The organism is Emticicia sp. SJ17W-69 (assembly GCF_051209875.1).
GTDB lineage: Bacteria > Bacteroidota > Bacteroidia > Cytophagales > Spirosomataceae > Emticicia.
Map to the genome: position 1 here is coordinate 4,152,344 of NZ_JBNTQY010000001.1, position 57,671 is coordinate 4,210,014.

The following is a 57,671-nucleotide window of genomic DNA, read 5'->3' on the forward strand; positions in this document are numbered from 1 at the left end:
CCTTAAAAGCTACAAAAGGTTATTTTATCAGTATCGCAAGTTTGGCTGGAACAAATTTCTTTGCCAGTGCAAGTGGCTATAATGCCAGCAAATTTGGTTTAGTTGGTTTCACACAGGCAATCATGCTTGACTTGAGAAATGAAGGTATCAAAGTTTCAACGATTATGCCTGGCTCAGTTGCTACCCATTTCAATAACCACGAGCCAAGCGAAAAAGATGCTTGGAAAATTCAACCAGAAGATATTGGACAAATCGTTTCGGATTTAATAAAAATGCCTGCTCGCACTTTGCCAAGTAAAATTGAAGTAAGGCCAACAATGCCTAAGTAATATTTATTAAAGCTTCAAGATGCCACAACTTATTATCAAAAATAATAGTTTGTGGCATCTTTGTTTTTATATTTGCCAAACCTTTTTTCATCAAAAGCTGCTAACAAATGAAATTTTTTATCATTCCCTCTTTTCTTTGTTTATCCTTACTTATTTCTTGCAAAAAAGACTTAAACTATGATATCATTATAAAAAATGGCATAGTTTACGATGGAAATGGTGGTGAACCTCAAAAAATCGACATCGCTATCAAAGCTGATACAATTGCTTTCATTGGCGATTTATCGAATGAAACAAATACTAAACAAATCATTGATGCCAAAGGGATGGCGGTTGCTCCAGGCTTTGTGAATATGCTGAGTTGGAGTACTGAAAGTTTGATTCAAGATGGCCGCTCTATGGGCGAAATAACACAAGGTGTAACACTCGAAGTAATGGGCGAAGGTGATTCGATGGGGCCCCTGAGCGAGTCGATGAAAAAGGATTTTCAAAATGCACAAGGTGATATTAAATATAAAGTAGAATGGAATAGTTTGAGTGAATATCTCAATTATTTAGAAAAAAGAGGAGTTTCTACCAATGTTGCCTCATTTGTGGGTGCTGCTACTGTAAGAGCCAATGAATTAGGCTATGCCAATCGCCCACCAAAAGCAGAAGAATTGGAACGAATGAAGCAGCACGTCAGAAAAGCCATGCAAGAAGGGGCAATGGGTGTGGGTTCAGCTTTAATTTATGTTCCTGGAACTTATGCAAATACCAATGAGCTAATTGAGTTATCAAAAGTAGCTGCAGAATATGGTGGTATGTATATTTCTCATATTAGAAGTGAGGGAAATCGCTTAGAAGAAGCTATCAATGAGGTAGTTACGATTGCAAAAGAAGCTAATATTCATGCAGAAATCTATCATTTAAAGGTTGCTGGTAAGAATAACTGGCCAAAAATGGATAAAGTGATTGCCAAAATTGATAGTGCAAGAAAAGCTGGTATCAATGTAACAACTGATATGTATAATTATATTGCGGGAGCAACTGGCTTGGATGCTGCGATGCCACCTTGGGTACAAGAAGGTGGTTTACAAGAATGGAGAAGACGCTTGAAGTCAGGTACCATCAGTACACAAGTAGGCAAAGAAATGCGTACACCTCAAAACGACTGGGAAAATCTTTGCTTGGCGGCAGGAGCTGATAAGACGCTTTTGATAGGTTTCAAGCAAGATTCACTAAAAAAATATATTGGTAAAACGCTCGCCGAAGTTGCTGCAATCAAAAAGAAAACATGGTATGATACAGCAATGGAATTAATTATTTCTGACGATTCTCGTGTGGATGTTGTTTATTTTTTGATGAGTGAAGAAAATATTAAAAAGCAATTACAGCTTCCATATATGAGTTTTTGCTCAGATGCAGCTTCAATGGCTCCTGAAGGGGTGTTTTTAAAGTCGAGCAATCACCCTCGTGCATATGGAAATTTTGCACGACTACTCGGAAAATATGTTCGTGATGAAAAAGTAATCACACTTCAAGAAGCAGTGAGAAAACTCACATCTTTACCTTGTGATAATTTAAAAATCCAAAAAAGAGGTCGTTTAAAAGCTGGGAATTATGCCGACATCGTTATTTTCGACCCTCAAAAGATTCAAGACAAAGCCACTTTTGAAAAGCCCCACCAACTTTCAGAAGGCATGATTCATGTCTTGGTCAATGGGCAACAAGTGCTGAAAGATGGCGTACATACAGGCGTAAAATCTGGCCGATTTGTTCGTGGACCTGGTTGGGTTGGAAAATAGTTGTTTTTAGGGAAGATTTACTTCTTAGCTTCCAAAACTATATAAGGGGATAAAAATCGACTTTCTATTGGAATAATTCTGGTAAAAATCTTCCCTAAAACCCAAATAGATTTGACAAAAATATTTGTAAAAACAGATTTCTCATCTTTGTTTTCTAACCAAACACTAAATTTTCTATAATAATAACATTTGACATCTTTTAGATCCAATTCTTTAGAAATTTTATAGAGCAAATCAATATCCATCATTTGGATATTATGTTTGCTATAATTTAGAGGATCAAAAGTTTTTTGAATCCAACCATTTACGCCTCTAAAATTGGGGAGTGTGATGAGCAATGTGCCATTATCTTCCAAAAATTGGACATGACGCTTAATTACATCTTTTGTATCTTCAAAATGCTCAATAAACCCACAAGAAAGCACTAAATCATATTTTTTTTCGGGAATATATTTAAAAAGATCCGTCTGTATGATATTTATGGCATCTTGTTTTAACTCATTTTTCTCCAGTAAACTATTAATGATTCCGAAATGGACAAAATAATCTAATAGTGTTGTATTGATTTGATAATATTTCTTTAACAATATGGCATAATATCCTGGAAAACCACCTATTTCGATAGCAGATTGAATATTTTTTCCCTCTAAAATTTTTTCAACTAAATCACCTAATTCGTATTTTTTTTCAATCTTAAAAACAAGGTTATCTTTCGATTCCCAATAACTTTTCCAAAAAGATGGTGTTGTTAATTCATTATTATTCATAAAATACCCACTAAAATTACTTTTTGATTCATTATTATTTTACTTCTTCCCCCCTCTTAATTCTATCACTAAAGCACCAATCACCAGCAGAACCATCGCTATTGAAGCAAATAAATCTATTTTTGCACCGATTACAACAGATTTTGGCTGAAACTTGAACTCTATTTTATGTTTTCCTGCTGGTACAACCATTGCACGCAACACATAATTGGCTCTAAAATGCGGTGTTTCTTGGCCATCTACATACGATTTCCAATCTTCGTTTCCACGATAATAGATTTCTGAAAATATCGCCACTTGATTAGAAGCTGAGTTCGATTCGTAAGACAAGAAATTCGGTTTATACTCCGTCAATTTGATACTTGCCGTAGTATCTTGTTTGATAGGTTTTTCTTTGAGATAAGGCTCAAATCTTTGATCCACGAAAGCAACCATTCGTGGGTTAAAATTCCCTACAGATTTAATTTCTTCATCCGCATTTTTTACAATTTTTACTTCATTTACAAACCAGGCATTTCCCAAAGCATCAGGGTTGCGTTGAGCAGCCACGCCTCCATCTTGCGTTGGTGTAATAAAGTATTTAGTATTCAGCATATTGAAAATCGGAATATTGTACTTTCCATCCTTTGTCATGGCATTATCATACAATTCTTGAATCCTTTTCAACTTTGCTCCATGATAGCCACCAACAGATTTATGAAAATACGAAGCTGTTGCATCAGCAAAAAAGCCTTGGTTAGTTGCCATATCTACTACTCTAAAATCAGGGTCTTTGTCTTGCAAAATCTGCTCATTGGCAGGGGAAGGAGTAAATGATTGAGCAACTCTTGATTTGGGTTGGTAATCATCATTATTGAAATAACGTTTGTCCACTAAAATCAAATCCAAAATCGACAACAAGCCCAAAACAGCTACAAAAACATTTGTTTTAATTTTTTGAGTTGTGTATGCCCAAATCAAACCTGCTGAAAGCATTAGAAGAAAAACTGAACGAAGTAAATCGCTCATCACCGCCGATTGGCGGTCGGCAATAATCGAAGCAGAAAAGGCATTTGCAAAGTCTTGTCCATTCGACTGAGCCATATCTTTTAGCATAGCCGCATCTGTAACTGCTTGAAAATCAAGAGAGAAATACCCTACTAATATCACCAACAAAATGCTACCCAAACTATATATTAATGGTTTCTTTAAATCATTAAAAGTAAGTTTATCGTCCATGATTTTCTTGATGCCCAGCATCCCTCCCATCACAAAACATAGATGCAAAAGCGTAACTATCATTTTGCTATCTCGAAACTTATTGTAGTAAGGAAAATAATCAAACATAAAGAAATTAAAACCACTAAAACTACTTCCCCAACCAATAAATAAGTACAAAATTGCTGTCAATAAAAGTACATATCGTAGGCCATCTCGCAAAATAATCATACCTAAAACAAATAAAAACAAAATCACAATTCCCGAATAATTGGGACCCGAAGTAGAACCTTGAGGGCCAAAATAAAGCGGCAAATTTGAACTAAACTGTAAAGCCATTGAAGCATCAACACCTTTATTGATGAGCATTTTATAGGTTTCTGACTTTTCACCCAAATTTCCAGCCGAAGTACCTCCTACAAAATTTGGAGCTAATAATGTCAAACTCTCAATCTTACCTGGGCTATAAGAAAATGCGTAATCTCTTCCCAAGCCATCTGCCGATTGATTAAGGTTTCCTAAGGTCAATTCTGATTTGCCACGAGTGGTTTCTTTTGAGTAAACAAAATTATTCCAAAGGTGCATTCCATGCGTTCCAATTCCAATAAGCGAACCCACAAGAACAATGGCATAGGCCTTCAAAAGTCCTGAAAAATTACCTTTTTTTACGTGTAAATAACTTTCAAAAAGCACATAAATTCCAAGTAAAAAGAATAAATAGTAAGTGATTTGTGGGTGATTTGCGTAGAACTCCATTGCCATAAAAAAAGTTGTCATGGCAATTCCGAGCAAATATCTTCCTCGAAAAACTGCAATAAAAGAAGCTAAAACTGCTGGTGCAAAAGCCACAGCAATGATTTTTGAGATATGTCCAGCTTCAATAAAAAGTAAACTGTATGTATTGAAAGCATAAGCAACTGAACCAAAAAATGCTAACCAATGATTTACTTTCAGAACCCTCATTAACACAAAAAAACCAAGCATCAACAATATCAAGACATTGGCTGGCGAGGGAATAAGATTCATATAAAACGAGCCAATTTTGGTTGATAGGCTATTCTCATAATCTCCAGCCACCATATAACTAGGCATTCCGCCAAACATTGAATTTGTCCACCAAGCCCATTCGCCTGTTTGACTATGAAAATCGTTTACTTCTTTAGCTGAAGCCGCAGCCATTTGTGTATCGTGCATAGCTAACCGCTTGCCTTGTAAAAGTGGCGAAGCATAAATAAAACTAACAAGTACAAAACCAGCAATTGCAATGAGTTGAGGAATGAATTTTTTGAACATTGTTTGAACAAATATGATATTAAATGATATAATCTTGGTAACACAATTATCTAAATTGCGTTATTGAATTAGGCACAATTTGAAAAATCGTGTTACAATATCTTACAAAGAACGCAAAGAAAAATTAAACTCGGTAGGAACAAGACCAAAAATCTTTCCGAACTTTGAAGCATTTAGCTATTAGAGCTTAGCTTTTAGTTAAAAACAAACAATTTTTCTTAAAAAAAAGCTAATAGCCAACCGCTAATAGCTAAAAACCTAAAACAAATGCTGCTTTTTAATATTACCTTCAATATCGAAAATAGGATTCACGACCAATGGCTGAAATGGATGAAAACCAATTTTATTCCTGCTGTGATGGAAACAAAACTTCCAACTAAATATTTAACTTTTAAACTATTGACTGAGGTTGAAAATGGAGGGAATACTTATTCATTCCAGTTTTATTTCAAAGAAATGGAGGATTATATGAGTTTTGAATTGAATTATAAAGAACAACTTTTAGATAGACATAATATGCTCTTTAGAGGAAAGTTTGTGCTTTTTAGTACCCTTTTAGAAGAAGTTTAATTTAATTGTACGACGGAGTTCCTACTCCGTCCGTTTTTCTCAGCAATGACGGAGTAGGAACTCCGTCGTACAAACCGAAAAAAACCATGTTAAAAATCATTAACCAAGCCCATCAAAATCCAAATAATACTGCAATTGTTTCTGCGGGAAAATCTTATTCTTATCAAGCCTTATTGGATGAATCTCAAGCTTTTGCTTCAATTCTTTTAGCAAATCAAGCAGATTTATCAGAAAGCCGAGTGGCTTTTATGGTAGTTGCTGGTTTTGACTATGTGAAAGTTCAATGGGGAATTTGGCAAGCAGGTGGTATTGCTGTACCACTTTGTACGACGCATCCATTGGCATCTTTGCAATATGTAATTGAAGATACCGCTACCGAAATCATTGTAGTTTCTCCTGAATATGAAGCTATTTTGAAAGATTTAGCAACGGAAAAAGGCATAAGATTGATTGTTTTAGGAAACTTACCAACCATTTCCATCAAATCTTTGCCCCCAATTGCTTCTACTCGCCGTGCGATGATTCTTTATACCAGTGGCACAACAAATTTACCTAAAGGTGTTGTGACAACTCATAACAATCTTGAAGCTCAAATTTCGACGCTTGTAAACGCATGGGAATACACCCCAAAAGACCATATTTTGTGTATTTTACCGCTCCACCATGTACATGGGATCATCAATGTTATTTCTTGTACACTTTGGGCAGGTGGTAAGGTAGAATTTTTACCTAATTTCTCAGCTGAAGGTGTTTTCAAGTTTTTTTCAAGTAAAACAACCGAAGATGAGAACTTGGTATTTATGGCAGTTCCAACCATTTATTTCAAACTAATTGCTCACTTTGAAAGCCTATCTAATGAAGAACAAAGAGCATTAAGCAAGGATATGAAACGCTTTCGTTTGATGGTTTCGGGTTCGGCTGCATTACCAGTTTCTGTTATGGAGAAATGGGAAACAATTAGTGGACACCGCTTACTCGAACGCTATGGAATGACCGAAATCGGTATGGCTATCAGTAATCCATATCATGGTGAACGCAGAGCGGGTCATATTGGACAAGCTCTTCCAGGTGTAGATGTTCGCTTAGTTGATGAAGAAAATAATATTGTTCCAAAAGGAGAAGCAGGTGAAATTCAGATAAAAGGTGCAAATGTTTTTCAAGAGTATTGGCAAAAAAAGGAGGCCACAGAAAATACTTTTACTGAAGATGGATGGTTTAAAACAGGCGATGTAGCTGTTGATGAAGATGGATATTATAAAATTTTAGGTAGAAGCTCGATAGACATTATTAAATCAGGTGGATACAAAATTTCGGCACTTGAAATTGAAGAAGTATTGCGTACACATTCGGCCATTTCTGATTGTAGTGTAGTAGGAATCGACAATGAAGAATGGGGTGAATTGGTAGTTGCTGCGATCATCGTCAATGATAGTTCTTTGGATATCAATGCTTTAAACACTTGGATGAGAGAAAGAATGCCTTCTTATAGAGTGCCTCGACGTTATAAAATCGTTGATGAACTTCCTCGCAATGCAATGGGAAAAGTCACTAAAAATGAATTAAAGCAATTATTTTAAGAAAAATAGATATTTTATCTAAAATATATCACCCTTGTAGATTAAATATACTGTATAAAAAAAATATTCAGTAAAATTTCTCTAAATTTCTAACAATTTGTTTCAACAACTAATTTATAATTTTTGTATATTTGCACGCTCATCTTAACAAACAATTCATGCAGTTTCATACCCCAAAGCATGAATCAATTCAAAAAATAAACTCCCCTTCAGGGGCAGGGGGTTTTTTCACCGATGAAAGTAAACCTTATTACGCAAGAATCCTTTGAAAGTCGTCACCACGGCAAAAGTGAAATCGAACTACAATCAATGTTACAAAAAATAGGTGTAGATTCGCTTGAAACACTCATCAACCAAACCGTTCCAGCTGGAATTCGTTTGAAAAATCCACTTAATTTGCCAAAATCAAAGTCAGAAGTTGATTTTTTGAACGATTTCAAGACATTAGCTCAAAAAAATAAAATTTATAAATCATATATTGGTACAGGCTATTATGATACCGTAGTGCCAAATGTGATTTTGAGAAATATATTAGAAAATCCAGCTTGGTACACAGCTTATACACCTTATCAGGCTGAAATTGCCCAAGGACGTTTAGAAATGTTGTTGAATTTCCAAACAATGGTTATTGAGCTAACAGGAATGGAAATTGCCAACGCTTCTTTGCTTGATGAAGGTACTGCCGCTGCCGAAGCCATGACGATGCTTCATAGTGTACGTCCTGCTGCTAAGAAAAACGCTCAAACTTTTTTTGTTTCGGAACTTTGTCACCCACAAACCATTGATTTGGTGATTGGTCGTGCAAAACCTTTGGGAATCAATGTTGTAGTGGGCAATCACGCAACTTACGATTTGACCAACGAAGAGCTATACGGAATTTTATTGCAATATCCTGCCACAAATGGCGAGGTATATGATTATACTGATTTGATTGCTGCGGCTCATGAATTGAATGTGTTTACAGCCGTAGCTGCCGATTTACTTTCATTAACACTGCTCACTCCTCCAGGCGAAATGGGTGCTGATGTGGTAGTGGGTTCTGCTCAACGTTTGGGAGTACCAATGGGTTATGGTGGGCCTCATGCAGCTTTTTTTGCAACAAAAGATAGCTTCAAACGCCAAATCCCAGGTCGTATCATAGGGGTTTCGGTCGATGCACAAGGCAATCGTGCTTTGCGTATGGCTTTGCAAACTCGTGAGCAACATATCCGCCGTGAAAAAGCGACTTCAAATATTTGTACTGCCCAAGTTTTATTGTCAGTAATGGCTTCGGCTTATGGTGTTTATCATGGGCCAAAAGGTTTGACAAATATTGCTGCTAAAATCAATGGCTTAACCAAACTTTTTGCCGAGTCGGTTGAAGGACTTGATTATCAAGTATTAAATAAAAACTATTTCGATACCGTAACGATTCATACCGAAGATAACAGCAAAATCAAGACAATTGCCGAGAAATATGAGGTAAATCTTCGTTATTATGCCAATGGTAATGTAGGTGTTTCTTTTGATGAAAGAAAAACTATCAAAGATGTTGAGCAATTAATAAATATTTTTGCCGAAGCAGGTGGAAAAAGCACAAATATCAACTTAAAATCTGAAATCGAAATTGGTTTTGGTGTAGGTCTAAACCGCACTTCTGATTTTATGACTCACCCAGTATTTAGTAGCTATCACACCGAACACGAAATGTTGCGTTACTTGAAGTCTTTGGAAAACAAAGATTTATCGTTGGTTCATTCGATGATTTCTTTAGGAAGTTGCACCATGAAACTCAATGCAACAGCCGAGATGATTCCTGTAACTTGGCCAGAATTTGGTAATATTCACCCATTTGCTCCAAAAGATCAAACGGAAGGTTATCAAGAATTATTCACAAACTTAAATGATTGGCTTTGTGAAGTAACAGGTTTTGCCCAAATGTCATTGCAACCAAATTCGGGAGCTCAAGGCGAATACGCTGGTTTGATGGTGATTCGTGCTTATCACGAAAGTCGTGGCGATTCGAACCGTAATATTGCCTTAATTCCATCGTCGGCTCACGGTACAAACCCAGCATCGGCTGTAATGGCAGGAATGCAGGTGGTTGTAAGTAAATGTGATGAGAAAGGAAACATTGATGTGGCAGATTTAAAAGCAAAAGCCGAGCAATATTCGGCAAACTTAGCTTGTTTAATGGTCACTTACCCATCAACTCATGGTGTTTTTGAAGAATCTATCAAAGAAATTTGTGCTTTGATTCACGAACACGGTGGACAAGTCTATATGGATGGAGCAAACATGAATGCCCAAGTTGGTTTGACTTCACCTGCAACCATTGGAGCTGATGTTTGCCATCTCAACTTACACAAAACATTCTGTATTCCTCACGGTGGTGGTGGTCCAGGAATGGGGCCAATTGGTGTAGCACAGCATTTAGCTGAGTTTTTACCATCGAATGCTGTTGTTGATATGGGCGGAAAATCGGGTATTCACGGAATCTCGGCTGCTCCTTATGGAAGTGCGAGTATCTTGACGATTTCTTACGCTTATATTGCCATGATGGGCGGTGATGGCTTAACAAATGCCACAAAAAATGCGATTTTGAATGCCAATTACATCAAATCTCGTTTGGAAGGAGAATACCAAATTCTTTATACAGCCGATAGCGGACGTTGTGCTCATGAAATGATTGTTGATTTGCGTCCATTCAAAGCATCGGCAGGTGTTGAGGCAGAAGACGTAGCAAAGCGTTTGATGGATTATAATTTCCACGCTCCAACGCTTTCGTTCCCAGTGGCTGGAACATTGATGATTGAGCCAACTGAATCAGAATCTAAAGCCGAACTTGACCGCTTCTGTGATGCTTTGTTGAGTATTCGTGAAGAAATTCGTGAAGTAGAAACTGGCAATGCTGATAAAGCTGATAATGTGCTGAAAAATGCTCCACATACAACAGCAGTTGTTTTGGTAGAAAATTGGACAAAAGCTTATTCGAGAGAAAAAGCTGCATATCCGCTTCCTTATGTAAAAGCCAATAAATTCTGGGCAACGGTTAGCCGCATCGACTCTGCTTATGGCGATAGGAATTTGGTTTGTGCTTGCGAGCCTATTGAAGCGTATGCTTAAGAGAGTTTATTCTAATTGAGCTATTAGTTGTGGCACACCTTTGAGGTGTGCCACAACTTTTTTAGTTCAAAATAACCGCTTCGCATCATCTTCCAAAACCATCTCATAAGCAGTTTTGAAATATTGAACTTTATCAAAACTTAAAACCTGTTTAGCCAAAGTTTGATTGCATAGCGAACCATTGCGAATACCTACATAATCTTGAAAAGAAGAAAACTCCCAATCTTTCATATCTTTTACCAAATTAGCCTTTAGTGGATTTTGATGAATATATTTAAAGCAAATTGAGCCATCTGGCACTGGTACAAGAGCTTTGGCTTTAGTATTTTGAGTAAATAAAGAGCCTGTGCGATTAAATTTTTTATTAATGGCTTTCGTATATGAACTTAACAGATTCTGAAAACCATAACTAAATACATTTACATCTTTATTGCCAATTTTTACTGTTTGAATCGTACGTTCATCTGCATAAATGAGTAAATGAAAATGGTTTGGCATGAGACAATAAGTCAAGATTTCACAATGTGGAAGCAAATAATTGCGTATTTTGAAAAGAAAATAAACATAATTTCCCCTTTCAAAAAAGATAGTTTGCCTATTGTTTCCTCGATTATAGATGTGAAAAAGCTTGTTTTTTTGAAATTGCATGGTGGTTTATATTCGTTAAAGTTGATGTGGCACGGTTGATGTGGCACACCTTTGAGGTGTGCCACATCTGTTTTCCCCAATTTGCCCCAATTTATATATTATTTCTTTTATTTTGCAAAAAACTCTGACGATTTGTTTTCTTTGTAATTCATTGACAAACCAGACCCTATGAAAAACAAAAACGCCATTATCGGGGCAGCATTCTTGATGGCAACTTCTGCCATTGGCCCAGGTTTTTTAACTCAAACTACTGTTTTTACCCAGCAATTGACTGCCAGTTTTGGCTTTGTCATTTTGCTTTCGATTTTGTTGGATATCGGTACACAACTCAATATTTGGCGAGTAGTTTCGGTCAGTAGAAAACCTGCCCAAGATTTAGCTAATGAACTTCTTCCTGGGCTTGGTTATTTATTGGCTTTCTTAATTGTCATTGGAGGTTTGGCTTTCAATATTGGTAATGTTGCTGGTGCAGGTTTAGGTTTTGAGGTACTTTTTGGCATTGATGTAAAAATTGGTGCTATTATCAGTTCTGCGATTGCAATTGGTATTTTTTCATCGAAAGAAGCAGGTAAGGCAATGGATAATTTCGCTAAAATTCTTGGCTTTTTAATGATAATTTTAATTCTCTACGTAGTTTTTGTATCACATCCACCAATTTTTGACGCCATTCAACGAACAATCATTCCACAAAAATTTGATGCTTTAGCAACTGTTACACTCGTGGGAGGTACGGTTGGTGGTTATATTACTTTTGCTGGTGTGCATCGCCTCATTGATGCAGGCATCAGTGGAGAAGAAAATCTTCCACAAATCAATCGAAGTGCTACAACGGGTATTTTAGTTACTGCTGTTGTGCGATATTTGCTTTTTTTAGCTTCTTTGGGTGTAGTTGTTGCAGGTTATACTTTGACCAAAGAAAACCCACCAGCATCTGTATTTCAGAGTGCAGCAGGCGAAATTGGCTATAAAATCTTTGGCGTGGTTATTTGGTGTGCAGCCATTACTTCAGTTGTTGGGGCAGCTTATACTTCGGTTTCTTTCTTACGCACTTTTCACCCAAACTTCGAAAAATACAATCGACAAATCATTATTGGCTTTATCATTTTTTCTACGATTATCTTTATTTTTGTTGGAAAACCAGTCAAAACATTGGTTTTTGTTGGGACTTTAAACGGTTTTATTCTCCCAATCGCTTTATCAATTATGTTAGTAGCGAGTAGAAAATCAAGATTAGTGGGCAATTATAAACACTCATTATTTTTACAGATTATTGGTTGGTTAGTTGTAGCTATTATGTCAGGAATGGTCATTTATGGACTCTTACCTCACTGATTCCTTTCCAAATGCCTTATAAATTGTCAAGGCACTGGCTATTAATACCACATTTTTGATAATATATTGACCAGTCAAAGTCAAAACCATCATATTTTGCCATGTGTCTTTGGGTAGAAACAATAATGGCAAAAAAGTGGTAAACATTTGAAGAATAAAGACACCAAAAGCCACTTTCGTTAGTTTTGGAATTAGCCATAAAATACCAATGGCACATTCGATGATTCCTAACAAAACCAGAAATTTATCAATTGAAATAATTGATGAAATAGTAGCTTCGTGCAAACGCGTAACTAAACCTTCGGCTGGGGAAATATGAATAACTTTCAAAAAGCCAAACCAAAAGAACACTACAAATAGTGCAAGCCGATTCCACCAAATAATATTTGTAGAGATACCAATAGTATCCGTTGATAAATTTTTAGTATTAGTAAACGTTGACATTGCGATAAATATTTTGGTTAAGAAAGCTGCAAGTTATTTATCTGATTTCTAACAATTTATGATATTTATCAAGTTTAGATTTTGGTCACTTGAAAGCAAATGCTTTTCTTAAATTTTAGTATTTCAAACCCTCTGTTTTTCTATGAAAAATATTATCTATTGTTTCATTCTAACTTCTTTGCTTGCTTGTCAAACAAAAAAAGCACGAACACTTTCACTCGAACACCAAAAAGCATTGGCTTCGATGCAAGTAATGGATGGTTTTGAAATAGAAATGGTCGCTGCCGAGCCATTGGTTGCCGACCCCGTAGCGATGGAAATTGACGAAGATGGCAATATGTATGTCGTCGAAATGCACGGTTATCCTTTAGATTTATCGAATACTGGAAAAATAAAATTATTGAAAGATACAGATGATGATGGCTACCCCGATAAAGCCACCATTTTTGCCGATAGTTTACGACTACCCAACGGAATTCAACGTTGGAAAAATGGTTTTATCGTAACCGATACGCCTGATGTACTTTATTTGGAAGATTCAAATGGCGACGGTGTGGCTGACATTCGTAAAAAAATATTGACTGGTTTTGCTTTATCAAACCCTCAACATAACTTAAATACGCCTCGTTTTGAGTCAGATAATTGGATTTATTTAGGACATGAAGGCGTTGTAACACCATTTGTCTATACAAAAGAGTTTGGTGATAATGGACGAGTCATAACTTTTCCTGATAAACCTAATTCTCCAAAATTGGGCATCAATGCCAATGGCAGAATGGTGCGATTTAAACCAGATACCTACGAATTAGAGGAGTTATCGGGCGAAACGCAATACGGACACACGCAAGACGCTTGGGGACATCGCATTTACACAAGCAATGCCAATCACCTTTTCCATGAAGTTTTAGACAAGAAATACATTGATAATAACCCAAATCTACTCGTCTCAAATGCAACACAAAATATTCCTGACCACGGTGATGCTTGCGAAGTTTTTCCTATTACAGAAAATCCAAACCATCAATTACTGACTGATGTGGGCGTAATTACTTCATCTTGTGGTGTAACTTGGTATTTGGGTGGAGCTTTTGGCGATAAATTCAAAAATGTATCTTTCATTGCCGAACCAGTTCATAACCTCGTTCATGCAGATATTATTGAAGAAAATAGAGCGACTTTTACAGCAAAAAGGTTACTCGAAAAAAAAGAATTTTTAGCTTCAAAAGATGCGTGGTTTCGTCCTGTTAATTTTTATATTGGCCCAGATGGAGCTTTATATGTCATTGATTATTACCGTCAATTAATCGAACACCCTGAATGGATGTCAGATGAAGTGAATAAGTCAGGAGCTTTGTATAATGGCAAAGATAAAGGCAGAATTTACCGTATTACGCCTAAAGGTGGTTTAAGTATGGATTGGTTGGGCAAGCTCAATTTATCAAAAAAAAGTGACACTGAATTAGCACAATTACTTGATAATCAAAACATTTGGTATCGCCGAACAATACAAAGATTACTACTCCATCGCAATGCAAAAGGTGTTGTTCCAGCATTAAAAACATTAGTTGAAAGAGGACAAAATCCAGAAGCAAAAATCAATGCTTTATGGCTTTTAAATCATTTCAAAGGACTTGATAATCAATTAATTGAAGTTGCCTTAAAAGACAAAGAAGCAGGTGTGAGAGAATGTGCGATTAAATTAGGTCAATCCTCAAATGCTTTACTTACTCTCCAAAATGACCCTTCTCCAAAAGTCCGTTTTCAATTGCTCAACGCTTTAGGGCAAATAAAAACGCTTGAAGCAGAAAAAGCTCGTTTAGCCATTTTAAAGCAAGATTTTGCTGATAAATGGGTTGGAATCGCTGCCGTTGCAGCTTCTAAAGGTAGTGAAGTCGAGCTACTGAAATTTGCTTCAAAAGAAGAAAAAATGCTTAAATCTCTTGACTTTTTTGCTTATCTCGGAGCCACCATTGCAAACAGTAAAGATAAAAAAGCTTTTGAAGAAATGATTAACACACCATCAGAAGGCAAAGCCGCCATTCTTTCTGGCATTACCCAATTATGGTCATATAAAGGCATTACGGTTCCAATTGATGATTCTTTCAAGTCAAATTTATTGACAAATCTCTCATCAAATTCATCTGAATTACGAAAATCTTCTTTAGAATTATTAGCCATCACAGGTTTACCTAATGGGAATTTGTTGAATGAAACGCTCAAAAATGCTTCAAAAATTGCTTTAGACCCAAAGCAAAAAGAAGATTTACGAGCTGATATGATTTCGCTATTGGCTTTGTCAAATCTAATAGCATATCAAGGTATGATACAGCGAATTTTAGTCAATAAAGAACCCGAAATCATACAAGAAGCTGCCATTAAAACATTAAGTAAAACGGCTGATAATCAGACCTGTGCATTTATTTTGAAGCAATGGAATCTGTTTTCGCCAAAGGTGAAAAATGATGCAGTCAATCTATTCTTGGCTGACCCAAAACGTATTCATTTATTACTTAATGCGATTGATGAAAAAATAGTCAATCGCAATGAAGTGGGTTGGGGAAGAACCGTCGAAATGATGAATTATTATGATACCGATGTCCGTAGTCATGCACGAAAAGTGCTTTCCTTGAATGAAGATAGAAAAGCTGTTTTACAACAATACATGGTTGTTGTGGAACAGAAAGGAAATAAGATTGAAGGAGAAAAAGTGTTTGAACAAAATTGTAAAATCTGTCACCAAATGGGCAACTCAGGAACAGATTTTGGGCCAAATCTTACGACATTAAGAAGTCGGAATACTTTTTCTATATTGACTGAAATCATCAATCCAAATAATTCAATTGCCGATAAGTATGATTTATGGAAAATCAGTTTTAAAAATGGCAATATCATCAATGGAATCATTGTTACCGAAAATGCCAATACACTGACTATCAAAGAAATGGGTGGAAAACAAACAACTATTCAACGAATAGATATTGCTAAATTAGAGAAATCAGGTACTTCGCCCATGCCAAACGGACTCGAAAATGCTATTTCTAAGAAACAAATGGCCGATTTGATTGCATATATTAAAAATCAGTAACTTATTTTTTCTTTGGTGTAGTTCCCACAAATTCCTTTAAATAATAAGGTTCGAAGTCAGCAACATTTTCAAATTGATTATTTTCAAAGGCACGAGTTGCCAAAATGCCCACACTTTTTGCCGAAGGAAAAAGGGTTTCATTCAAAAATATAGCATTAGGATTTTTACCTAAAGTAGCTTTACATTTTTCTGCACCATCGCCAAAAAAGATAATTTTATGGTTTTGGAACAAATCTGCAAATGAGGTTTCGTCAATGATTTTTGCTTGAGTTGGTTCTATTACTTCCATCGTATCTGCTTGATAAACAGCACAATAAACTTCCATTCGACGAGCATCGAGCATCGGACACAATAAAAGATTTACGATTTCGGATTTACGATTTACGATTGAAATATTGTCAATAGCAAGTTTTAATTCATCATTCGTCATTCGTAAATCATCATTCGTAAATCGTAAATCGTAAATCGAACGTGCCATCGCTTCCAAAGTATTAATCGCAATCAAAGGTTTTTCAAGAGTAAAACATAAACCTTTTGCCGTAGAAACACCAATGCGTAAGCCTGTGTATGAGCCTGGACCTTTGGCAACTGCTATCGCATCAAGGTCTTGAAGAGTCAAACTGGCGATTTTTACAACATGCTCAATGAGTGTTGTAAGCATTCCCGAAGAAGATTTTTCGTGATATAATTCGCTGACCGACAGCAATTTACCATCTTGGTGAATTGCGGCCGAACAAGCTTTTGTAGAAGTTTCGATACTGAGAATTATGGGCATTGAAAACAAATGAGTGAATGAGCGACCGTCGCTCGGTGATTTTTGAATGAGTGAATGATTATTTTTTTCTATTTCATAATCAATTTCATCGCCCAAAATTAATCATTCACGCATTCACTCATTCATTCATTCATAAATTTATTTACTACGAATCGCAATCACAGGATCAAGGCGAGCAGCTTGCCATGCTGGAATGATACCTGAAACTACACCAATAATACTGGCTATAATGATTCCAAAAACAATATTTCCTGAACTTAATACAATATCAAGAGAGCCAAGTGGCATAAAACTCATAAGATAAACTAAGAATATACCAAAAAAACCTCCAATCAAGCAAAGAAATACTGATTCAAACAAAAATTGGAAGAGAATAAAGAAGTTTTTTGCACCCAAAGACTTCTGAATACCAATGATATTTGTTCTTTCTTTGACTGATACAAACATAATATTAGCAATACCAAAACCACCAATTAACAAGGAAAATAGTCCAATAATAAACCCTCCTCCACGAATGGTGCTAAACAATTGACCGAGAGCAGCAGCAGCAGCTTCTGGGCGATTCAAAGCAAAATTATCTTCCTCTGATGGGCGTAACCCTCTTTTTGTTCGCATCAAACCTGTCGTTTCACCTTCCAATTCAAGTAGGCCTTCGTCATCTTCCATGCCTTTTAGTACAATATCGCCATAAGGTTCGCCCGAAGAAAAAATTCGTTTGTGTGCAAGAAAAGGAATAAACACTTTTTGGTCAGGTTCGCCACCAAAGTCAGCAATTTGTTTACCTTTTTTCTCTTGAACTCCAATCACAGTAATATTTTGACCTTTCATTTTGAAAGTCTGCCCAATTGGGTCTGAATCTGGAAACAAAGCCTCTGCAATATCAGCACCTAAAATACCGACATTTCTGCCAGATTCTACTTCTTGTGGAGCAAAATAACGCCCATTTACCACAGGAACTTCCGTAATTTCAGTAAAATCATAAGTAATTCCCTGACATAAGGCATCAATGCTATTATTACCTTTCTTGCACGAAACTCCTCCTGCAAAATCCATCATTGCTACAGCATGGGTATGCTCAAGGTTTTCTTTCAAATACTTAAATTCCTCATATTTCGGCTCTGGTCTTCTAAAATATTTCCACCATGGATAATCACCATTACCAAAAAGCCAGGGCCATTTTTGGACATAAATTACATTACTCCCAATAGAACTTAAACTTCCTTTAATATTAGATTCGAGTGAATCAACCATCGTATATACACCAATGATAGAAAAAATACCAATCGTTACGCCCAAAAGCGATAGAACGGTTCGGAGTAAATTCTCTCGCAAAGCTTGCCCTGCAAAACGAAAACTCTCGAATGTGAGAAAGAAAAATTTCATAAATGCTTAAGACCCCAAAGGGCAATTAATTGAAGGTAATAATTTTACGAAAATAGTAATCTAAAATTAGTTTTCGAAATGAATTTCTCTAATCAGTAGTTTTTAGTAATTTAACGGCAAATTTCAAGGATATGTGGGTGTGGAGCGAACATTCTTTTCGCTATTCTTTCATTCGTTTTAGTTCTAATTGCTTATTTATCACAAATGGCGAACTGAAAGTTCGCCCCACAAAAAATCATCAATAAACATGAAAAAAAACATTTCCCTAATTACCCTCCTTTTACTATTTTTTGCATTTTCCTGCACCAATAAACCAGCCCAAACAACTGATGGCTCTTCTAATAAATCAAAAGATTTATTTGTACTTTTTGAAGAAGACCCCAATCAAAAAACTTTTTTTTCTGACCGAAAAGGTGTAATTGGACAAAACGGTATGGTGGCATCTGCCCATCCAGAAGCTTCGAAAGTGGGCGTAGAAATTATGAAAATGGGAGGAAATGCCATTGATGCTGCAGTAGCTACACATTTTGCATTGGCCGTAGTTTTTCCGTTTGCAGGAAACTTGGGCGGTGGAGGCTTTGCTGTCATTCGTGATAAAAATGGCAAAGCTTATACTTTGGATTTCAGAGAAAAAGCTCCTTTAAAAGCTAATCGAGATATGTATTTAGATGCCAAAGGTGATGTCATTCAAGGTTTAAGTTTGCTCGGACATTTGGCAAGTGGCGTACCTGGTGCAGTCGATGGGATGGTGGAAATTCACAAAAAATTCGGAAAATTATCTTGGGAGAAAGTCATACAACCTGCCATTGATTTAGCTGAGAAAGGTGTTGTTCTCACCGAACGTGAGGCTCTTGGTTTGAATAACAATAAGATAAATTTCAAAAAGGTAAATGGTGAAAATACACCTTATTTCATCAATCCTGAGAATAGAGATTGGGTAAAAGGTGATTTATTGGTTCAAAAAGATTTGGCAAAAACCTTACGAGCTATTCAACAAAAAGGTAGAAACGGCTTTTATGAAGGAGAAGTTGCCGATTTATTAGTCAAAGAAATGGAAAAAGGCGGCGGAATTATTTCTCACCAAGACCTAAAAAAATACCATTCTGCATGGCGTGAACCAATCATAGCAGATTATAAAAACTACAAAATCATTACTATGCCTCCTTCTTCAAGTGGTGGCGTGGCGTTGGTGCAGCTTTTAAGAAGTGTTGAAAAATACCCTTTACGTAAATGGGGTTTTAACTCTGACTCGACCGTACAAGTAATGATAGAAGCCGAACGTCGTGTATATGCCGACCGTGCTAAATGGATGGGCGATATGGATTTTGTAAAAGTGCCAATGAAAGAATTAATGAGTAGAGAATACTTGAAGAAACGTTGGTCAGATTTTGATTTTGCCAAAGCAACCGATAGTAAAGCCATTGATGGTGGAACTGTGCCAGGCTATGAGTCAAACGAAACCACGCATTATTCGGTAGTGGACAAAGAAGGGAATGCTGTTTCGATAACAACAACACTCAATGGTGGTTATGGTAGCAAAGTGGTAGTTGCTGGTGCTGGATTTTTGATGAATAATGAAATGGATGATTTTAGTATCAAAGCTGGCGTACCAAATATGTTTGGTTTGATTGGTAATAAAGCCAATGAAATACAGCCCGAAAAACGGATGCTTTCGTCGATGACACCTACAATCGTAGAAAAAGACGGAAAATTTTTGATGGCAGTAGGCACACCTGGTGGTTCAACGATTATTACGTCGGTTTATCAAACAATTTTGAATGTAATCGAACATGGAATGACCATGCAACAAGCAGTAAATGCCCTGAAATTTCACCATCAATGGCTACCAGACCGCACGGTTTATGAACCAAATGCGTTTAATGAAAAAACTGTAAATGCCTTAAAATCAAGAGGATATATTATTGATGCTCAAAAAGGTACGCTCGGTAGAATGGATTGTATCATGCTCCGCCCTGATGGAACACTCGAAGGTGCCTCTGACCCACGTGCCGATAATACAAGTGTGGGATATTGAGAGTTTAGAGTTCTGAACGGTCCGCCGTGCGGTTTAAAGTTCTGAGGAGTAAAAAAAAAATAACTCAGAATTCAGAACTTTAAACCGCACGGCGGACCGTTCAGAACTCTATTTAATTATTCCTTTCGCTATTAAATACGGTATAATCAACCAAAGCAAACCCTTTATCAAAAAAAAGAAAAAACCAGCCCAACCGAGCCGCTTGAACCATTGCTTAAATTTACTTTGATTTTCCATTACAAAATCTTACGAGTTCTGTGAATCCAATTCTTTTTGCTGCATATAATTCTTGAACAAAAACATCAATCCAATAGTTGCGACCAAAGAAAAAATAACAATCGACATCGGAACATCATCCATGTTTTCAGGGTCTGTCTTAATGATTTTTAAATTATATAAATACATAACGCTTACAGCCAATCCATTGTTGAAAATATGAGCAAATATCGGCACCCAAATATTTCCTGTCCAGTAATATAAATATCCAAATATTACGCCAAGCATCATTCGGGGCAAAATCCCGTAAAATTGGAAGTGAATCGCTGCAAAAATAAATGCTGCTACCCAAATCGCTACATGAATATTTTTAGTACCAAGAAACAATTTTCGCATAATTAATCCTCTAAAAACCAATTCTTCACCGATTCCCGCAATCATAGCAATTACTAAAAAAGCCAATAAAAATTGCCAGAATGAAGTAAAATTTGTAAAAAACTTAGTTGCCTCTGCCAATTTATCTTCCATACCCTTCAAAACTTCTTCTAAACCTTTCAAGGCTTCTGGAAATACAATATTTTGGTTAATTTCCTGTAACCAACCATTAAAACCCATGAAGGCTATTTGAATTAAAACTACCGTCCCAAAAACTTGAAGATGAGGGATGGGTTTGAAATTCAAGTCTTTCCATTGCTTTTTTTCAATGATTCTCCAATAAAACCATGCTGTGCCAACAAAACCTGCAAAAGAACCTAAGCCTTGCCCCAAAATCATTGACAACCAAGCATGAGGTAATTTACTAAAATCACCTCCACTGTTCATCATGTCTTGTAAGGACGCACCAGCCGCTACCATAACCAAAATCTGAATAAGACTTCCAACAAAAAGAAAACCCACTAAAAAAAGTCCAATAATGATTAAAAGCGACGAGGTCGCAGGGTTTTCACGAGAATCAAGAAGTTTCATACTTTATTTTTATGTAATTTTGTGGTAAAAATATTGAGGAATTCTGTTAATCGCAATGTTTTTAGGGCTTTTAGCGATTGGCTATTAGCTTTTAGCTTTCTGAAGAGGGAATTATTAGACGTTTTTTATAGTTAATATTTTAAGAAAAATTGTAAAACAAGGTTCTAACTTGTTCTACTACAAATAGACAAGTTAAAAACTTGTCCTACAAGAGAATCAACAGTAAAAAAATGGTAAAAATAGGCAATATAGAACTGGGTGATTTTCCTCTTTTACTCGCACCGATGGAAGATGTGAGTGACCCACCTTTTCGTTTAGTTTGTAAAGAAAACGGAGCAGATTTGATGTACACAGAATTTATTTCTTCGGAGGGATTGATTCGTAATGCTGCTAAAAGTGTCCATAAATTAGATATTTTCGAGTACGAACGCCCCATTGGGATACAACTTTTTGGGAGTGATGTTGAAACGATGGGTGAGTGTTCACGTATTGCCACTCGTGCAAAACCAGATTTAATTGATATTAATTATGGTTGCCCAGTAAAAAATGTTGCTTGCAAAGGTGCAGGTGCTGCATTGCTACAAGATATTCCCAAAATGGCGGCTATGACTTCAGCTGTCGTAAAAGCTACGCATTTGCCTGTTACGGTAAAAACTCGTTTGGGTTGGAATGAAGAAACCAAAAATGTAGGCGAAGTTGCCGAACGCTTGCAAGATGTTGGTATAAAAGCACTTACAGTTCATGGTCGCACTCGTGCCCAAATGTATAAAGGTGAAGCCGATTGGACATTGATTGCCAAAATCAAAGAAAATCCTCGCATCCATATTCCAATTTTTGGCAATGGAGACATTGATTCGCCCGAAAAAGCTTTAGATTACAAAAATCGTTTTGGGATTGATGGAATCATGATTGGGCGAGCTGCTATTGGCTATCCTTGGATTTTTAATGAAATCAAACATTTTTTCAAAACAGGTGAACATTTGCCTCCACCAAGTATTTCTCAACGAGTAGAAGCAACTCGTAAGCATTTGACTTTTTCAATCAAATGGAAAGGTGATCGACTCGGAATTTTAGAGATGAGAAGGCATTATAGCAATTATTTCAAAGGTTTACCTAATTTTAAAGAATACCGAATGCGATTGGTTTATTCGCTTGATTTTCAAGAAATTTCAGAAATTCTTGATGAAATTGCCCATGTCTTTGATGGCTATTTGCTTGAAAAACAAATTGTCAAAGTTGAATATGCAGGAGTAGATTAAACGTACGACGGAGTTCCTACTCCGTCAAAGACAACGCTGACGGAGTAGGAACTCCGTCGTACAAATACACTTCAAAAACCAAATAAGTGAATAAAAACACATTTACCAGCTCAGAAAATAAAACCCTCGTTTCGTGGTTATTGCTATGTTTACTTGCCATTATGTGGGGTTCATCGTTTATTATTATCAAAAAAAGTCTTGATGCTTTCACCCCCATTCAAATTGGAACCGTCAGAATTATGGCGGCAGGCATTGTTTTTTTGCCGTGGATAATTTCTTCCAGAAAAAAGTATCCTAAAGAAAAAACTAAATATTTCCTTTGGTCAGGTTTACTTGGTTATTTTTTACCCGCTTTCTTATTTGCTTTTGCAGGAAGTAAGATAAACAGTTCATTATCAGGCACTTTAAACTCAGCTACTCCCCTATTTGTATTAATTGTTGGTGCTATCTTTTTTCATCAAATCATCAAGCGTTGGCAAGTAGTTGGTCTTACTTTAGGATTTATTGGAAGCGTTATTTTGGTGCTATCTTCGAGCAAAGATGGGCTTTCATTCAATAATCCTTATGCTCTTTTAATCATTTTAGCTTCTTTGATGTATGGTTTCAATGTCAATATTGTAGGCAAACATTTAAGTGGAATTAATGCCATTTTATTAAGTGCTTGGACACTTTTTAGTGTTGCTATTTTGGCAGGAATTATTCTTTTTTCTACTGATTTTTTATCACGAATCAATGCAGATACTTTAAGTCCTTTGTTGTTGCTTATCCTCTTGGGAGCAATTAATTCGGGGCTTGCTGCGATTATCTTTAATTATATTTTACAGATTTCTTCACCTGTTTTTGCATCATCTGTTACCTATTTGATACCAGTCGTAGCAACACTCATGGGCTTCATTGATGGAGAGTCTATATCATTTTTGCATTATTTTGGTATGACAATCATTTTGGTTGGCGTATATTTGATCAATAAAAAATAGATGTTTGAGATTCGATGCTCGAGGTTTTGGATTCGAGAATTGACAACTGAAATATATTTTCATCAAACATCGAACCTCCAACATCAAACATCTATCAAATGAAAGCAATCATCAACGACAGTAATTTTGAAATTTCGGAAGAAAAAAATCAAATATTAGTGAATAACGAGCCATTTTCTTGGGATTTACGCAAGATTTCTGAAAAAGATTTTCATATTTTAAAAGATAATAAATCATATAATGCCGAACTGGTAGAGGCAAATTATGCTGAAAAAATCTTCAAACTGAAAGTCAATGGTACAATTCATACTGTTAATCTGAAAGATCGTACTGATTTACTTTTAGAAAAAATGGGTATTAATAATACGGCATCCAACAAGCTAAATAATTTGAAAGCTCCTATGCCTGGTTTGATTTTTGAGATGAAAGTAAAAGTGGGTGATGAAGTAAAAAAAGGAGATATTTTACTTATTTTGGTAGCCATGAAAATGGAAAATGCTATCAAAGCAGCAGGGGATGGCATAGTAAAAAGTATCAAAGTGACTATCGGCGAGAGTGTAGAAAAAGGGCAATTGATTATGGAATTTGAGTAAAATAATTTTTCAAGTTGTCCCTCACCCAAACAACAATTCTGAGAATTGTTTTACAAAATTTTCTAAACTTAAAATTTTAAACATAACTTTGCCACAAAATAAATAGCCTAATGTCTGAACTCAAATACAAAAGAATTCTACTCAAACTCAGTGGCGAAGCCCTCAACGGTGGCGACAAAAGCCAAATCATTAACTCCGATATTCTTTCGCAATACGCTCAAGAAATTAAAGCCATTGTAGATGCAGGTTGCCAAGTGGCAATTGTGATTGGTGGTGGAAATATTTTTCGTGGAGCAAGCAAAAGTTCAGGTATTGACCGTGAGCAAGGCGATTACATGGGCATGATTGCTACTGTAATCAATGGCATGGCAGTCCAAAGTTCTTTAGAAAAAGCTGGACTTATCACTCGATTGATGTCAGCAATAAAAATGGAACAAGTTGCCGAACCTTTTATTCGTCGCCGAGCCATCAGACATTTAGAAAAAGGTAGGATTGTAATTTTAGGAGCAGGTACAGGAAATCCTTATTTCTCGACTGATTCGGGTGGAGCTTTGAGAGCCAACGAATTAGGCGTTGATGTACTCTTGAAAGGAACAAGTGTCGATGGTGTTTATACAGCCGACCCAAAGAAAGACCCAACTGCTACCAAATATAGCAAAATTGGATATGACGAAGCCATCAACAAAAACTTAAAAGTAATGGATTTGACGGCTTTTGCACTTTGCAAAGAAAACAAAATGCCAATCATCGTTTTTGATATGAATGTAGAAGGGAATTTGATGAAAGTAGTGAAAGGCGAAGATGTTGGAACTTTGGTAGGAGATTGATTATCAGCAAATTATAAATACAAATAAGACGTTTATAAATCAAAACAATTAATTGATTTTAGAAACATTTTAACAAATGGAAGAAATAGAATTAGTTCTAGATATGTCGAAAGATACGATGGATCGTGCCTTGAAACATACGCAAATTGAACTCTCGAAAATCAGAGCAGGACGTGCCTCTGGTCAAATGCTTGATGGTATTATGGTTGAATATTATGGTTCACCAACCCCTTTGTCTCAAGTTTCATCAATTAGCACACCTGATGCTCGAACAATTTCAATCAAGCCTTTTGAGCGAAAACTCATTAGTGATATCGAACGTGCCATCATTAACTCTAATATTGGCCTTTCTCCTGCGAATGATGGTGATACTATTCGTTTGAATATCCCTCCACTTACAGAAGAGCGTCGTCGAGAATTAGTAAAAAAAGCTAAAAACGAAATAGAAGTGGCTCGTGTCAATATTCGTAAAGTTCGCCAAGAAGCAAACGATGAACTTAGAAAAATTCAAAAAGATGGCGGTTCTGAAGATGAAGTAAAAAAAGCTGAAGAACGAGTACAAAAGATAACTGACAGTTATATTCAAAAAGCTGAACAATTAATGGCTGACAAAGAAAAAGATATTATGAGCGTATAAAGTAACTCGAAGCTCCAGCTTTGTGGTGATAATACAAAAAGCCTGCTCTCAAAAGTGGGCTTTTTTGCTGAAAATTCGGTGCTTATTTTTAACTTTGAATAAAAAAAACTCTATAACCTGTTGGCTATACAACCGACATACTTATATATGAACCCTGCCGAAAGAATCATCGAATTGACCGAAAAGCTCAATTACTTCAATCAACGCTATTATATGGATAGTGTTTCTGAGATTTCTGACCAAGAATTTGATTTATTATTGAAAGAATTAGAAAGTCTCGAATCACAATATCCAGATCTAAAATTACCCGAATCACCGACGCATCGAGTTGGAGGAACGATTACCAAAAACTTTGTCAGCGTTGAGCATCGGTTTCCCATGCTTTCCTTAGCAAATACGTATAACGAACAAGAACTCATTGATTTTGATGAAAGAGTAAGAAAAGGATTGAATGGCGAAGCTTATGAATATATCTGTGAACTAAAATTTGATGGTATTTCACTTTCCTTGACTTATGAAAATGGTGTTTTTGTGCGTGGTGTCACTCGTGGTGATGGTGTTAGAGGTGATGATATAACCAATAATGTAAAAACAATTCGAACGATTCCGTTAAAAGTAAAAACACCAATCACAGGAATTTTTGAAGTGCGTGGCGAAGGTTTTCTTCCTTATACATCATTTGAAAAAATGAATGCAGATGCCGAAGCCGCAGGTGAAGAAAGCTATGCTAATGCCCGAAATGCGGCATCTGGAAGTTTCAAATTGCAAGACTCTGCCGAAGTTGCCCGCCGTGGATTAGACGCTTATGTTTATCAATTCTTGTCTGATGAGGAAGTTTTTACTACGCACGAAGAAAGTCTGGTAGCCCTTAAAAATTTAGGCTTTAATGTTTCACAAACTTGGCAAAAATGTACTGATATTGAGGCTGTTATGGCGTATATCCAGCATTGGGATGAAAAGCGTTTTTCGCTTCCATTGGCTACAGATGGTATCGTTATTAAGCTAAATTCATTTACACAAAGAGAAGAATTAGGTTATACTGCTAAAAGTCCTCGTTGGGCAATTGCTTATAAATATAAAGCTGAATCTAAACCTGCGATTTTAAAAGCCGTAACTTATCAGGTGGGTCGCACTGGAGCCATCACGCCTGTGGCTGAGTTAGATAATGAAAAGCGAAATAATAAAGGCATCCACTTATCTGGAACGACTGTTAAACGTGCCTCTTTACACAATGCCAACGAAATTGAACGACTTGATTTAAGAATTGGGGATACTGTTTTTGTGGAAAAAGGTGGTGAAATCATTCCAAAAGTGACAGGTGTTGATATTTCTAAAAGAGATATGTTTGCCCAGCCGATTGTCTATCCAACCCAATGTCCAGAATGTGGTGCCGAACTTACTCGAAAAGAAGGCGAAGCCAATCATTACTGTCCTAATGATAAAGGTTGCCCACCTCAAATTCGTGGTAAAATTGAGCATTTTATACATCGCAAAGCTATGAATATAGATAGTTTAGGCGAAGGGAAAATCGAATTACTTTATGACAAAGGTTTGGTTAAAGATGTAACCGACCTTTACGATTTGACCTACGAAAAATTATTTGGACTCGAAAAAGTAACCGAAGATGAAATAACTGGAAAGGTCAGAAAGATTGGATTCAAAGAAAAAACAGTTCAAAACATTCTGGAAGGCATCGAAAAATCAAAACAAGTGCCATTCAAACAAGTACTATTTGGTATTGGTATTCGCTATGTTGGAGCAACTGTTGCCGAGAAATTAGCCAGTTTTTTCAAGAATATTGATAATATTAAAAATGCCGATTATGAAACGCTCCGGACTGCTCCAGAAATTGGAGATAAAATTGCTCTGAGTGTGGTAGAATACTTTCAAAATCCTGATAATCAATTATTTATAGAAAAACTAAGATTAGCTGGATTACAATTCTCTGCTCAAGATGAAGTCAAAGAAATTGAAGGTGATAGTTTAATTGGTAAAACTTTTCTTTATACTGGTACTTTTGCCAATTTTGAACGTGAAGCCCTCGAACAAAAAATTGAAGCCAATGGCGGAAAAGTAGTCAGTGGTGTTTCAGGAAAATTAGATTTCTTAATTGTCGGAGAGAAACCTGGATCTTCTAAAATTGAAAAAGCAAAAAAACTCAATGTAAAAATGATTTCTGAAGATGAGTTTTTGGCGATGTTAGGGTGATTTTTTAAAGTTAAAACCTTACAGGTCTGAAAAAGACCTGCAAGGTTTTATAAAGTAATATTAATTCTTTAAAGCAGCACAAACCCACATTGCAATTGTGCAACAACCCAATCCGAGCGACTCTCTTCCCAATTCAATATTTAGGGTTTTCATGCCTAATTGATTCAACAAAACGCCTTCCCATGCTGGCGGAAATTGATTAATGGCCCACATCAAAAACAACAAGCCGACTGTAAAATACATTACCTTTTCGCCTTTCCCTTGTAATTTATAATAACATAAAAAAACTGGAATCAAATAGGTGGGAATCCAAACATAGGGGTCTGGGTCATTGTATTGAACACCTGTAAAATACAAAAACACAATAATAAAAAACCAAAGAACAACTTTTTGTATCATAATATATTAGATTGAGGTTAGGAATATTTTTCAACGCAAATCAAAAAAAGTTTTGAGACAAATACATCAATTCTTTATTTATTTTTCTTGATTTTTCGTTCCTATAACTCACTGGTTATAAGTTCTTTATTTTCGCAAAAGAAGCTTTTTTAAAACAATATAAAAATGATTTGAATCACTTTTTTATTATTCAAAGATAATACTTAAAAATCCTAAAGAGAGTAATAAATTACTTAATTTAAAAAAAACCTTTGCTGTCGTATCAAATTTTTCTTACCTTTGTACTGGCAAATTACCAGCTCCTGCTGAATCCCCCAGGTCTTGACCGAAGCAAGGGTACTGTGGTTGAGCGGTGAATTTGCCTTTTTTTTTGATATTTCTGCATCTAAATATAAAGCAGTTTTCTTGTTTTTAATATACCCCAAAACTTGAAAACTCCTAACAAAAATCCCCTTTAAGGGGCTGGGGGTGTGTCTAATTCCATGAAATTTTTTATTGATACTGCTTCGCTCAAAGACATTCAAGAAGCACAAGACCTTGGTGTTCTTGATGGTGTTACAACCAATCCTTCGCTTATGGCAAAGGAAGGCATTGCAGGTAAAAACAATATCTTACGTCATTATAAAGCTATTTGTGAAATTGTTGATGGCGATGTAAGTGCTGAAGTTATCTCAACTGATTTTGCAGGAATGATTGCCGAAGGTGAAGAATTGGCAGAAATTGATGAGCAAATCGTTGTAAAAGTGCCGATGATTAAAGACGGGATCAAAGCGATCAAATATTTTTCAGAAAGAGGGATTAAAACAAACTGTACTTTAGTATTTTCGGCAGGCCAAGCTCTTTTAGCTGCTAAAGCTGGTGCTACATACGTTTCCCCTTTTGTAGGCCGTTTGGATGATATTTCATCTGACGGTATGATTTTGATTGAAGACATCCGACAAATTTATGATAATTATGGCTTCGAAACACAGATTTTAGCTGCTTCTGTTCGTCATCCATTACATATCATTCAGTGTGCAAAATTAGGTGCTGATGTAATGACAGGCCCACTTTCAGCTATTCTTGCCTTATTGAATCATCCTTTAACTGATACAGGCTTAGCTAAATTCTTAGCCGATTTTGCTAAAGCAAACGAAAAATAATTTTTTTAGTTCTGAGTTCTGAATTCTGAGTTATTCTCCGCTCAAGTAATGAATTTTGAATAGTTTTCTAAAAATAATTCTGAGAAGATTTGGTATTTTTAACTCAGAACTCAGAACTTATAATTCAGAACTCCATGGATTCCGTTATTTCACTTCAAAATGCTTTTATTTACCAACGTGAACAATTGGTATTATCAGGTGTAAGTTTTAGTATCCAAAAAGGTGAATTCGTTTATTTAATTGGACGAACGGGTAGTGGTAAATCTTCTCTATTACAAACACTCTACGCCGACCTATGGCTGGAAAAAGGTAGTGGCATAGTGGCTGGTTATGAACTTCATGCCCTTAAGCGTTCACAAATACCTTATCTGAGAAGAAATATTGGCATTGTCTTTCAAGACTTTCAATTACTAAGTGATAGAAATATTGAAAATAATCTTCGTTTCTATCTTAAAGCAATGGGTTGGAAAGAAAAAAGCGAGATGGATGAGCGAATTTTGGAAGTATTGAATTTAGTAAGTTTACCTCATATTCTTGAAAAAATGCCTCATCAGCTTTCTGGTGGTGAGCAACAACGAGTAGGTATTGCAAGAGCCTTGCTTAATAAACCAGACATTATTCTTGCAGATGAACCAACGGGTAATCTTGACCCCGAAATGTCAGTCGAAATTCTAAAACTTTTCCTCGATATCAATAAGAAATCAAATACTGCTGTGTTGATGGCAACGCATGATTTTGAATTGATTGAACGCTTCCCTCATCGCACACTCTATTGTGACAAAGGCGAACTACGAGATTTAACTGAAAGTTTATAATTATTTTTTTTGAAATTACTACCCAAACTTGGCGTTTTTAGCTTTACCTAATTATTTCAACTAATCATTGATTTATTGGTTTCAAGCTGAAACCATTTCTGCTTGTCGTCTGTTATATCAAGCCACTATTAAAAATAAAGCATGAGTAAATTTATTTATGGGATTGACTTTGGCACTACCAATTCAGCCTTAGCTATCCTTGATACCGATTCCAATCATTTAGTCAAACTTTTCACAATACCTTCTTTATTATTTTTCCCTGAGCCAACCAAGCCTAAAGAAATCGTCATTCCAACTGTTGGTAATGATGCCATTTCTCTCTATGTGCAAAATCGGATGCGAGGCAGATTTATGAAATCTATCAAAAAGGTTTTACCTAACAAAAGTTTTATAGATACAAAAATTGGGTCGAAAAGTTATCGTGCAGAAGATTTAGTAGCATTGATATTGATACATTTGAAAAAAATGGCTGATGATTTTATTGGAGAAAACATTACTACGGCAGTGATTGGTAGGCCTGTTGTTTTTGACGAAAATCCAGAAAAAGATGCTTTGGCACAAGAACGCTTATCGAAAGCAGCAAAAATTGCAGGCTTTGAAGATTTCTTTTTTCAAATGGAGCCTATTGGTGCAGCATTTACTTATGAGCGGCAGATCACAAAACAAGAGTTGGTCTTGGTTGCCGATTTTGGGGGTGGAACTTCTGATTTTTCATTAATGCAATTAAATCCAGACGCCATTCATAAAGCCGATAGACAGGCCGATATGCTTGCACAAGGTGGTATTTATATCGGTGGTGATAGTTTTGATTCAGATATTATGTGGACTAAAGGAACGCCACATTTTGGTAGAGGTGTAAAAGAAGAATTTACCCCTGGCAAACCATTAGATTTACCACTTTCTTACTTCCATAATATTTGTTCATGGGAAAGAATGAACTTTTTAGATTCTTTGCGTATGCGAATCAGTATCGCCAAGTCTTATAATTTTTCAGGAAAAGATTATCGTGTAAAAAACCTTCAAACGCTCATTGAAGATAATTTAGGATATGTACTTTTTAAGCAAATAGAAAAAGTTAAAATTGACCTTACTGTTATTGATAATGCAGTTTTTGAATTTAATGAACATGAAATTAGTATCAATGAACCAATTTCTATCCAAGAGCTCCAAGATGAAATCATTGATAAAAATGTAGAAAAAATTGAAAATTACCTCCAAGAGTTTTTAGACCTAAATAAGATTAACAACAAAGATATTGACGTAGTTTTTATGACAGGTGGTACCTCAATGGTAAGGCCATTAAGAAATATTTTCATGAAGCGATTTGGCGAAAACAATATTAAATCAGGAGATAATTTTAATAGTGTAGCTATGGGTTTGGCATATAGTTATAAAATGTTGGCTGAGGCAGTTGTATAAAATATTGAAAGGTATAAATTATATGTATTTCATCAATTTTACATAAATCCAGTGAGACCAATTTTTATAACAATCTGGTTGGTAGGTGTAACAATTTGTTTGTAGGAAACTACATAAGCACTATTAATAATGACAGAGTTTCGTTTGATTAATTTCGTAGGGTCGGCTTGCTGGTAGTATAAACCTATATCAAGATAACTATTTTTTAGCTGTCCAAATAACTTTATACCGAGACCCACACCAAAACCATAGTTCGGGACGATTTTACTAAAGCCTTCATAGGTTTGTCTTTCGTCCTGACTAATCTGTTCTATCACATTCGTTTTTATCAATTTCCCTCCCAAAAAAGCATCTGCATAAGGGTTAAATTTTGAACTCCATAAAATTGGACGATAACGAGCAACTCCATTCAACCAATAAGAGTTATTAGTGACAAAAAAATTGCCTTGAGCATTGAGGGTTAGTTCATCTCTCCCATCAGATTGAAAACCTACTTCTGCTCCATAAAACACTGGCGAGGCTCTTTTTCTTTTATATGGGTTCATCAATCCTCCCAAAACTAAACCTCCTTTTGTACCGCCTTTATTGGCATCTTTCAGAACAGTTTGGTATTTACCAATCGCATTTCCAAGATTGAGTGAAAGATACCATGAATATTGATCTTCGAGATATTTTGGTGTTTTTTCTTGAGCAAATGACCTAATAGCAAACAGGTTGACTATAATTATTAAACTTAAAAGTCTTTTCATGTTTAAAGAGAGTATAAGTTTGGGTATAGGATTTAGGATGTAGGAATTAGGTTTTAAGGATTGTGTGAAAATTTTTGTTTGCAATTAAAACTCGCTTTAGAAAACCTTAGCTATTACCAAATGAATAGTAAATAAAACCAAATTCCTACATCCCTAATACCTAATACCTACATTCTAATTCCTAAAACCTACTTAGCTGTTAAATAAGCAAATGGCACAATCATTTCTTCGATGGAAATTCCTCCATGCTGAAAAGTATCACGGTAATGACTCACATAATGATTATAATTATTGGGGTAAGCGAAGAAATAATCTTCCATTGTAAAGAAATAAGCGGTCGAAATATTGGGCTTTGGAAGCATAAATGTTTCGGGTTTTCTTACCACCAAAATATGGTCAGCTTTATCATCAAGGTTCAGATTTTTTCCCTGCTTATATCTTAGATTTGTATTCACATTTCTATCGCCAACAATTCTTTTTGGATGTTTCACCCTAATCATTCCGTGATCGGTAGTAATCACTAAGCGTCCTTTTTTCTCAGCAATTTTCTTCAATAAATCTAATAAAGGTGAATGTTCGAGCCAAGATTTAGTAATCGAACGGTAAGCCGATTCATCAGGAGCTAATTCCTTTATCATACCCATTTCGGTACGTGAATGTGAAAGCATATCAACAAAATTATAAACCACCACATTCAACTGGTTTTTCAATAGATTATTGAAATTATCTACCAAACTTTTCCCTTGATTGATATTTAAAATCTTGTTGTAAGAGAACGTGATATTCAAGCGATTTTTATCAATTTGACGTTTCAAGAAATCAGCCTCGTGATTATTCAAGGCATCTTCGTTTTCTCCTTCATCATTTACCCAAATATCAGGATGAAACTTAGCCATGTCTGAAGGCATCATTCCTGAAAAAATGGCATTTCGTGCATAAGAAGTAGCTGTTGGTAAAATAGCATAATAATCACTTTCTTCTTCAACATTAAAGTAATCAGTTATGACTTCTTCGATTACCTTCCATTGGTCATAACGTAAGTTATCAATCAGTAAAAAGAAAAGGGGAGAATCATTTTTTACCAAAGGAAATACTTTGGTTTTCATTAATTGATGAGAAAGCAGAGGTTTATCAGCTTTAGGATCGCTGAGCCAATCTTCGTAGTTTTCCTCTATAAACTTACAAAAATTTGAATTGGCTTCTGCTTTTTGCATAGAAAAAACCTCTTCCATGCTTTTATCATCTGATTTATCAAGCTGTAACTCCCAGAATATCAGTTTTTTATAAATTTCTGACCATTCTTCATGTCCAATCCTGTCATTATATTGCATGGCAAGATTACGAAAATCTTGTTGGTAGCCTAAATTCGTTTTCTCTGAAATCAAGCGTTTATTATCCAATATTTTCTTAACTGATAATAAAATTTGGTTTGGATTGATAGGTTTTATCAAATAATCAGCGATTTGTGAACCAATGGCATCTTCCATGATTCGCTCTTCTTCTGACTTTGTAATCATCACTACTGGTAAATTGGGTTTCAAAACCTTAATTTTTGAAAGTGTTTCCAAACCTGTCATTCCAGGCATCATTTCATCTAAAAACACTACATCAAATCTCTCGGTTTCGACCTTATCGAGGGCGTCAGCACCACTTGGAACAGGGGTAACATCATACCCTTTGGCTTGTAAAAATATTATATATGGTTTCAATAAATCAATTTCGTCGTCGGCCCAGAGAATATTATATCGCATAAGATAGTGTGTTTTTACACAATTTAGAATGAAGAATTATAAAATAACATTTGTTTTAACACCAAGTTTAGATGTAAAACTAAATATTTTAATCTAACGGAAGAAAGGCAAGTTTGTTGCTTTTTATGAATTGAAGAATTCCCGAATAAATATATTATTATGATAAAACATTGATAGGCAATATTTTATCATAATCGTTTTTAACAAATTTTATAAAATATCCAGCAAAAAACAAGTCACTTAAATTTCATATACCCACAAATATATTTGCAACTGTCCATATTGCAAACGAAACTTAATACAATTAAAATTTAAATAATCTCTTTCAATTTTTCTAAATCTTCAACTGTGTCAACACCAATGCTTTCATATTCTGTTACAATAGCATAAATCTTATATCCATAACCTAACCATCTCAATTGTTCCAGTTTTTCAGTATTTTCTAATGGAGAAGTCGGAATATGTGAAATTTGCTCTAAAACATCGCTTCGATAAGCATAAAGACCAATATGTTTATAAAAATCGGCATGGTCGAGCCACGTTTCTGGTTCAAAACCTCTGACATAAGGAACAGTTTGGCGACTAAAATACAAACATTGCTTTCGCATAGTAAGTACTGCTTTTACAACATTTGGGTCGAAAAGTGTTTGATAGTCTTTAATTTTTTTCACTGCCGTTGCAATCTCGGTTTTGAAATCCAGCAAGGTGGTTAATTGGTCAATAATCTCAGGCTCAATGAAAGGTTCATCGCCTTGTATATTGACAACATAATCATATTTACTTGTCCCTCCTGCCTTCTGAAACGCCTCAAAGCAGCGGTCTGTACCACTTGGGTGGTTTTCTGCGGTCATCACGGCATCGCCTCCAAACGACATAACATGACTTAAAATCCGAGCATCATCAGTAGCGACCACAACTTTACTTAGGCTTTTAGCTTTCAGTGCCTGTTCATAAACTCGCTGAATCATACTTTTGCCTCCAATATCAGCCAACGGCTTGCCTGGAAAGCGGCTTGATGCAAATCTTGCTGGAATAATTCCAAGAATTTTCATGGGTTTTGTTATAATGATTGGGCGAATTTACACGAAAAAAAAAATATATACGTTAATCTGTCACAGAATCATTAAATTTGCATGAATTTGAATTCAAATGTGCAGTTTTGAAATGATTTTTTGATCCAAACTTCAACTTTGCACTCCTCAAATTTCATATCTTTACAACAATTCATTTACAATCACTTGACTATTATGTTAAGATATTTTTGCCTAACGGCAGTTTTTGTGCTTTTCCTGACAGATGCTTTTAGTACCCCCCTTGATTCGCTTGGAATTGAGAAAAAAAATGGAAAGATTTTTGTTCAATATAGAGTTGAACAAGGCGAAACACTTTATTCAATCTTAAAAAGGTATAATTGCTCGGAAAAAGATTTTTTTGATGCTAATACTACATTTAAAAAAGGGAATACGATTGGTGCTGACCAAGTAATTGAGATACCCATCAAAATTAAAGGTAAAAGTGTTCCACGCCCAAGGGTAGTAGAAATCATTCCAGCTCCAACTACTGAAACGCTCTCCAAAGGAACTATTGACGAAAATGGTATTGAAGTTGTTGATATTCCAGAAGCTACTCCAAAAGAGCAGCCGATTAGCACTCCACCAACCAAACCTATTATTCCAAAAGGGGATTTGATAAAAAAAGATTCTTCAAAAAAAGTAATCGTTGCCAAAACGCCAATTAAAGGAAAAAATCATGTCGTTAGCTCTGGCGAAAATCTATTTTCGATTGCTAAAAGCTATGGATTAAAAGCTTGGCAACTCAGAGAATGGAATAATCTTAAAACCGATGCTTTACGCATCAATCAAGTATTAATTGTAGAAAAACCTGTCAATTTTGTTGCAAAAGCAGTAAAAAAAGACACTTTAAAACCAAAATCTGTGCAAGTGCAAGCTCCAGCAGGCGATATCAGTAAAGAAAAAAATACACCAATTGTCAATAAGCCTGTCACAACTATCAAACCTCAAGCACCTGTACCGAATGCTCCAGGTGGAAAGAAGTTTTCAGAACAAGGCATTGCAGAAGTGATTGATGCAGGCTCAACAACCAATAAATTTTTAGCATTGCATCGTTCAGCTCCTATTGGAACACTCATCAAAGTTGCCAATCAAGCCAATGGACAAAGTGTTTGGGTAAAAGTAATCGGAAAATTGAGCAGTTCGGGCGATGTTATTATCAAGATTTCTCCAAAAGCATTTGAAAAGTTATCTCCAAAAGATAAACGAATCAGGGCTGATTTGAGTTATAGTGTGAGTAATTAGGTGATGGGGATTTAGGTCGAAATCGCTCGTACGATTAACAATTTTCAAAATATACAAAAAAGTAAATAGCTCAAAGCCTAATGCTTATGGCTAAAGAATTATGCAAACAAAATCAAAAATTTGGACTGTTGTTTTTGCCATTTTATATCCTTTTATTACTGTCTTTGGCTTTTTATTTACAGCAATCTTGGCTGTTTTTTCTTGGATTTCAAATGCTTTAGTTTTTTTGTTGAAAAAGATAAAAAAGTAGATTTATAAATTATATAGATAATATCATCAATTTCCCATCAAAAAATGTCCCAATTAGTTGTTGATTTGCTCAATGAAAAATACGAGTTGTTTAATCAACCTAACTTTATTTCGCACGACCCCATTTGTATTCCGCACCAATTTAGCAAAAAGCAGGACATCGAAATTACTGGTTTTATAGCAGCAACCCTCGCTTGGGGACAGCGAAAAACTATCATCAATAAGTGTAATGAGTTAATCAGTTTGATGGACAATACTCCTTACGATTTCATCAAAAATCACCAAGATTCTGATCTCAAACGTTTTCTTAGCTTCAAACACCGAACTTTCAACGCTACGGACACGCTCTATTTCCTTGAATTTTTTAAAGAATTTTATGCTAAAAATGATTCGTTAGAAAATGCTTTTATAGTTGGCTTAACTGCTGATAATCAAGACATTAAGATTGGGTTAGAAAACTTCCAGCAAGTATTTTTTAGTTTAGAAAATTATCCAACACGCACTCGCAAACACGTGGCTACGCCCGCTCGGAATTCCTCTTGTAAACGCATTAATATGTTTTTACGTTGGATGGTTCGAAAAGATAATAAAGGTGTGGACTTTGGCATTTGGGATAAAATAAAAACATCGCAATTGGTTTGTCCTTGCGATGTTCATGTTGAGCGTGTAGCTCGAAAATTAGGATTAATTACTCGCCCGAAAGCTGATTGGCAAACTGCCATAGAACTCACTCAAAACCTCAAGCAACTCGACCCAATCGACCCTGTCAAATATGATTTTGCTCTGTTTGGTTTGGGTGTTGAAGGATATCTTTGAAAATTACGATTTACGAATGACGATTTACGAATTGTCTCATTCTATAAAGACTTTTTCCCCCAGTAATAATAATTGGAAAATATTCGTAAATCGTAATTCGTTATTTCCTCTACAATCCATATTTATCAATCAAATAAATCAAAGCTGCCATTGATGCTGCACCGAGGTTAAGTTCTCTTTCGTTTACAGCCTCCAATTTATCGGTTTGAGCATGATGAAAATCAAAATAACGTTGTGAATCAGGCTTGAAACCTATCAACAACGTCCCTTGTTGACCCAATGGACCAATATCTGCACCACCGCCTCCTTTTCCAATTTCGTTCAAACCATATTCAGCAAGCAATTTTTTATAAACTGTAATTTTAGAAATTTGAGCTTCTGTTCCTACTAATCCGAAACCTCTTGGTGTAAATCCACCATTATCAGACTCTACGGCAGCAATATGTTTTTCGTTGTTTTGTTTTGCTAAATCTGCATATTTCGTACCTCCACGAAGTCCATTTTCTTCATTCATAAACATCACAGCTCTAATTGTACGCTTCGGTTTAATTCCCAAAGCTTTCAAGACTCTCAAAACTTCGATTGATTGTACACAACCCGCTCCATCATCTTGAGCTCCTTCAGCCAAATCCCAAGAGTCAAGGTGTCCGCCTACTACAATGATTTCATCGGGTTTTTCACTCCCTTTGATTTCACCTACAACATTATGCGAAGGTGCGTCTGGTAATGTTTCGCAATTTTGTTTAAAATAAAACTGAGCTTTAGGATCATCTTTTAGTATTTTACTCAATAAATTTGCTCCATTTGTACTAATCGCTGCTGCTGGAATCATCGGAACACCAGTAGCATAACGCATGCCACCAGTATGCGGGTTATCATCTTGCACAGTTGTCATTGAGCGAACAATTGCCCCTACTGCACCATATTTCGCAGCTTCCGAAGCACCAGCTCCACGTTGATTATTTGCTCCGCCATAAGCTGCAAAAGTATTGATTTGTGTAGGATCCATCGGGCGATTAAACAAAACTATTTTCCCTTTTACTTTTTCAGTACCGAGGGCTTTCAGTTCTTCAAAGTTTTTAACTTCGACTATTTCTGCTTTAATACCTGCAAGTGGCGTGGCAACCGAGCCACCCAAAGCAGCAATCGGCACTTTTATTTTTTGTTTACCGCTTTCAATATAGGCTTCTTCTTTTTTCCCTCGAACCCAATGTGGCACCATTACGTCTTGCAAGAAAACTTTATCAAATTGATAATCTTCCATTACTTTTTTGGTGTATTGCACAGCTTTGGCTGCCCCTTCTGAGCCACTTAATCTTGGGCCAATTGATTTTGTAAGATAAGTCAATGTTTTATAAGCTTCACCTTTAGCCAAAACCGCATCATAAATTTTTTTGATAACCAATGAATCACTTTCTTGTGAAAAAGCAGAAAATGAGAATAAAAGTAAATAAATAAAGTGTTTTTTCATGTTTCCTTTAGTTTGAATTTGAAGTATTAAAAATATAGAACAGTTCGCTGTAACGGTAGGAACTTAGTTTTACGAAAAATATGTCCCTTTGTCAATTTCGATAATATAGCTTTTTCCACCAACATGATTGATGGCATCAACTACTTTTTGAGGATTATTTGGTGCATAAACAAACATACACCCTCCCCCACCTGAGCCGTTGATTTTTCCACCTAAAGCACCTGCATCTGTCGCCGCTGCAAGCATTTTTTCAATTTTTGTAGTAGAAATCTGCAAAACATCTCTTAAAATACTATGATGCTCGGTCAGAAGGTTGCCTAAAATTTCATCCGTCATTTGATTGGTTTTAAAAAGTTGCAAAGCTTCTCTTAGAATATCTCGGTTACGAAGTGTTCCTACTAATAAAGTATAATCATCTTCACTTAAAATAGCTTTCAAGCTTTCCTTTTCAGTTGAATTAAAATCATGCAATGAGAAAGTTGGTAAATGCAATCTAATTTTATCAATCAATGCCAAACGGTCAAATTTTGCTCGTTTGAGTACACCAATCGTATCTTTTGGTTCACAAGAATCGGCCAAAACGAAAGTTCCAAGATTAGGTTGTAAAGCCTCGGCGGTAGTTTTTGGGTCAAATTCTAAATAAACTGCTTTGCCTATTGCAGTAGAAAGATGATCCATCATACCTCCTGGTTCGCCAAATTCTACAACTTCTGCTTGAAATGCCATTTCTCCTAATTCTTTAGCAGAAAATTCTCTTGGAATATCAGCGATTTTAGCTAAAAAATGTATCCAAGTTACCAATAATGCCGACGAACTCGATGTTCCAGAATTGATTGGAATATTTCCTCTGACGGTACATTCCAAGCCTTTTGAGAAAGTTAAACCCTTATCAATCAATACATTATATCCACTTCTAAAATAATCTCTTTTTTGTTCATAAGCCATTCTATTTTCAGAAACTTCCATTCTAAGTTCAGATTCAATATCAGGTAAATGAATAATGATTTGCTTGTCGGTGCGATGTTCTCCAGTCATTTCTACACGACGTGAAATGGCTGCTGCAATAACAGGTAAGCCTAGATAATCTTGGTGTTCACCAAAAAGACAAATTCTTCCAGGGGTTGAGATAGTAAGCATTAATTGTCAATGAGTAATTGTGAGAATAATTCCCAACATATTTTTAAATAAAATCTAAAACAATTTTCAAATTATCATTTATAGTTTTTCGAATTAATAAATCGTTAATTTTCCCAATTTTTTTAATGAAACGGCTATTATCAATTGTCCTAATTTGGTCAATTAATATATCAGAAGGTTCCTTCAAACCTGTTTCCTCAGCAATTTCATCAAGATTAACTCTTAATATTTTTGCTTCAAACGTTACATTTGTAGTAATTGGTAAAATTATGGTAGAATTATGTATTTTGTTAAGGAAATTAGATTGAAAAACTACCACAGGACGAGTTTTCCCAGCCTCAGTGCCAAAGCGTGGATTAAGGTCAGCGAGCCAGATTTCCCATTTTTTATTGTTCAAAATCATCTTCTAAGTCTTCAAATTCGCTCAATACTTCTTGAGATGATGCACGTACCAAAGCTGATTCGTAAGAAAGTTGTTGAGCAATTTTCTTACGCTTTTTTGCTTTATTATAATAATCTATTGCTTCGTTGATATACGAATTACGGGACTGCTTTTGTTCTTTTAACAACGCTTCCGTTTCTTGAAAAATAAGTTCGTCAAGTTTAAGAGAAAGACTAATCATTTGAGTATTACTTTTTTGATATTACAAATATAATACTAAAAACAAAGCCTTGCAAGATTTTCTTACAAGGCTTTGTGTCAAAAAAATCTTATAAATTATGCTTTTGCAGTTTTTCCTTTTTGCCAGAAAAATAAAATAAGAAAAGCAACAATCAATATTCCAGGAAAAAGAGTCATTGTACTAAGCGTTGCCTGTCCAGCAGCCAATTCCATGGCATCGCCAGTTAGACCTGCGGCAGTTTGTTCTGCTTTTGCAGTATCAATCCATTTACCAATGATTGGTTGGAAAATAGAAGTTGAAAACATACCAACACCACCTAAAATTGACATTCCTAAAGCACCGCTCAAAGGCACTTTCTCAGCAATGAAACCAATCATATTTGGCCAAAATAAAGCCACACCACATGCAAAGAAAATAGCAGCTACATAAGCCATCGGACCTGTTTGTGTACTAAACAAATATATACCAATAGTTGCTAAAACTGCTGAACCTAACAAAACACCCGTTTGGTCGAATTTCGCAACGATTGGGCCTGCAAAATATCTAATTACTGCCATTAAACCAGTTACTAATGCCAAAATAAGCATTGGACTTGCACCTGATTTACTCATGATTAAGCCAGTCCATTGTTGAGGACCAAACTCTGAAATGGCAGTAAGAGCCATACAAGCAAACATAAAAATATATAAAGGTGTGACCATAGCTTTCAAGTTCTCACCAATCGAAGTAACACCTTCTGTTTTTGGTTTTGGAAACTCTTGACCCCAAAATAAGTAAGCATAAACCAATGTAGGAACTAAAATCAACCAAATTTGTGGCTGCCAACCTAAACCTGCATCGGTCATGAATTTTGATAATAAGCTACCTACTACAATTCCACCAGGGAACCACATGTGAAAACGGTTAAGCATAGTACTCATTTTTGAACCAGAATACGCATCAGCAATCATTGGATTACAAGCAGCTTCTGTACAGCCATTACCAATTCCAATTAAAAAAGTAGAAACTAAAAGACCAGTATATCCGCCTAAAATCTGTGGGTAAAGTGTTAGAATAATACCCAAAGCATGACAAACAAAAGCAATCATCATGATTTTTTTAGGGCCTACCGTATGATAAACAAGTCCACCAACAATCATGGCAATTGGGAAACCTAAAAACCACATTGAATTGATAAATCCAAGTTGTTCGGCCGACAAGTTAAAGTCAGTGGCTAATTGTGGAAGAATACCTGCACGAATACTGAATGAAAAAGCAGTCGTGATAAGTGCAAAACAACTTCCAAGAAAAAGACGATTTTGATTAACCATAATATTAAAGAGGTTTAAGGGTTTTGAATAGTTTGAATAGATTGAAGCGTAAAAATAGGTTATTTAAAATTTTCTCAAAAGAAAATTCTATTTTTAATTGTTGGTTCGACACTTTTTCAGAAATTTGGAGGAAAATAAGCATTGAGTTACAAAGGTACAAAGAGAAGAAATTCAACATTAATCATTATACATTTATCATTATTAAACTATGGCTCGTAAAATCCGAATAGGAATGGTTGGTGGTGGACGTGGAGCATTTATTGGAGGTGTCCATCGTATTGCTGCTGCCATTGATGGCGAAATCGAATTAGTTGGTGGAGCATTTAGCTCAACTCCCGAAAAATCAAAAGCATCGGGAGAAGACCTCATGCTTGACCCGGCTCGTTGTTATGGCGATTTCAAAGAAATGATTCAAAAAGAAAAACGTCGCAAAGACCGCATGGACGCCATTGCGATTGTTACGCCCAACCACATGCACTTTGCTCCTGCTAAAATGGCTTTGGAGAATGGTTTTCATGTGATTTGTGATAAACCTGTTTGTTTCACACTTTCGGAAGCAAAAAAACTAAAAGAATTGGTCGAAAAAACAGGTTTAACATTTGCTCTTACTCATAATTACACTGGTTATCCAATGGTAAAGCAAGCCAAAGCGATGATCAATGCAGGTGCTATTGGCAAAATCCGTAAAGTTGTCGTAGAATATCCACAAGGTTGGTTGTCTTTTCCTGAAGAACAAAAAGGTACAAACAAGCAAGCAGAATGGCGTACTGACCCAAAACGATCAGGCATTGCTGGGGCTGTGGGTGATATAGGTACTCACGCTGAAAACTTGGCAGAATATGTTACAGGTTTGAAAATCACTGAACTTTGTGCCGATGTAAGCACAATCGTAGAAGGACGACAATTGGATGATGATGCCAACGTATTGCTACATTTTGACAATGGTGCAAAAGGCGTTTTGATGTGCAGTCAGATTTCAAATGGCGAGCAAAATGGTTTAAATTTCAGAGTTTATGGTGAACTTGGAAGTTTGCATTGGCACCAAGAAACACCACAATATTTGAAGCACAAGTCGCTCGACGGGCAAAGAATTTTTGAGCCTTCGGTAGGTGATTTATATGAAAGTGCTAAAGTAAGCTCTCGCATACCTTTTGGTCATCCTGAAGGTTATTTAGAGGCTTTTGCTAATATTTACAAAAATTTTGCAAGAACAGTTCGTAAAAGAATGAATGGAGAAGCACCAAATGAATTTGACTTAGATTTCCCAACAATTGATGATGGAATCAGAGGGATGCAGTTTGTGGAAACGGTAATTGCTTCGGGCAAATCTTCCTCTAAATGGGTGAAGTTTAAAGGATAACACCTTAGTTTACCAATACATATTAAAAAAAATAAAAATAATTTTCAATAAATATAATTCCCCTTAACGGCGGGATGAATAATCTTAGGAGTATGAAAACAATCAAAGGACCAGCAATATTTCTTGCTCAATTTATGGGCGATGAAGCTCCATTCAATTCATTAGATACCATTGCCGACTACATGGCAGGTTTGGGCTATAAAGGTATTCAACTCAATTCGTGGGATTCACGAGTTATTGACTTACAAAAAGCTGCCGAAAGTCAAACTTATTGTGATGAATTAAAAGGCAAATTGAAAGATAAAGGCTTAGAAATCACCGAGTTATCTTCTCACCTTCAAGGACAATTGATAGCTTCACATCCAACCTATAATGCAATGTATGATGCTTTTGCTCCAGCTGAAGTACATGGTAAAGAGCCTGCTCGTCGTAAATGGGCAGAGCAACAACTACGTTGGGCAGCAAAAGCATCACAAAACTTAGGCTTGAAAACATCTGTTGGATTTTCGGGTGCATTGGCTTGGCCATTTTTGTATCCTTGGCCACAACGTCCGAGTGGTTTGATAGAAACGGCCTTCAAAGAATTAGCTCGTCGTTGGAAACCTATATTAAACTATTACGACGAATGTGGCGTTGATTACTGCTACGAACTTCACCCTGGTGAAGATTTGTATGATGGTACAACTTTCGAGATGTTTGTCGATTATTTGAAAGGGCATCCTCGTGCTTGTATCAACTATGACCCAAGTCACTTTGTATTACAATGTCTTGATTATCTGGCATTTATAGATTTATACCATGATAGAATCAAGGCTTTCCACGTAAAAGATGCGGAGTTTAATCCTTCGGGCAAACAAGGTGTTTATAGTGGTTATGCTGGCTGGGCAAATCGTGCAGGACGTTTCCGTTCATTAGGCGACGGTCAGGTAGATTTCAAAGGAATCTTCTCGAAATTATCTCAGTATGATTATGATTCTTGGGCAGTTTTAGAATGGGAATGTTGTGTAAAATCGTCAGAGCAAGGTGCTGCCGAAGGAGCTCCTTTCATTCAAAATCATATTATTCAAGTAGCTACGCGTGCTTTTGACGATTTTGCCGCTACGGGAGCCGATGAAAAAGTAAATCGTAAAGCTTTGGGAATTTGATAGTTTTTGCTAAATTTAGTAATAAATTCAAGAATCAATGCTGACAACAACTTTAGTATCGAAGGAAGAATACTTTGAGGAATTACTTAAATCAGAGGTAAAACTCGAATATCATGCAGGCGAAATAGTGGCTATGGCGGGAGCTCAAGCTCCTCATAATATTATCTCAAGCAATTTACTTGGAGAATTATTTTCTTGCTTAAAAAAAGCAGGTTGCACGATTATACGGAGTGACCAACTTATAAAAGTTGAAGCCTGTGAAAAATATACCTTTCCTGACTTAGTAATTGTTTGTCAAGAACCAGTTTATGAAAAATCACCGAATGGTTTGGATGCTTTGGAAAATCCTGAAATTATTATTGAAATTTCGTCAGATAGTACCGAACTTTATGATAGAACTGAAAAGTTCGAGTGCTATCAAACACTACAATCTTTAAAAGAATATGTGCTGGTAGCATCAAAAAAGAAACATGTGGAAGTTTTCAAACGATTCAATGAAAACGAATGGATTTTACATATTTATTCTGAAAAGGATAACCTTGTCAAAATCGGTACTTGTGAAGTATTGCTTGATGATATTTATAATAAAGTCAATATTTGAATAAAATAGAGACATAAAATTTATGTCTCTATTTTGTATCTATTATTTACCCTTTTGTCGCTTTTTCTAATCATTTACTCAAAAAATTAACTTTTCTCTCTAATTTGCTTGAAAAACGTGAGTCGCAAGTATTTTAAACAAATCAACCTCAATCTTACAATGAAAACAGTTTCAAAAATTCTCGTTCTTGTCTTATTATTAGCCTCAACAAGTTTTGCACAAAAAGGTAAATGGGTAGTGCTATTCGACGGAAAAACATTAAACAACTGGCACGTTTATAACAAAGCTGGACAACCCATTTCTGACAAATGGACAGTAAAAGATGGTGTAATAAACTACGCAGGAAAAGCTAAAGGCGAGAAACATGGTGATGATTTAGTTACTAATAAAGAATATGAAAATTTTGAATTAGAACTCGACTGGAAAATTGCTGAAGGTGGTAATAGTGGCATTTTTTATGGTATTCACGAAGATGCTAAATACAGTGTTCCCTATTTGACAGCCCCTGAAATACAAGTGCTTGATAACGAGCGTCATCCTGATGCAAAAGCAGGAAAAGACGGTAATCACAAGGCTGGCTCATTGTATGATATGATTCCTTCGGCATCAGTAACAAAACCTGCAGGTGAATGGAATCACGTAAAAATTGTTAAAAATAAAGGCGAAGTAAGCATTTTCCAGAATGGTACGCTTTCAGTAAAGTATAAATCAGAAGGACCAGAATGGGACTCAATGGTAGCTGTTAGTAAATTTAAAGGATGGGACGGTTTTGGTAAATTTTCGAAAGGAAATATTGGTTTACAAGACCACGGTGACGCTGTTTCTTTTAGAAAAATTCGTATAAAAGAATTATAGAAATAATTAAAAAAATAAAAAAAACATCTATTTTTTAAAAGAAATAGATGTTTTTTTATGGGCATACTGACTGTTCATTGAAATAAATTTATCTGTTTTGCCCGTCTTTTCACTTATTCGCGACTTTAATCATCTAAATTTTAAATATTACACGCATAATAAATGTATTTATGGCATATTTTTTGCCAATCATTACTAAACGGTACTGTTTCCCGTATAATTAAATTTACAGTTACCTTATGAAAACTCTCTATCAAACTTGCAATCAAAACACTAACCTGTTTTTCATAAGATCTTTCATAGCTACCTTATCCATAGTTTTATTGTCGGAATCTTATGCTAAGGCCTCTTTAATAGATGAAAAAACGCCTTCTACATACGTTTTAGCCTGTAATTTATCTGCAACAGTAAATGTAACACAACCAAGTTGCGGACAAACAACTGGTAGTATTTCTGTTACAAATCCAACAGGAGCAGCTAATTACCGATATAAAAATGGCGTAAGTGGTATTTGGCAAAGTGGAAATAGCTTTAGTGGACTTGCTCCAGGAAATTATAATATCTATATACAAGATGCAAGTGATATATCTTGCGAAAAATTATTAGGTACTTACACTGTAAATACGCCTCCAATAGCACCAACAGCTACAATTACAGGAAGTGCAACTCTACCTTGTGCGAATACACCTGTCTCAAGAATTGCAAGTGGCGGAGGTACTTATCTTTGGTCGAATGGACTTGGCACATCAGCAAGTGTTAATATTTCTAATGCAGGTACCTATACTGTCACAGTCTCGGCTGCAAATGGTTGTACTGCCACTGCTACGACTGTAGTTGGTACCGATGTTGGTGTTCCTTCACTTAAAATTGTGGCAACTGCTGATACACTTACTTGTGCAAAAACGCAATCTGTTTTGACTGCAACACCTTCAATAGCGGGAACTTATACATATTTATGGAGTAATAACACCACATTTTCAAACATTACTGTTTATGATGCTGGTACTTATTCGGTAGTCGCTACCGCTACAAACGGTTGTAAAGCAAGTGCATCAATTATAATTAAAGAATTTAATACAGTAACTGCACAAGTTGATGTGAGACCTGTACTCTGTAAAGGAGGAAATTCTGGAACGATTACGATAAAGGGTTTCGACGGAATTTCACCTTATCAATTCAAATTGAATAATGGCTCGTTTCAATCAGCTAATGTATTTGGTAATCTTGTAAAAGGGACTTATGCCGTATCAATTAAAGATGCGGGGGGCTGTACAGCTTCAGTCAATGTTGTGGTCAATGAACCTTTAAATCCTTTGAACTTTGCTGTTTCACCAACAAACGCCAAATGTTTTGGAAGCAATAGCGGAAAAATTACGGCAACGGCATCGGGTGGAACACCTGCCTACCAATTTGCAATTAATGATGGTCTGCCTCAGTCTTCAAATATTTTTAATAATTTGACGGCAGGTACCTATACAATTTCAGTGATTGATAATGGTGGCTGTATTATCACAACAACAACAACTGTGACCCAAGCAACGAAAATTGAGACTATTGCAGCTGGTTCAACAATTGATTGTGCAACTCCAAAAGGTGTAGTTAAAGCCACCGTTACAGGCGGTACCCCTACTTATCAATTTGCCATTGATGGAATAAATTTCCAGCCTTCAGGAAACTTCACCAATCTAAATGGTGGAACATATACGATTACAGCTAAAGATGCAAACTCTTGTATCGGAACTGCAACTGCTGCTATTACAGTAGCAGATACTACCAAGCCAATATTCAATGCTACAGCTACTATGGTCACTTGTTCGGCAGGTACAGCCAATAATGATGGAAAACTAAGCATTTCAAACATTGTAAACGGCGTAAAGTATCAATATTCATTGGGTGGAACCTTCAATGCAGGTAGTGCGAGTCCTGCCGTTGCAATGGCTATTCCAACCGCAGGTATTTTAACCAATGGTTTATCAAATCCAATTGGAAATTCTCAAACTTATACTATTAGGGTTTATAATAACAATGATTGCTATAAAGACGTGACAGTTGAATTAATGAAACGTGTTTGTGCATGTAAGGGAGATATTTGCATTCCTTACAAAATCACTAAGACTAAAACAAGATAATATATCTACAAATACAAAAAATCCTTCCTCACGTCGAAGAGGGATTTTTTGTAAATTTTCATGATAAAACTTTTGCCATCACTCCCTCTTTCAAAGCAAAACTCGAAACTCTAATTCGTTGAATATCAAGCGTTTGAACAACAAACCGAATCAAGCACATTGCTACGACAATCATATCAACTCGCAGCTCAATCATACCAGGAATTGCCATTCTTTCAAGATGATTTTTGAATATAAGTTCGTCATAAGCTCTATAAAATTCTTTAATTTCGTAGTCAAAACTTACTTCATCACTCGCAGGAAGTTGCCCCTTTTCTTTCATGTATCGCATATCAATCAAAGTATCAAATGTACCCGATGAACCAATCAATACTTTTGGGGCATATTGATGACAGGCATTTGCCAAAGGCAAGAGTTTTTCACGAAAAAAATCATCCATCGTTTGTACAGAACGCATCGAAATCGGGTCAGATTTCATAAATTTATCCATCAATCTTTGACCACCAATTTCGAAACTTTGTTTCCAAAAAATCTTTTCGTCATTGCAGATGATAAATTCTACACTTCCACCGCCAATATCCATAATCATCGAAGTTTCAGGAATCTCCATTGCTTGTTTGACACCCAAAGCTATCAATTCCGCTTCCTCATCACCCGAAATTACTTGAATTTTTATTCCTGTTTCGTCAAAAACTCTTTGTACAAACGCATCTTTATTGCCAGCATTACGAATCGCACTTGTTCCCATAGCAAACACTGTATCTAAGCTAACACCTTGATTATCAATCATTTCTCGAAAATATTTCAAAACAACCAAAGCCCGCTGAATGCCTTCTTCCGAAATCACGCCATCGCTAATGCCTCCTTTTCCAATTTTTGCAGGAATTGATTCCTTAAAAAAAACTTCCTTTTCTTCGACAATCAGTAAGTGAAAAGTATTTGTACCTAAATCTATAATGGCGGTTTTCATAGACCTCATTCCCTAAAGGGAAGTATTTAATTTGAAATTATTTCGCAAATGTAGCCAATTCCGACTTTAAACCTGTAAGGTTTTTTCTAAACCTTGCAGGTTTTACGACAAAATACTTGAAAATTAAAATATAATTTCCTAATTTTGCAACCCCAAACAAAAGGAGGTGTATTTTATATGTTAGTAATCAACGTTAAAGAAAACGAATCAATTGATAAAGCTTTGAAACGTTTCAAGAAGAAATTTGAAAAAACGGGTGTTTTGCGTCAACTACGCAAGCGTCAAGCATTTGAGAAACCTTCTGTAGCTCGTCGTAACGAAATCATTCACGCTACTTATGTAGGTAAATTGAGAAGCAACGAAGAAATGTAATATTGAGAAAGCAATTTAAATTGTTTCGTACAAATATTGCAATCTAATATATTTTAAACCATATTCGCTGAATATTGTCTTTTTAAGTTATTTCGTTGATAACTTTTAATTGATAACTATTCACTGAATATGGTTTCTTATTTTCTACAACATATACAATACGAAAAACGCCTCAGCCATCATACCATTACAGCGTATGAAGGGGATTTGAAGCAATTTTCACTTTTTCTTCATTTTCAATACGAACTTAAAGAACCTGAAAAAGCTGATTTTCAGATGATTAGGTCTTGGATTGTAAGCATGGTTGAAGAAAAAATAGAAAACCGAAGTATCAATCGCAAAATCGCCACTTTGCGAAGTTATTTTAATTTCCTGCTCCGCCACAAGGTCATCACGAACGACCCAATGCTGAAAATAAAAGCATTAAAAACCGATAAAACGCTTCCAAAATATATTGAAGAAAAACCAATGGAAAACCTACTTGATGATATTGAGTTTTCCAATGATTTTGTTGGTTTGCGTGATAAATTAGTTCTCGAATTACTATACGGCACAGGCATGCGTTTAGCAGAATTGATTGGGCTTAAAATTTCTGACTTAAATCTCTATAATAATACACTGACTGTTCTTGGAAAAAGAAACAAACATCGAATTATTCCGATCAATAAATCGTTGGTGGAAGCCATCAAAAACTACTTAAAAACAAGAGAGGATATTACACAAGATACTACCAATCAGTTTCTTATCATTACCGACAATGGCACACAGGCCTACCCGATGTTTATTCAGCGTTTGGTAAAAAAATATTTGTCATTGGTTACATCACTTGAGCAACGCAGTCCACACGTATTACGGCATACATTTGCCACGCATTTACTCAATCGTGGGGCAGATTTGAATGCCATTAAAGATTTATTAGGCCATTCGAGCTTGGCAGCAACACAAGTTTATACCCATAATTCGATAGAAAAATTGAAGAAAGTCTTTCAACAAGCACATCCGAAAGCTTAGAACTTTATAAGATTGCATACAATATTCAACCGCTATAACCTACCTACCCTATACAATGAAAAACTACCTTTACACGCTCAGTATCATCATTGCAGCTACCGTTGCCTATATTTTTCCTCAGTATTTTATTTCAATTGGAGATTTTCAACTGAAGGAATTAATTATTCCTTTGCTACAAATCATTATGTTTGGCATGGGAACAACCATGAGCTATGATGATTTTCTGGGTGTTATCAAAATGCCAAAGGCAGTCATTGTTGGCTTGATTTGTCAATTTACCATTATGCCATTTTTAGGATTTGCGATTGCGAATACTTTTAACTTTCCACCTGAAATTGCTGCGGGAATTATCTTGGTCGGTTGCTCACCAAGTGGTTTAGCCTCAAATGTGATGTCATACATTGCAAAGGCAAATGTGGCTCTCTCAATCACTATTACGTCATTTGCAACACTTTTAGCTCCTATTTTGACACCATTTTTAATGAAAATGCTCGGTGGACAATTCATTGAAATTGATTTTTGGGGAATGACGCTTGATATTTCCAAAATGATTATTATTCCAGTCGGTATTGGTTTTTTGTTGAATAAATTATTGAAAGAACGTGGAGCATGGTTACAGCAAGTTTTACCCATTATTTCGATGGCAGGAATTGCACTCATCATTGTCATTATTACGGCAACAGGGCAAAAATCATTACAAACTGTTGGATTAGCTTTGGTTTTTGCCACTTTACTTCATAATGTTGGAGGTTTCATATTAGGCTATTGGGGAGCAAGATTATTTAAACTGCCCGAACAAGACTGCCGAACAGTAGCGATTGAAGTAGGTCTGCAAAATGCTGGTTTAGCCTCAGGTTTAGCAAAAGCAATGGGTAAATTAGCCACCGTCGGCATTGCTCCTGCCCTATTTGGGCCAATTATGAATGTAAATGGTTCACTTTTAGCAAGTTTTTGGAGCAAGAAAAAACCTTGAAGGAGTGCTGAGTTGAGAGTTCTGAGTGGTTTCAGTAAATTCGACTTCGGTGGATTTGGCTACGCTTAACCACTGAAACATCGAAGAGTTTCCTAACCTTTCAGTGCCTGAGCGAAGTCTAAGGCACTGAAAGATTACTTCAACTTTGCCACATTGCTCATAACACTTTCGTTTTGTAAGCGGTCGAGAGCAGTTACTACATAAATGTATGAATTCTCTCTATTATGATTTTTGTCGGTATAACTTAAAATTCCCTCATTACGTACAATCTGTAAGATTTTAGAAGGATTTTCGAGATTAATTGGCTCATTTTCATCAAAACGATAAATAACAAACCCTTGTACTTCATCACCATCTTTCGGTAATGAGGCAGGCAATTCCCATGTAATTGCGACACCAAAATCTGCTACTTTTTGTACTTTTACATTTTGTGGAGCATTGGGAGGAATCTTATCTTTCCACGGCATGGTGGGTGTTAATGCTGGATAATAATAGATTTTCTTCAAAGAATCATTGACAGATAATTCATTGTTAATCAATGATTTAGAACTAAAGAAAATACTTCCTGAGATTTGAGGTTTTGTTCTATTATAACGAATCTGACGTGGAATTTGATTAGCATTTTCCCAACCGATTTCTTTGCTTCCTGCTTTTACTCGATAAGCTCCATGTCCAATATAAAGATGTCGTCCAAAAGAATTTTTTGTCCACCAATCGGTCATTACTTTATAAGGTACTTTATCAAACTCGAAACTAAAATAAATCTGAGGTGTAATATAGTCGAGCCAGCCTTCTTTTACCCATTTTCGGGTATCTGCATAAAGATTATCGTAGGAAGGCTGTCCGCCTTGTGTAGCCGAACCCATTGGATCAGTCGAGGCATTTCTCCAAACACCTGATGGACTAATACCAAACTTCACTTTCGGTTTTTCACGTCTGATGGCTTCACTCACATTTTTAACGACTAAATCAACATTATGTCTTCGCCAATCTTCAATATTTTTATACCCATCATTGTATTTTTTGAAAGTGGCTTCATCACGCAATTTTTCATTTGGCTCAGTATATGGATAAAAATAATCATCAAAATGAATGCCATCCACATCATAGTTTTTGACAATATTTACCACAATATCAGTTATATATGCTCTTACTTCTGGAATACCCAAATTGAATAATTTATAGCCACTATAAGTCAAAAACCATTCAGGTTTGGTTTTCGTAATGTGGTCGTCCATAATACTTTTAGAAACTCTATGAGCTCCGCGGTTCATATTCAGCCAAGCATGAAATTCAAGTCCACGTTGGTGAGATTCTTGAATCATAAATGTCATTGGGTCGTAATAAGGTTCGGGAGCTTTACCTTGTTCGCCTGTGAGCCATTCCGACCACGGCTCTTTGCTTCGTGCATAAAAAGCATCGGCAGCCGCACGAACTTGTACCAAAACAGCATTCATTCCATAGCTTTTTTGTTTATCGAGCAAAGTTCTAAAATCTTGTTGTTGTATTTCTGAGCTAAGACCCTTACGAGAAGGCCAATCAATATTATCAATAGTAGCCACCCAAACAGCACGAAACTCACGCTTCGGGCCGACGGGTTTTGAAATCGCTTGTTGTGTAACTTTTTTACTACAACCACTCAGGAAAGCATAGATTATTAGGCAAAAAGCAGCTTTTTTGAAGTACATCGAAATACTATTTTGTAAATTTTGTTCAAAATTAGAGAAAAATTTAACCCAAAGGTTATTTTTTGTTACTTTTGCTATGTTCATTTAGCTTTTAGCGATTAGCTTTTAGCAATTAGCTTTAAAACTAAATATTTAGAAAGGTGTTTTGAGTTAAAATTCACTCATTCACTCATTCACTCATTCATCATATCCTGTGAAAGAATACGGAAGTAACATTCAAAAATTAACAGACTATATAGTTAGTCTGCCTGACCGTGAGCAACGCACAAAATATGCACATATTTTGATTGAGTTGATGCGTCAGATTCACCCAAATATGCGAGAAGGTATTGATTATTCAAAAAAATTGTGGGATGATTTATATGTCATCGCCAATTTCGATTTGGATGTTGATAGTCCTTTCCCTCCTCCTCCGAAGGAAATCTTAGGTAAAAAACCTATGACTGTTCCTTACAACCAACAGCAATTGAAACACCGTCTTTATGGACGTAATTTGGAGCTTTTGGTAGTAAAAGCCATGATTACGCAAGATTATGACGAGCGTAAGGCTTTTGTTTCGTACATGGTGCGTTTGATGAAGAGTTTCTATCAAGTTTGGAATAAAGACACCATCGAAACCAGCGATTGTTTGCAACAAATTTTGGAACTTTCAGGATTTAAACTCCAAAAAGAAATTGACGACCTTCGCCGTGATGGCTTGATGGAATCATCACCGAGGGATGGTAGTAGCAATCGTCAGCGTTCGCAGCAAAACCAATCTCAAGGCGGTCAGTTTAGAGACCATCGTGGCAACGATAATCGTGGCGGTAATGACCGAGGCGACAGAAACAACGACAGAGACCGTAATCGTGGTGATAGAAACAATGGCGACCGCAACAGAAATTTCAGCGGTGGCTACAAACAAAACAACGATCGAAATAATAACAATAATAATAAACGAAGAAGGTAAATAATTTTGAGTTCTGAATTATGAATTCTAAGTCGAATTAACTCATTCTTTGAATTCAGCACCAAAATAATTACAGAACCCAAAATTGCAACTGCAAACCGTTCAGAGTATAAAAACTCATAACTCAAAACTCAGAATTCAGAACTCTAAGCATGGCATCTTTTAAAATAACAGGAGGCAAAAAACTACAAGGTGAAATTGTTCCACAGGGAGCAAAAAACGAAGCATTACAAATCGTTTGTGCGGTTTTGATGACCAAAGAACCTGTAACGATTCATAATATTCCAAATATCCGTGACGTAAATAAACTCATGGAATTGCTCGAAGATATGGGCGTACGTCGCAGCAAAATAGGCGAAGGTTCGTACCGTTTTCAAGCAGACGAAGTAAATTTCGATTATTTTGAAACTGAAGCCTATAAAGAAAAAGCGGCCTCGTTGCGTGGTTCGATTATGCTTTTAGGGCCAATGTTAGCTCGTTTTGGCAAAGGGAAAGCTCCTCGCCCAGGTGGAGATAAAATCGGTCGCCGACCTTTAGATACGCACTTTACTGGTTTTCAGAAGCTCGGTGCAGAGTTTATTTATGATGCAAACGATGCTTTTTATACCGTTGATGGTTCAAGATTAAAAGGTGCGTATGTTTGGATGGACGAGATTTCGGTAACAGGAACTGCCAATGTTTTGATGGCAGCCGCAATGGCAGAAGGAACAACCACTATCTATAATGCTGCTTGCGAACCTTACCTTCAACAACTTTGCAAAATGCTCAATAGCATGGGTGCAAAAATCACGGGTGTAGGCTCTAACTTGCTCACAATCAAAGGAGTAAAAGAATTGCATGGTTGCGAACATACGATGCTTCCTGATATGATTGAGATTGGAAGTTTCATTGGTATGGCTGCCATGACACAATCGGAGATTACGATAAAAAATTGTCAGATTCCACAATTAGGAATTATTCCTGATGTATTCAAGAAATTGGGCATTCAGATGGAATTCCGTGGTGATGATATTCATATTCCTGCCCAAAAACATTACGAAATCAGTTCATTGATTGATGGGTCAATTTTGACGATTTATGATGCTCCGTGGCCAGGTTTTACACCCGATTTGATTTCGATTATCTTGGTAACTGCTATTCAAGCCAAAGGTGCGGTATTGATGCACCAAAAGATGTTTGAAAGTCGTTTGTTTTTTGTTGATAAATTGATTGAAATGGGGGCTCAAATCATTTTGTGCGACCCACACCGTGCCAATGTAATTGGTTTGAACCGCGAGCATAATTTGAGAGGAATCAGAATGACTTCGCCTGATATTCGTGCAGGTGTTTCTTTATTGATTGCTGCCATGTCGGCCGACGGCGTGAGTGTAATTGATAATATCGAACAAATTGATAGAGGCTACCAAGATATTGACAAACGCTTAAATGCGATTGGTGCCGATATTGTGAGAATTTAGTTCTGAGCTGTTAGCTTTTAGCCGTTAGTAAATAACTCCGTTAAAAACTTGACTATCAAACTAATAGCTAAAAGCTAACAGCTAATCGCAAAAAAAAATAAAATTTTTCATTGCAGAGTTTTGGATTTTAAACTTAAAATTCTACCTTTGCACTCCCAAAGTGATTTGCCCGGATGGCGGAATTGGTAGACGCGTTGGTCTCAAACACCAATGAGGTTACACTCGTGCCGGTTCGACTCCGGCTCCGGGTACTTAAAGCACTTAAATCATTGATTTAAGTGCTTTTTTATTGGTTTTAGTTGAAATTTTCATAGATTCGAATCAAATAAAAGCGATATAGCTAACATTCTTACTAACAAAAATCATGAGTGCAGCACAAGGATTCTATGAGGTTTACAAGACATTGCCGAAAAAAGTGCAGAAAGAAGTAAAACTTCTCATTGAACAAGACAATGATGAAACTGTGGAAGTTTCGATGGAAGCAATTACACATGGTTTGAAAGAAGTGAAGCAAATTAGTCAAGGAAAATTGCCTCGCCGTACATTTGCAGACCTCCTCTTCGGCAGAATTTTTGATTAAGTCATTGTGTTTTATGTTCGTTCTAAGATTACAAAAAATAAACCTTCTCTCCGATGCCGTTGTAACAACGGCTGATACTCAGACTGATAGTTCTGATACGATTTTAAAATTAGCCTAACGCTTTCAATTAATCGGCAAAATTAAGGCAAACTAGTATTATACCAATTCAAAGAGAAATATGACTTATATAAAAAGGAGATAATAATTATAGTCCTTCTACTATACTGAATTCTAATTCACCATTGTGTCATTCACTCAAAAACCCAACCTTAGTCTCCAATCCCCTTGCAATCGTCTCAAAATACCATTTGTTTTTTGTGATAGAAGAATATTTCTTGTATTTTTCCATAAAAATCACTTATACCAACATCCTAAAATAAAACATGAAAAAAATCTTTCCTCTTTCTTTAGTCGTTTGCCTTGCTTTGCTTGGTACACAAGTCTCTTTGGCTCAACATATAAGCATTACAGGAATTGACCCAAGTATCAAACCTGGTGACAATTTCTTTATGTATGTAAACAAAACATGGTACGATTCCGTAGAGATTCCATCTACCCAAACGGGCGTGGGTGCATATTCATTCATGAATTTCCCACAACGTGTGCGTATGCAAGGCATTTTAGACAGTATTTCTACCGCTAAAAATCCAGTTGGAAGTATCGAACAAAAAGTTGGAGATTTTTATGCTTCAGGCTTAGACATCGCTACTATCAACAAGCGAGGTTATGAACCTATCAAGCCTTTGCTTAAAAGCATTGATGGTATAACGGATATTGCTTCCTTGATGAAATTTGTAACCGAACAACAAAAGTTCAATAATGCTTCTATTATTGGGTTTCGAGTTGGCCCCGATATGAAAAATAGCTCTATCAATATTGTGAATTTAGGGCAAACGGGTATCGGATTACCCGAAAGAGATTATTATTTCAAAACTGACTCTTCAACCATTGGTATTCAGAAGGCTTATGTAGCGTACGTGATTACTTTGCTGAAACTATCGGGTACAGAAGCATCGGCGGCGGCTAAAATGGCATCGGCCGCTTATGCGATTGAGAAAGAACTGGCGGCTTCACACAAAACCAATATTGAGCGTAGAAATGTGCAGGCCAATTATAATAAAATGGCACTATCGGCTATTGCCACCAAACAACCAAACATCGGTTGGATAGCTTATTTTAATGGTTTGGGCGTGAAGATAGACTCGTTGAATATGCAACAACCAGCCTACTACGAGCGTTTGAACGCATTGCTGGCTTCTGTTTCTATTGCCGATTGGAAAGCTTATTTAAAAGCAAAATCGCTTATTACTTATGCCGATTTTCTAAGCAAAAATTTTACCTCTGCGGCCTTTGAGTATTCAAAGATTTTGACAGG

Annotated in this window: 49 protein-coding genes and 1 tRNA gene (2 of these 50 running past the window's edge); 32 read left to right on the forward strand and 18 right to left on the reverse strand. The window is 36.0% G+C overall.

Translation table 11 applies throughout. The features are described from left to right. Both ACQUQZ_RS16770 and ACQUQZ_RS16775 read left to right on the forward strand, forming a co-directional pair. On the forward strand, positions 1-329 hold the end of the coding sequence (locus ACQUQZ_RS16770; RefSeq protein WP_435356176.1) for an SDR family oxidoreductase. The gene continues 379 nt to the left of window position 1, outside the view; only the last 329 of its 708 coding nucleotides appear in the window; the start codon falls outside the window, past its left edge; the stop codon is at positions 327-329. A gap of 107 nt (positions 330-436) precedes the next feature. Next, the gene (locus tag ACQUQZ_RS16775) at positions 437-2,116 is read left to right on the forward strand and encodes an N-acyl-D-amino-acid deacylase family protein (protein WP_435356177.1); all 1,680 of its coding nucleotides are present in this window, start codon (positions 437-439) and stop codon (positions 2,114-2,116) included. A 17-nt stretch (positions 2,117-2,133) separates the two neighbouring features. Here ACQUQZ_RS16775 and ACQUQZ_RS16780 read toward each other — a convergent pair whose 3' ends face one another. Beyond that, a complete protein-coding gene (locus ACQUQZ_RS16780) occupies positions 2,134-2,883 on the reverse strand; it encodes a class I SAM-dependent methyltransferase (protein WP_435356178.1) in 750 nt (249 codons plus the stop codon). A gap of 39 nt (positions 2,884-2,922) precedes the next feature. Then, a complete protein-coding gene (locus ACQUQZ_RS16785) occupies positions 2,923-5,373 on the reverse strand; it encodes a YfhO family protein (protein ID WP_435356179.1) in 2,451 nt (816 codons plus the stop codon). 267 nt (positions 5,374-5,640) lie between these two features. On the opposite strand from ACQUQZ_RS16785, the gene ACQUQZ_RS16790 reads away from it, so the two are divergent. From ACQUQZ_RS16790 to gcvP, 3 genes are all read left to right on the forward strand, one after another. Beyond that, a complete protein-coding gene (locus tag ACQUQZ_RS16790) occupies positions 5,641-5,943 on the forward strand; it encodes a DUF4286 family protein (protein WP_435356180.1) in 303 nt (100 codons plus the stop codon). An 86-nt stretch (positions 5,944-6,029) separates the two neighbouring features. Beyond that, positions 6,030-7,520: an acyl-CoA synthetase gene (locus ACQUQZ_RS16795; protein WP_435356181.1), complete on the forward strand. Its 1,491-nt coding sequence runs from the start codon at positions 6,030-6,032 to the stop codon at positions 7,518-7,520. A 234-nt stretch (positions 7,521-7,754) separates the two neighbouring features. Beyond that, entirely contained in the window at positions 7,755-10,625 is a 2,871-nt protein-coding gene (gcvP, locus tag ACQUQZ_RS16800; protein ID WP_435356182.1) for an aminomethyl-transferring glycine dehydrogenase, read from the forward strand. A 66-nt stretch (positions 10,626-10,691) separates the two neighbouring features. Here the strand turns inward: gcvP and ACQUQZ_RS16805 are convergent, their stop codons facing one another. After that, complete coding sequence (locus ACQUQZ_RS16805; protein WP_435356183.1) at positions 10,692-11,123, reverse strand: transposase; 432 nt, start codon at positions 11,121-11,123, stop codon at positions 10,692-10,694. Positions 11,124-11,441: 318 nt separating this feature from the next. On the opposite strand from ACQUQZ_RS16805, the gene ACQUQZ_RS16810 reads away from it, so the two are divergent. Beyond that, positions 11,442-12,605, forward strand: a complete 1,164-nt coding sequence (locus tag ACQUQZ_RS16810) for an NRAMP family divalent metal transporter (protein ID WP_435356184.1) — start codon at positions 11,442-11,444, stop codon at positions 12,603-12,605. Here ACQUQZ_RS16810 and ACQUQZ_RS16815 read toward each other — a convergent pair. Continuing rightward, the gene (locus ACQUQZ_RS16815; RefSeq protein ID WP_435356185.1) at positions 12,594-13,049 is read right to left on the reverse strand and encodes a hypothetical protein; all 456 of its coding nucleotides are present in this window, start codon (positions 13,047-13,049) and stop codon (positions 12,594-12,596) included. The two genes, ACQUQZ_RS16810 and ACQUQZ_RS16815, sit on opposite strands and share 12 nt — an antisense overlap. 142 nt (positions 13,050-13,191) lie before the next feature. On the opposite strand from ACQUQZ_RS16815, the gene ACQUQZ_RS16820 reads away from it, so the two are divergent. Next, on the forward strand, positions 13,192-16,134 hold the full coding sequence (locus ACQUQZ_RS16820) for a PVC-type heme-binding CxxCH protein (protein WP_435356186.1): 2,943 nt from the start codon (positions 13,192-13,194) through the stop codon (positions 16,132-16,134). A gap of 1 nt (position 16,135) precedes the next feature. Here ACQUQZ_RS16820 and tsaB read toward each other — a convergent pair whose 3' ends face one another. Together tsaB and ACQUQZ_RS16830 are read right to left on the reverse strand one after the other, a co-directional pair. Next, on the reverse strand, positions 16,136-16,909 hold the full coding sequence (tsaB, locus tag ACQUQZ_RS16825; protein WP_435356187.1) for a tRNA (adenosine(37)-N6)-threonylcarbamoyltransferase complex dimerization subunit type 1 TsaB: 774 nt from the start codon (positions 16,907-16,909) through the stop codon (positions 16,136-16,138). A 138-nt stretch (positions 16,910-17,047) separates the two neighbouring features. Further along, entirely contained in the window at positions 17,048-18,292 is a 1,245-nt protein-coding gene (locus tag ACQUQZ_RS16830; RefSeq protein WP_435356188.1) for an ABC transporter permease, read from the reverse strand. 247 nt (positions 18,293-18,539) lie between these two features. On the opposite strand from ACQUQZ_RS16830, the gene ggt reads away from it, so the two are divergent. Next, positions 18,540-20,327 (forward strand): gamma-glutamyltransferase, encoded by a 1,788-nt coding sequence (gene ggt, locus ACQUQZ_RS16835; protein ID WP_435356189.1) that lies wholly within the window; start codon positions 18,540-18,542, stop codon positions 20,325-20,327. Between the two features lie 246 nt (positions 20,328-20,573). Here the strand turns inward: ggt and ACQUQZ_RS16840 are convergent, their stop codons facing one another. Then, positions 20,574-21,509, reverse strand: a complete 936-nt coding sequence (locus ACQUQZ_RS16840) for a CPBP family intramembrane glutamic endopeptidase (RefSeq protein WP_435356190.1) — start codon at positions 21,507-21,509, stop codon at positions 20,574-20,576. 230 nt (positions 21,510-21,739) lie between these two features. On the opposite strand from ACQUQZ_RS16840, the gene dusB reads away from it, so the two are divergent. The 6 genes from dusB (at position 21,740) to ligA (ending at position 28,010) form a co-directional block, all read left to right on the forward strand. Further along, complete coding sequence (dusB, locus tag ACQUQZ_RS16845) at positions 21,740-22,768, forward strand: tRNA dihydrouridine synthase DusB (RefSeq protein ID WP_435356191.1); 1,029 nt, start codon at positions 21,740-21,742, stop codon at positions 22,766-22,768. A gap of 86 nt (positions 22,769-22,854) precedes the next feature. Beyond that, positions 22,855-23,745: a DMT family transporter gene (locus tag ACQUQZ_RS16850; protein ID WP_435356192.1), complete on the forward strand. Its 891-nt coding sequence runs from the start codon at positions 22,855-22,857 to the stop codon at positions 23,743-23,745. A 98-nt stretch (positions 23,746-23,843) separates the two neighbouring features. Further along, positions 23,844-24,338 carry an acetyl-CoA carboxylase biotin carboxyl carrier protein subunit gene (locus ACQUQZ_RS16855; protein WP_435356193.1) on the forward strand — a complete coding sequence of 165 codons (495 nt, stop codon included), beginning with the start codon at positions 23,844-23,846 and terminating at the stop codon, positions 24,336-24,338. Positions 24,339-24,448: 110 nt separating this feature from the next. Beyond that, a complete protein-coding gene (gene pyrH, locus ACQUQZ_RS16860; protein ID WP_435356194.1) occupies positions 24,449-25,165 on the forward strand; it encodes a UMP kinase in 717 nt (238 codons plus the stop codon). 76 nt (positions 25,166-25,241) lie between these two features. Beyond that, positions 25,242-25,802 (forward strand): ribosome recycling factor, encoded by a 561-nt coding sequence (frr, locus tag ACQUQZ_RS16865; protein ID WP_435356195.1) that lies wholly within the window; start codon positions 25,242-25,244, stop codon positions 25,800-25,802. A gap of 147 nt (positions 25,803-25,949) precedes the next feature. After that, complete coding sequence (gene ligA, locus ACQUQZ_RS16870; RefSeq protein WP_435356196.1) at positions 25,950-28,010, forward strand: NAD-dependent DNA ligase LigA; 2,061 nt, start codon at positions 25,950-25,952, stop codon at positions 28,008-28,010. 60 nt (positions 28,011-28,070) lie between these two features. Here the strand turns inward: ligA and ACQUQZ_RS16875 are convergent, their stop codons facing one another. Further along, complete coding sequence (locus ACQUQZ_RS16875) at positions 28,071-28,409, reverse strand: transmembrane 220 family protein (protein WP_435356197.1); 339 nt, start codon at positions 28,407-28,409, stop codon at positions 28,071-28,073. A gap of 482 nt (positions 28,410-28,891) precedes the next feature. On the opposite strand from ACQUQZ_RS16875, the gene fsa reads away from it, so the two are divergent. The 3 genes from fsa to ACQUQZ_RS16890 all read left to right on the forward strand — a co-directional run bounded on the left by fsa (position 28,892) and on the right by ACQUQZ_RS16890 (position 31,785). After that, positions 28,892-29,551: a fructose-6-phosphate aldolase gene (fsa, locus tag ACQUQZ_RS16880; protein ID WP_435356198.1), complete on the forward strand. Its 660-nt coding sequence runs from the start codon at positions 28,892-28,894 to the stop codon at positions 29,549-29,551. Between the two features lie 134 nt (positions 29,552-29,685). Then, positions 29,686-30,366 (forward strand): cell division ATP-binding protein FtsE, encoded by a 681-nt coding sequence (locus ACQUQZ_RS16885; protein ID WP_435356199.1) that lies wholly within the window; start codon positions 29,686-29,688, stop codon positions 30,364-30,366. Positions 30,367-30,507: 141 nt separating this feature from the next. Continuing rightward, positions 30,508-31,785 carry an Hsp70 family protein gene (locus ACQUQZ_RS16890; RefSeq protein WP_435356200.1) on the forward strand — a complete coding sequence of 426 codons (1,278 nt, stop codon included), beginning with the start codon at positions 30,508-30,510 and terminating at the stop codon, positions 31,783-31,785. Positions 31,786-31,823: 38 nt separating this feature from the next. On the opposite strand, the gene ACQUQZ_RS16895 is transcribed toward ACQUQZ_RS16890, so the two are convergent. The 3 genes from ACQUQZ_RS16895 to kdsB form a co-directional block, all read right to left on the reverse strand. Continuing rightward, positions 31,824-32,534, reverse strand: a complete 711-nt coding sequence (locus tag ACQUQZ_RS16895; RefSeq protein ID WP_435356201.1) for a hypothetical protein — start codon at positions 32,532-32,534, stop codon at positions 31,824-31,826. A gap of 188 nt (positions 32,535-32,722) precedes the next feature. After that, positions 32,723-34,285, reverse strand: a complete 1,563-nt coding sequence (locus ACQUQZ_RS16900) for a PglZ domain-containing protein (protein WP_435356202.1) — start codon at positions 34,283-34,285, stop codon at positions 32,723-32,725. A 311-nt stretch (positions 34,286-34,596) separates the two neighbouring features. Next, complete coding sequence (gene kdsB, locus ACQUQZ_RS16905; protein ID WP_435356203.1) at positions 34,597-35,337, reverse strand: 3-deoxy-manno-octulosonate cytidylyltransferase; 741 nt, start codon at positions 35,335-35,337, stop codon at positions 34,597-34,599. 195 nt (positions 35,338-35,532) lie between these two features. On the opposite strand from kdsB, the gene ACQUQZ_RS16910 reads away from it, so the two are divergent. Next, positions 35,533-36,600: a LysM peptidoglycan-binding domain-containing protein gene (locus tag ACQUQZ_RS16910; RefSeq protein WP_435356204.1), complete on the forward strand. Its 1,068-nt coding sequence runs from the start codon at positions 35,533-35,535 to the stop codon at positions 36,598-36,600. 294 nt (positions 36,601-36,894) lie between these two features. Beyond that, a complete protein-coding gene (locus ACQUQZ_RS16915) occupies positions 36,895-37,665 on the forward strand; it encodes a TIGR02757 family protein (RefSeq protein WP_435356205.1) in 771 nt (256 codons plus the stop codon). 109 nt (positions 37,666-37,774) lie between these two features. On the opposite strand, the gene ACQUQZ_RS16920 is transcribed toward ACQUQZ_RS16915, so the two are convergent. From ACQUQZ_RS16920 to ACQUQZ_RS16940, 5 genes are all read right to left on the reverse strand, one after another. Next, positions 37,775-39,136, reverse strand: coding sequence for a M20/M25/M40 family metallo-hydrolase (locus tag ACQUQZ_RS16920; RefSeq protein ID WP_435356206.1), 1,362 nt, complete (start codon positions 39,134-39,136; stop codon positions 37,775-37,777). Positions 39,137-39,205: 69 nt separating this feature from the next. Beyond that, positions 39,206-40,273 carry a mevalonate kinase family protein gene (locus tag ACQUQZ_RS16925; protein ID WP_435356207.1) on the reverse strand — a complete coding sequence of 356 codons (1,068 nt, stop codon included), beginning with the start codon at positions 40,271-40,273 and terminating at the stop codon, positions 39,206-39,208. A 43-nt stretch (positions 40,274-40,316) separates the two neighbouring features. Next, the gene (locus ACQUQZ_RS16930) at positions 40,317-40,676 is read right to left on the reverse strand and encodes a type II toxin-antitoxin system PemK/MazF family toxin (RefSeq protein WP_435356208.1); all 360 of its coding nucleotides are present in this window, start codon (positions 40,674-40,676) and stop codon (positions 40,317-40,319) included. Continuing rightward, entirely contained in the window at positions 40,660-40,896 is a 237-nt protein-coding gene (locus ACQUQZ_RS16935; RefSeq protein WP_435356209.1) for a hypothetical protein, read from the reverse strand. The genes ACQUQZ_RS16930 and ACQUQZ_RS16935 overlap by 17 nt, the downstream gene beginning before the upstream one ends. Before the next feature lie 95 nt (positions 40,897-40,991). Beyond that, complete coding sequence (locus ACQUQZ_RS16940; protein WP_435356210.1) at positions 40,992-42,206, reverse strand: MFS transporter; 1,215 nt, start codon at positions 42,204-42,206, stop codon at positions 40,992-40,994. 208 nt (positions 42,207-42,414) lie between these two features. Here ACQUQZ_RS16940 and ACQUQZ_RS16945 point away from each other — a divergent pair, with 208 nt between their 5' ends. The 5 genes from ACQUQZ_RS16945 to ACQUQZ_RS16965 all read left to right on the forward strand — a co-directional run bounded on the left by ACQUQZ_RS16945 (position 42,415) and on the right by ACQUQZ_RS16965 (position 48,296). Further along, on the forward strand, positions 42,415-43,566 hold the full coding sequence (locus ACQUQZ_RS16945; protein ID WP_435356211.1) for a Gfo/Idh/MocA family protein: 1,152 nt from the start codon (positions 42,415-42,417) through the stop codon (positions 43,564-43,566). A 92-nt stretch (positions 43,567-43,658) separates the two neighbouring features. After that, on the forward strand, positions 43,659-44,711 hold the full coding sequence (locus tag ACQUQZ_RS16950; RefSeq protein ID WP_435356212.1) for a sugar phosphate isomerase/epimerase family protein: 1,053 nt from the start codon (positions 43,659-43,661) through the stop codon (positions 44,709-44,711). 37 nt (positions 44,712-44,748) lie between these two features. Further along, positions 44,749-45,312 (forward strand): Uma2 family endonuclease, encoded by a 564-nt coding sequence (locus ACQUQZ_RS16955; protein ID WP_435356213.1) that lies wholly within the window; start codon positions 44,749-44,751, stop codon positions 45,310-45,312. A gap of 159 nt (positions 45,313-45,471) precedes the next feature. Further along, entirely contained in the window at positions 45,472-46,167 is a 696-nt protein-coding gene (locus tag ACQUQZ_RS16960) for a 3-keto-disaccharide hydrolase (RefSeq protein ID WP_435356214.1), read from the forward strand. A gap of 239 nt (positions 46,168-46,406) precedes the next feature. Continuing rightward, positions 46,407-48,296: a SprB repeat-containing protein gene (locus ACQUQZ_RS16965; protein WP_435356215.1), complete on the forward strand. Its 1,890-nt coding sequence runs from the start codon at positions 46,407-46,409 to the stop codon at positions 48,294-48,296. Positions 48,297-48,354: 58 nt separating this feature from the next. On the opposite strand, the gene ACQUQZ_RS16970 is transcribed toward ACQUQZ_RS16965, so the two are convergent. Further along, positions 48,355-49,266 carry a Ppx/GppA phosphatase family protein gene (locus tag ACQUQZ_RS16970; RefSeq protein ID WP_435356216.1) on the reverse strand — a complete coding sequence of 304 codons (912 nt, stop codon included), beginning with the start codon at positions 49,264-49,266 and terminating at the stop codon, positions 48,355-48,357. Between the two features lie 177 nt (positions 49,267-49,443). On the opposite strand from ACQUQZ_RS16970, the gene rpsU reads away from it, so the two are divergent. From rpsU to ACQUQZ_RS16985, 3 genes are all read left to right on the forward strand, one after another. Continuing rightward, complete coding sequence (gene rpsU, locus ACQUQZ_RS16975; RefSeq protein WP_188763768.1) at positions 49,444-49,638, forward strand: 30S ribosomal protein S21; 195 nt, start codon at positions 49,444-49,446, stop codon at positions 49,636-49,638. Between the two features lie 129 nt (positions 49,639-49,767). Next, positions 49,768-50,649, forward strand: coding sequence for a tyrosine-type recombinase/integrase (locus ACQUQZ_RS16980; RefSeq protein WP_435356217.1), 882 nt, complete (start codon positions 49,768-49,770; stop codon positions 50,647-50,649). 55 nt (positions 50,650-50,704) lie between these two features. Beyond that, positions 50,705-51,622, forward strand: a complete 918-nt coding sequence (locus tag ACQUQZ_RS16985; protein WP_435356218.1) for a bile acid:sodium symporter family protein — start codon at positions 50,705-50,707, stop codon at positions 51,620-51,622. A 134-nt stretch (positions 51,623-51,756) separates the two neighbouring features. Here the strand turns inward: ACQUQZ_RS16985 and ACQUQZ_RS16990 are convergent, their stop codons facing one another. Further along, entirely contained in the window at positions 51,757-53,394 is a 1,638-nt protein-coding gene (locus ACQUQZ_RS16990) for a family 10 glycosylhydrolase (RefSeq protein ID WP_435356219.1), read from the reverse strand. A 109-nt stretch (positions 53,395-53,503) separates the two neighbouring features. Between ACQUQZ_RS16990 and ACQUQZ_RS16995 the strand changes: the two genes are divergently transcribed. From ACQUQZ_RS16995 to ACQUQZ_RS17015, 5 genes are all read left to right on the forward strand, one after another. Further along, positions 53,504-54,259 (forward strand): DUF4290 domain-containing protein, encoded by a 756-nt coding sequence (locus ACQUQZ_RS16995; RefSeq protein ID WP_435356221.1) that lies wholly within the window; start codon positions 53,504-53,506, stop codon positions 54,257-54,259. Between the two features lie 152 nt (positions 54,260-54,411). After that, complete coding sequence (gene murA / locus ACQUQZ_RS17000; RefSeq protein ID WP_435356223.1) at positions 54,412-55,716, forward strand: UDP-N-acetylglucosamine 1-carboxyvinyltransferase; 1,305 nt, start codon at positions 54,412-54,414, stop codon at positions 55,714-55,716. A 167-nt stretch (positions 55,717-55,883) separates the two neighbouring features. Further along, positions 55,884-55,967, forward strand: a tRNA-Leu gene (locus ACQUQZ_RS17005). Between the two features lie 113 nt (positions 55,968-56,080). Beyond that, positions 56,081-56,296 carry a hypothetical protein gene (locus ACQUQZ_RS17010; protein ID WP_435356224.1) on the forward strand — a complete coding sequence of 72 codons (216 nt, stop codon included), beginning with the start codon at positions 56,081-56,083 and terminating at the stop codon, positions 56,294-56,296. Positions 56,297-56,679: 383 nt separating this feature from the next. Further along, positions 56,680-57,671 carry the start of a M13 family metallopeptidase gene (locus ACQUQZ_RS17015; protein WP_435356225.1) on the forward strand. The gene runs 1,021 nt beyond the window's last position, so the window shows 992 of its 2,013 coding nt (coding positions 1-992); the start codon lies at positions 56,680-56,682; its stop codon lies beyond the right edge, outside the window.

Bases quoted from the DNA above. Each gene is read 5' to 3' on its own strand.
- ACQUQZ_RS16775 (WP_435356177.1), top strand. From the start codon at position 437: ATGAAATTTTTTATCATTCCCTCTTTTCTTTGTTTATCCTTACTTATT.
- ACQUQZ_RS16780 (WP_435356178.1), bottom strand. From the start codon at position 2,883: ATGAATAATAATGAATTAACAACACCATCTTTTTGGAAAAGTTATTGG.
- ACQUQZ_RS16785 (WP_435356179.1), bottom strand. From the start codon at position 5,373: ATGTTCAAAAAATTCATTCCTCAACTCATTGCAATTGCTGGTTTTGTA.
- ACQUQZ_RS16790 (WP_435356180.1), top strand. From the start codon at position 5,641: ATGCTGCTTTTTAATATTACCTTCAATATCGAAAATAGGATTCACGAC.
- ACQUQZ_RS16795 (WP_435356181.1), top strand. From the start codon at position 6,030: ATGTTAAAAATCATTAACCAAGCCCATCAAAATCCAAATAATACTGCA.
- gcvP (WP_435356182.1), top strand. From the start codon at position 7,755: ATGAAAGTAAACCTTATTACGCAAGAATCCTTTGAAAGTCGTCACCAC.
- ACQUQZ_RS16805 (WP_435356183.1), bottom strand. From the start codon at position 11,123: ATGCCAAACCATTTTCATTTACTCATTTATGCAGATGAACGTACGATT.
- ACQUQZ_RS16810 (WP_435356184.1), top strand. From the start codon at position 11,442: ATGAAAAACAAAAACGCCATTATCGGGGCAGCATTCTTGATGGCAACT.
- ACQUQZ_RS16815 (WP_435356185.1), bottom strand. From the start codon at position 13,049: ATGTCAACGTTTACTAATACTAAAAATTTATCAACGGATACTATTGGT.
- ACQUQZ_RS16820 (WP_435356186.1), top strand. From the start codon at position 13,192: ATGAAAAATATTATCTATTGTTTCATTCTAACTTCTTTGCTTGCTTGT.
- tsaB (WP_435356187.1), bottom strand. From the start codon at position 16,909: ATGCCCATAATTCTCAGTATCGAAACTTCTACAAAAGCTTGTTCGGCC.
- ACQUQZ_RS16830 (WP_435356188.1), bottom strand. From the start codon at position 18,292: ATGAAATTTTTCTTTCTCACATTCGAGAGTTTTCGTTTTGCAGGGCAA.
- ggt (WP_435356189.1), top strand. From the start codon at position 18,540: ATGAAAAAAAACATTTCCCTAATTACCCTCCTTTTACTATTTTTTGCA.
- ACQUQZ_RS16840 (WP_435356190.1), bottom strand. From the start codon at position 21,509: ATGAAACTTCTTGATTCTCGTGAAAACCCTGCGACCTCGTCGCTTTTA.
- dusB (WP_435356191.1), top strand. From the start codon at position 21,740: ATGGTAAAAATAGGCAATATAGAACTGGGTGATTTTCCTCTTTTACTC.
- ACQUQZ_RS16855 (WP_435356193.1), top strand. From the start codon at position 23,844: ATGAAAGCAATCATCAACGACAGTAATTTTGAAATTTCGGAAGAAAAA.
- pyrH (WP_435356194.1), top strand. From the start codon at position 24,449: ATGTCTGAACTCAAATACAAAAGAATTCTACTCAAACTCAGTGGCGAA.
- frr (WP_435356195.1), top strand. From the start codon at position 25,242: ATGGAAGAAATAGAATTAGTTCTAGATATGTCGAAAGATACGATGGAT.
- ligA (WP_435356196.1), top strand. From the start codon at position 25,950: ATGAACCCTGCCGAAAGAATCATCGAATTGACCGAAAAGCTCAATTAC.
- ACQUQZ_RS16875 (WP_435356197.1), bottom strand. From the start codon at position 28,409: ATGATACAAAAAGTTGTTCTTTGGTTTTTTATTATTGTGTTTTTGTAT.
- fsa (WP_435356198.1), top strand. From the start codon at position 28,892: ATGAAATTTTTTATTGATACTGCTTCGCTCAAAGACATTCAAGAAGCA.
- ACQUQZ_RS16885 (WP_435356199.1), top strand. From the start codon at position 29,686: ATGGATTCCGTTATTTCACTTCAAAATGCTTTTATTTACCAACGTGAA.
- ACQUQZ_RS16890 (WP_435356200.1), top strand. From the start codon at position 30,508: ATGAGTAAATTTATTTATGGGATTGACTTTGGCACTACCAATTCAGCC.
- ACQUQZ_RS16895 (WP_435356201.1), bottom strand. From the start codon at position 32,534: ATGAAAAGACTTTTAAGTTTAATAATTATAGTCAACCTGTTTGCTATT.
- ACQUQZ_RS16900 (WP_435356202.1), bottom strand. From the start codon at position 34,285: ATGCGATATAATATTCTCTGGGCCGACGACGAAATTGATTTATTGAAA.
- kdsB (WP_435356203.1), bottom strand. From the start codon at position 35,337: ATGAAAATTCTTGGAATTATTCCAGCAAGATTTGCATCAAGCCGCTTT.
- ACQUQZ_RS16910 (WP_435356204.1), top strand. From the start codon at position 35,533: ATGTTAAGATATTTTTGCCTAACGGCAGTTTTTGTGCTTTTCCTGACA.
- ACQUQZ_RS16915 (WP_435356205.1), top strand. From the start codon at position 36,895: ATGTCCCAATTAGTTGTTGATTTGCTCAATGAAAAATACGAGTTGTTT.
- ACQUQZ_RS16920 (WP_435356206.1), bottom strand. From the start codon at position 39,136: ATGAAAAAACACTTTATTTATTTACTTTTATTCTCATTTTCTGCTTTT.
- ACQUQZ_RS16925 (WP_435356207.1), bottom strand. From the start codon at position 40,273: ATGCTTACTATCTCAACCCCTGGAAGAATTTGTCTTTTTGGTGAACAC.
- ACQUQZ_RS16930 (WP_435356208.1), bottom strand. From the start codon at position 40,676: ATGATTTTGAACAATAAAAAATGGGAAATCTGGCTCGCTGACCTTAAT.
- ACQUQZ_RS16935 (WP_435356209.1), bottom strand. From the start codon at position 40,896: ATGATTAGTCTTTCTCTTAAACTTGACGAACTTATTTTTCAAGAAACG.
- ACQUQZ_RS16940 (WP_435356210.1), bottom strand. From the start codon at position 42,206: ATGGTTAATCAAAATCGTCTTTTTCTTGGAAGTTGTTTTGCACTTATC.
- ACQUQZ_RS16945 (WP_435356211.1), top strand. From the start codon at position 42,415: ATGGCTCGTAAAATCCGAATAGGAATGGTTGGTGGTGGACGTGGAGCA.
- ACQUQZ_RS16950 (WP_435356212.1), top strand. From the start codon at position 43,659: ATGAAAACAATCAAAGGACCAGCAATATTTCTTGCTCAATTTATGGGC.
- ACQUQZ_RS16955 (WP_435356213.1), top strand. From the start codon at position 44,749: ATGCTGACAACAACTTTAGTATCGAAGGAAGAATACTTTGAGGAATTA.
- ACQUQZ_RS16960 (WP_435356214.1), top strand. From the start codon at position 45,472: ATGAAAACAGTTTCAAAAATTCTCGTTCTTGTCTTATTATTAGCCTCA.
- ACQUQZ_RS16965 (WP_435356215.1), top strand. From the start codon at position 46,407: ATGAAAACTCTCTATCAAACTTGCAATCAAAACACTAACCTGTTTTTC.
- ACQUQZ_RS16970 (WP_435356216.1), bottom strand. From the start codon at position 49,266: ATGAAAACCGCCATTATAGATTTAGGTACAAATACTTTTCACTTACTG.
- rpsU (WP_188763768.1), top strand. From the start codon at position 49,444: ATGTTAGTAATCAACGTTAAAGAAAACGAATCAATTGATAAAGCTTTG.
- ACQUQZ_RS16980 (WP_435356217.1), top strand. From the start codon at position 49,768: ATGGTTTCTTATTTTCTACAACATATACAATACGAAAAACGCCTCAGC.
- ACQUQZ_RS16985 (WP_435356218.1), top strand. From the start codon at position 50,705: ATGAAAAACTACCTTTACACGCTCAGTATCATCATTGCAGCTACCGTT.
- ACQUQZ_RS16990 (WP_435356219.1), bottom strand. From the start codon at position 53,394: ATGAACATAGCAAAAGTAACAAAAAATAACCTTTGGGTTAAATTTTTC.
- murA (WP_435356223.1), top strand. From the start codon at position 54,412: ATGGCATCTTTTAAAATAACAGGAGGCAAAAAACTACAAGGTGAAATT.
- ACQUQZ_RS17010 (WP_435356224.1), top strand. From the start codon at position 56,081: ATGAGTGCAGCACAAGGATTCTATGAGGTTTACAAGACATTGCCGAAA.